The organism is Pyrococcus yayanosii CH1, from assembly GCF_000215995.1.
GTDB classification, from domain to species: domain Archaea; phylum Methanobacteriota_B; class Thermococci; order Thermococcales; family Thermococcaceae; genus Pyrococcus; species Pyrococcus yayanosii.
The window spans coordinates 1,430,963-1,487,369 of record NC_015680.1 but is presented as its reverse complement, the minus strand read 5'-3'; the positions used below and the strand labels follow the sequence as shown (position 1 = coordinate 1,487,369).

55 protein-coding genes, 1 tRNA gene, 2 rRNA genes and 1 other RNA gene (2 of these 59 cut by a window edge) are annotated in these 56,407 nt (G+C 53.4%); 23 read left to right on the top strand and 36 right to left on the bottom strand.

The features are described 5' to 3' along the window. The 5 genes from PYCH_RS08205 to PYCH_RS08180 all read right to left on the bottom strand — a co-directional run. On the bottom strand, positions 1–277 hold the start of the coding sequence (locus PYCH_RS08205) for a DUF2139 domain-containing protein (protein ID WP_148236282.1). It extends 1,202 nt beyond the left edge of the window; 277 of the gene's 1,479 nt are visible here — the first part of the coding sequence; its start codon is at positions 275–277; its stop codon lies beyond the left edge, outside the window. A 111-nt stretch (positions 278–388) separates the two neighbouring features. After that, positions 389–3,428 (bottom strand): 23S ribosomal RNA (locus PYCH_RS08200). Between the two features lie 119 nt (positions 3,429–3,547). Beyond that, a tRNA-Ala gene (locus tag PYCH_RS08195) sits at positions 3,548–3,624 on the bottom strand. Positions 3,625–3,678: 54 nt separating this feature from the next. Then, positions 3,679–5,175, bottom strand: a 16S ribosomal RNA gene (locus PYCH_RS08190). The 16S and 23S rRNA genes sit together here with 1 tRNA gene alongside, the layout of an rRNA operon. A 351-nt stretch (positions 5,176–5,526) precedes the next feature. Then, entirely contained in the window at positions 5,527–6,417 is an 891-nt protein-coding gene (locus tag PYCH_RS08180; protein WP_048058289.1) for an LEA type 2 family protein, read from the bottom strand. Between the two features lie 61 nt (positions 6,418–6,478). Here PYCH_RS08180 and PYCH_RS08175 point away from each other — a divergent pair, with 61 nt between their 5' ends. Next, positions 6,479–7,096, top strand: coding sequence for a MarC family protein (locus tag PYCH_RS08175; protein WP_048058288.1), 618 nt, complete (start codon positions 6,479–6,481; stop codon positions 7,094–7,096). On the opposite strand, the gene PYCH_RS08170 is transcribed toward PYCH_RS08175, so the two are convergent. After that, a complete protein-coding gene (locus tag PYCH_RS08170; RefSeq protein WP_048058287.1) occupies positions 7,083–7,607 on the bottom strand; it encodes a metal-dependent hydrolase in 525 nt (174 codons plus the stop codon). The two genes, PYCH_RS08175 and PYCH_RS08170, sit on opposite strands and share 14 nt — an antisense overlap. Next, the gene (locus PYCH_RS08165; protein WP_048058286.1) at positions 7,604–8,788 is read right to left on the bottom strand and encodes an AAA family ATPase; all 1,185 of its coding nucleotides are present in this window, start codon (positions 8,786–8,788) and stop codon (positions 7,604–7,606) included. The genes PYCH_RS08170 and PYCH_RS08165 overlap by 4 nt, the downstream gene beginning before the upstream one ends. Before the next feature lie 96 nt (positions 8,789–8,884). Here PYCH_RS08165 and PYCH_RS08160 point away from each other — a divergent pair, with 96 nt between their 5' ends. Together PYCH_RS08160 and speE are read left to right on the top strand one after the other, a co-directional pair. Continuing rightward, positions 8,885–9,253, top strand: coding sequence for an immunoglobulin-like domain-containing protein (locus PYCH_RS08160; protein WP_148236228.1), 369 nt, complete (start codon positions 8,885–8,887; stop codon positions 9,251–9,253). Between the two features lie 32 nt (positions 9,254–9,285). Further along, positions 9,286–10,122 (top strand): polyamine aminopropyltransferase, encoded by an 837-nt coding sequence (speE, locus tag PYCH_RS08155; protein ID WP_013906390.1) that lies wholly within the window; start codon positions 9,286–9,288, stop codon positions 10,120–10,122. Here speE and PYCH_RS08150 read toward each other — a convergent pair. Next, complete coding sequence (locus PYCH_RS08150; RefSeq protein WP_013906389.1) at positions 10,119–11,453, bottom strand: DEAD/DEAH box helicase; 1,335 nt, start codon at positions 11,451–11,453, stop codon at positions 10,119–10,121. The two genes, speE and PYCH_RS08150, sit on opposite strands and share 4 nt — an antisense overlap. A 108-nt stretch (positions 11,454–11,561) precedes the next feature. Between PYCH_RS08150 and PYCH_RS08145 the strand changes: the two genes are divergently transcribed. After that, positions 11,562–11,771, top strand: coding sequence for a PRC-barrel domain-containing protein (locus tag PYCH_RS08145; protein ID WP_013906388.1), 210 nt, complete (start codon positions 11,562–11,564; stop codon positions 11,769–11,771). Here PYCH_RS08145 and trmBL1 read toward each other — a convergent pair whose 3' ends face one another. Next, positions 11,772–12,803: an HTH-type sugar sensing transcriptional regulator TrmBL1 gene (gene trmBL1 / locus PYCH_RS08140; protein ID WP_013906387.1), complete on the bottom strand. Its 1,032-nt coding sequence runs from the start codon at positions 12,801–12,803 to the stop codon at positions 11,772–11,774. A 118-nt stretch (positions 12,804–12,921) separates the two neighbouring features. Here trmBL1 and PYCH_RS08135 point away from each other — a divergent pair, with 118 nt between their 5' ends. From PYCH_RS08135 to PYCH_RS08095, 8 genes are all read left to right on the top strand, one after another. Further along, the gene (locus tag PYCH_RS08135) at positions 12,922–13,323 is read left to right on the top strand and encodes a UPF0146 family protein (RefSeq protein ID WP_013906386.1); all 402 of its coding nucleotides are present in this window, start codon (positions 12,922–12,924) and stop codon (positions 13,321–13,323) included. A 41-nt stretch (positions 13,324–13,364) separates the two neighbouring features. Next, the gene (locus tag PYCH_RS08130; RefSeq protein ID WP_013906385.1) at positions 13,365–14,333 is read left to right on the top strand and encodes a ribose 1,5-bisphosphate isomerase; all 969 of its coding nucleotides are present in this window, start codon (positions 13,365–13,367) and stop codon (positions 14,331–14,333) included. Positions 14,334–14,682: 349 nt separating this feature from the next. Then, complete coding sequence (locus PYCH_RS08120; RefSeq protein WP_013906384.1) at positions 14,683–15,924, top strand: aminotransferase-like domain-containing protein; 1,242 nt, start codon at positions 14,683–14,685, stop codon at positions 15,922–15,924. Positions 15,925–16,085: 161 nt separating this feature from the next. After that, the gene (locus tag PYCH_RS08115) at positions 16,086–17,708 is read left to right on the top strand and encodes an extracellular solute-binding protein (protein WP_013906383.1); all 1,623 of its coding nucleotides are present in this window, start codon (positions 16,086–16,088) and stop codon (positions 17,706–17,708) included. Positions 17,709–17,720: 12 nt separating this feature from the next. After that, positions 17,721–18,659 (top strand): carbohydrate ABC transporter permease, encoded by a 939-nt coding sequence (locus tag PYCH_RS08110; RefSeq protein WP_013906382.1) that lies wholly within the window; start codon positions 17,721–17,723, stop codon positions 18,657–18,659. Further along, positions 18,659–19,528, top strand: coding sequence for a carbohydrate ABC transporter permease (locus tag PYCH_RS08105; protein WP_013906381.1), 870 nt, complete (start codon positions 18,659–18,661; stop codon positions 19,526–19,528). Before PYCH_RS08110 ends, PYCH_RS08105 begins: the two co-directional genes overlap by 1 nt. 6 nt (positions 19,529–19,534) lie before the next feature. Next, positions 19,535–20,620, top strand: coding sequence for an ABC transporter ATP-binding protein (locus PYCH_RS08100; RefSeq protein ID WP_013906380.1), 1,086 nt, complete (start codon positions 19,535–19,537; stop codon positions 20,618–20,620). Positions 20,621–20,730: 110 nt separating this feature from the next. Further along, on the top strand, positions 20,731–21,921 hold the full coding sequence (locus PYCH_RS08095; RefSeq protein WP_013906379.1) for a proteasome-activating nucleotidase: 1,191 nt from the start codon (positions 20,731–20,733) through the stop codon (positions 21,919–21,921). Here the strand turns inward: PYCH_RS08095 and PYCH_RS08090 are convergent. Further along, positions 21,908–23,020: an MFS transporter gene (locus PYCH_RS08090; protein ID WP_048058283.1), complete on the bottom strand. Its 1,113-nt coding sequence runs from the start codon at positions 23,018–23,020 to the stop codon at positions 21,908–21,910. The genes PYCH_RS08095 and PYCH_RS08090 overlap by 14 nt on opposite strands. Before the next feature lie 97 nt (positions 23,021–23,117). Next, positions 23,118–24,257 carry an MFS transporter gene (locus PYCH_RS08085; RefSeq protein ID WP_013906377.1) on the bottom strand — a complete coding sequence of 380 codons (1,140 nt, stop codon included), beginning with the start codon at positions 24,255–24,257 and terminating at the stop codon, positions 23,118–23,120. 95 nt (positions 24,258–24,352) lie between these two features. Between PYCH_RS08085 and engB the strand changes: the two genes are divergently transcribed. After that, positions 24,353–24,925, top strand: a complete 573-nt coding sequence (gene engB / locus PYCH_RS08080; protein WP_048058408.1) for a GTP-binding protein EngB — start codon at positions 24,353–24,355, stop codon at positions 24,923–24,925. Here the strand turns inward: engB and PYCH_RS08075 are convergent. Both PYCH_RS08075 and PYCH_RS08070 read right to left on the bottom strand, forming a co-directional pair. Then, positions 24,897–25,364, bottom strand: a complete 468-nt coding sequence (locus PYCH_RS08075) for an Lrp/AsnC family transcriptional regulator (protein ID WP_013906375.1) — start codon at positions 25,362–25,364, stop codon at positions 24,897–24,899. The genes engB and PYCH_RS08075 overlap by 29 nt on opposite strands. A 75-nt stretch (positions 25,365–25,439) precedes the next feature. Continuing rightward, positions 25,440–26,516: a Clp1/GlmU family protein gene (locus PYCH_RS08070; RefSeq protein ID WP_048058282.1), complete on the bottom strand. Its 1,077-nt coding sequence runs from the start codon at positions 26,514–26,516 to the stop codon at positions 25,440–25,442. Positions 26,517–26,589: 73 nt separating this feature from the next. Here PYCH_RS08070 and priL point away from each other — a divergent pair, with 73 nt between their 5' ends. Beyond that, positions 26,590–27,738, top strand: coding sequence for a DNA primase large subunit PriL (gene priL, locus PYCH_RS08065; RefSeq protein WP_013906373.1), 1,149 nt, complete (start codon positions 26,590–26,592; stop codon positions 27,736–27,738). Continuing rightward, on the top strand, positions 27,701–28,738 hold the full coding sequence (gene priS / locus PYCH_RS08060; RefSeq protein WP_013906372.1) for a DNA primase catalytic subunit PriS: 1,038 nt from the start codon (positions 27,701–27,703) through the stop codon (positions 28,736–28,738). The genes priL and priS overlap by 38 nt, the downstream gene beginning before the upstream one ends. Before the next feature lie 509 nt (positions 28,739–29,247). Here priS and PYCH_RS08055 read toward each other — a convergent pair. The 12 genes from PYCH_RS08055 to PYCH_RS08005 all read right to left on the bottom strand — a co-directional run bounded on the left by PYCH_RS08055 (position 29,248) and on the right by PYCH_RS08005 (position 38,539). Continuing rightward, on the bottom strand, positions 29,248–29,937 hold the full coding sequence (locus tag PYCH_RS08055) for a hypothetical protein (RefSeq protein WP_013906370.1): 690 nt from the start codon (positions 29,935–29,937) through the stop codon (positions 29,248–29,250). Beyond that, the gene (locus PYCH_RS08050; protein WP_237698661.1) at positions 29,927–30,613 is read right to left on the bottom strand and encodes a hypothetical protein; all 687 of its coding nucleotides are present in this window, start codon (positions 30,611–30,613) and stop codon (positions 29,927–29,929) included. Before PYCH_RS08050 ends, PYCH_RS08055 begins: the two co-directional genes overlap by 11 nt. A 79-nt stretch (positions 30,614–30,692) precedes the next feature. After that, on the bottom strand, positions 30,693–31,169 hold the full coding sequence (locus PYCH_RS08045; protein ID WP_148236227.1) for a hypothetical protein: 477 nt from the start codon (positions 31,167–31,169) through the stop codon (positions 30,693–30,695). Between the two features lie 448 nt (positions 31,170–31,617). Further along, positions 31,618–31,940: RNase P RNA component (gene rnpB / locus PYCH_RS09525), an RNA gene on the bottom strand. A 27-nt stretch (positions 31,941–31,967) separates the two neighbouring features. Continuing rightward, positions 31,968–32,531, bottom strand: coding sequence for an aldolase (locus PYCH_RS08040; protein ID WP_013906366.1), 564 nt, complete (start codon positions 32,529–32,531; stop codon positions 31,968–31,970). After that, positions 32,503–33,102: a membrane protein gene (locus PYCH_RS08035; RefSeq protein ID WP_013906365.1), complete on the bottom strand. Its 600-nt coding sequence runs from the start codon at positions 33,100–33,102 to the stop codon at positions 32,503–32,505. The genes PYCH_RS08040 and PYCH_RS08035 overlap by 29 nt, the downstream gene beginning before the upstream one ends. Before the next feature lie 40 nt (positions 33,103–33,142). Then, positions 33,143–34,246, bottom strand: coding sequence for a tripartite tricarboxylate transporter permease (locus PYCH_RS08030; RefSeq protein ID WP_013906364.1), 1,104 nt, complete (start codon positions 34,244–34,246; stop codon positions 33,143–33,145). Further along, positions 34,228–35,394 (bottom strand): hypothetical protein, encoded by a 1,167-nt coding sequence (locus PYCH_RS08025; RefSeq protein WP_013906363.1) that lies wholly within the window; start codon positions 35,392–35,394, stop codon positions 34,228–34,230. Before PYCH_RS08025 ends, PYCH_RS08030 begins: the two co-directional genes overlap by 19 nt. Positions 35,395–35,436: 42 nt before the next feature. Next, complete coding sequence (locus tag PYCH_RS08020; RefSeq protein WP_048058281.1) at positions 35,437–36,195, bottom strand: RAD55 family ATPase; 759 nt, start codon at positions 36,193–36,195, stop codon at positions 35,437–35,439. Between the two features lie 20 nt (positions 36,196–36,215). Beyond that, the gene (locus PYCH_RS08015; protein WP_013906361.1) at positions 36,216–36,965 is read right to left on the bottom strand and encodes an ATPase domain-containing protein; all 750 of its coding nucleotides are present in this window, start codon (positions 36,963–36,965) and stop codon (positions 36,216–36,218) included. A gap of 129 nt (positions 36,966–37,094) precedes the next feature. Beyond that, positions 37,095–38,018, bottom strand: a complete 924-nt coding sequence (locus tag PYCH_RS08010) for an SPASM domain-containing protein (RefSeq protein WP_237698660.1) — start codon at positions 38,016–38,018, stop codon at positions 37,095–37,097. Between the two features lie 86 nt (positions 38,019–38,104). After that, positions 38,105–38,539 carry a molybdenum cofactor biosynthesis protein MoaE gene (locus PYCH_RS08005; RefSeq protein WP_013906359.1) on the bottom strand — a complete coding sequence of 145 codons (435 nt, stop codon included), beginning with the start codon at positions 38,537–38,539 and terminating at the stop codon, positions 38,105–38,107. Positions 38,540–38,606: 67 nt separating this feature from the next. Between PYCH_RS08005 and PYCH_RS08000 the strand changes: the two genes are divergently transcribed. The 3 genes from PYCH_RS08000 to PYCH_RS07990 are packed head-to-tail and all read left to right on the top strand — an operon-like array spanning position 38,607 to position 41,098. Next, positions 38,607–39,347 carry a hypothetical protein gene (locus PYCH_RS08000; RefSeq protein ID WP_013906358.1) on the top strand — a complete coding sequence of 247 codons (741 nt, stop codon included), beginning with the start codon at positions 38,607–38,609 and terminating at the stop codon, positions 39,345–39,347. Between the two features lie 15 nt (positions 39,348–39,362). Then, positions 39,363–40,316 (top strand): tetratricopeptide repeat protein, encoded by a 954-nt coding sequence (locus PYCH_RS07995; protein ID WP_013906357.1) that lies wholly within the window; start codon positions 39,363–39,365, stop codon positions 40,314–40,316. Next, positions 40,313–41,098: an NAD+ synthase gene (locus PYCH_RS07990; protein ID WP_013906356.1), complete on the top strand. Its 786-nt coding sequence runs from the start codon at positions 40,313–40,315 to the stop codon at positions 41,096–41,098. Before PYCH_RS07995 ends, PYCH_RS07990 begins: the two co-directional genes overlap by 4 nt. On the opposite strand, the gene PYCH_RS07985 is transcribed toward PYCH_RS07990, so the two are convergent. From PYCH_RS07985 to surR, 3 genes are read right to left on the bottom strand one after another with little or no spacing between them, the layout of a single operon-like run. Then, positions 41,082–42,263, bottom strand: a complete 1,182-nt coding sequence (locus PYCH_RS07985) for a geranylgeranyl reductase family protein (RefSeq protein WP_013906355.1) — start codon at positions 42,261–42,263, stop codon at positions 41,082–41,084. The genes PYCH_RS07990 and PYCH_RS07985 overlap by 17 nt on opposite strands. Next, complete coding sequence (locus tag PYCH_RS07980; RefSeq protein WP_013906354.1) at positions 42,260–42,454, bottom strand: DUF362 domain-containing protein; 195 nt, start codon at positions 42,452–42,454, stop codon at positions 42,260–42,262. Before PYCH_RS07980 ends, PYCH_RS07985 begins: the two co-directional genes overlap by 4 nt. Next, complete coding sequence (surR, locus tag PYCH_RS07975; RefSeq protein WP_013906353.1) at positions 42,454–43,137, bottom strand: sulfur metabolism transcriptional regulator SurR; 684 nt, start codon at positions 43,135–43,137, stop codon at positions 42,454–42,456. Before surR ends, PYCH_RS07980 begins: the two co-directional genes overlap by 1 nt. Before the next feature lie 132 nt (positions 43,138–43,269). Between surR and pdo the strand changes: the two genes are divergently transcribed. Genes pdo through PYCH_RS07960 form a run of 3 tightly spaced genes read left to right on the top strand, consistent with a single transcriptional unit; the run spans position 43,270 to position 46,443 of the window. Then, positions 43,270–43,950 (top strand): protein disulfide oxidoreductase, encoded by a 681-nt coding sequence (pdo, locus tag PYCH_RS07970; protein ID WP_013906352.1) that lies wholly within the window; start codon positions 43,270–43,272, stop codon positions 43,948–43,950. Positions 43,951–44,008: 58 nt separating this feature from the next. After that, entirely contained in the window at positions 44,009–44,989 is a 981-nt protein-coding gene (locus PYCH_RS07965; protein WP_013906351.1) for a replication factor C small subunit, read from the top strand. Continuing rightward, positions 44,989–46,443 carry a replication factor C large subunit gene (locus PYCH_RS07960; protein ID WP_048058280.1) on the top strand — a complete coding sequence of 485 codons (1,455 nt, stop codon included), beginning with the start codon at positions 44,989–44,991 and terminating at the stop codon, positions 46,441–46,443. Before PYCH_RS07965 ends, PYCH_RS07960 begins: the two co-directional genes overlap by 1 nt. A gap of 32 nt (positions 46,444–46,475) precedes the next feature. On the opposite strand, the gene PYCH_RS09985 is transcribed toward PYCH_RS07960, so the two are convergent. From PYCH_RS09985 to taw22, 5 genes are all read right to left on the bottom strand, one after another. Further along, positions 46,476–46,649 carry a hypothetical protein gene (locus PYCH_RS09985; protein ID WP_158306793.1) on the bottom strand — a complete coding sequence of 58 codons (174 nt, stop codon included), beginning with the start codon at positions 46,647–46,649 and terminating at the stop codon, positions 46,476–46,478. Positions 46,650–46,739: 90 nt separating this feature from the next. Then, a complete protein-coding gene (locus PYCH_RS09875; RefSeq protein ID WP_013906348.1) occupies positions 46,740–46,928 on the bottom strand; it encodes a hypothetical protein in 189 nt (62 codons plus the stop codon). Positions 46,929–47,149: 221 nt separating this feature from the next. Then, the gene (locus PYCH_RS09870; protein WP_148236225.1) at positions 47,150–47,389 is read right to left on the bottom strand and encodes a hypothetical protein; all 240 of its coding nucleotides are present in this window, start codon (positions 47,387–47,389) and stop codon (positions 47,150–47,152) included. A 262-nt stretch (positions 47,390–47,651) separates the two neighbouring features. Next, entirely contained in the window at positions 47,652–48,572 is a 921-nt protein-coding gene (gene moaA, locus PYCH_RS07955; RefSeq protein ID WP_013906347.1) for a GTP 3',8-cyclase MoaA, read from the bottom strand. Positions 48,573–48,621: 49 nt separating this feature from the next. After that, entirely contained in the window at positions 48,622–49,641 is a 1,020-nt protein-coding gene (gene taw22, locus PYCH_RS07950; protein WP_013906346.1) for a tRNA (guanine(37)-N1)/4-demethylwyosine(37)-methyltransferase Taw22, read from the bottom strand. 123 nt (positions 49,642–49,764) lie between these two features. Between taw22 and PYCH_RS07945 the strand changes: the two genes are divergently transcribed. Both PYCH_RS07945 and PYCH_RS07940 read left to right on the top strand, forming a co-directional pair. Further along, complete coding sequence (locus tag PYCH_RS07945; protein ID WP_373419037.1) at positions 49,765–50,502, top strand: hypothetical protein; 738 nt, start codon at positions 49,765–49,767, stop codon at positions 50,500–50,502. Then, on the top strand, positions 50,468–51,877 hold the full coding sequence (locus PYCH_RS07940; protein ID WP_048058279.1) for a DUF402 domain-containing protein: 1,410 nt from the start codon (positions 50,468–50,470) through the stop codon (positions 51,875–51,877). Before PYCH_RS07945 ends, PYCH_RS07940 begins: the two co-directional genes overlap by 35 nt. Positions 51,878–51,896: 19 nt before the next feature. Here the strand turns inward: PYCH_RS07940 and radB are convergent, their stop codons facing one another. The 3 genes in view from radB to PYCH_RS07925 are tightly spaced (at most 50 nt apart) and all read right to left on the bottom strand, a layout consistent with a single transcriptional unit that may run on beyond the window. Then, positions 51,897–52,562, bottom strand: a complete 666-nt coding sequence (gene radB, locus PYCH_RS07935) for a DNA repair and recombination protein RadB (protein WP_013906343.1) — start codon at positions 52,560–52,562, stop codon at positions 51,897–51,899. Between the two features lie 10 nt (positions 52,563–52,572). Then, positions 52,573–53,208: an MBL fold metallo-hydrolase gene (locus tag PYCH_RS07930; RefSeq protein ID WP_048058407.1), complete on the bottom strand. Its 636-nt coding sequence runs from the start codon at positions 53,206–53,208 to the stop codon at positions 52,573–52,575. A 50-nt stretch (positions 53,209–53,258) separates the two neighbouring features. After that, positions 53,259–56,407: the 3' portion of a DNA polymerase II large subunit gene (locus PYCH_RS07925; RefSeq protein WP_013906341.1), read on the bottom strand. Its footprint extends 628 nt past the window's final position; 3,149 of the gene's 3,777 nt are visible here — the last part of the coding sequence; its start codon lies off the right edge, out of view — the gene reads right to left on this strand; it ends in the stop codon at positions 53,259–53,261.

Genomic DNA, 56,407 nt, shown 5'->3' with positions numbered 1-56,407 from the left:
CGTAGATGGCAGGGGCATGAATCCACCCACCGAAGTATATGAACTCGTCAACGACCTCTACGGCGTTGTAAGTGTCGCCACCTGAGGTTGGTTTGTCACCAACGAGATCAAATTCGTAGATCCTGTAAGAATCCTCCCTTATGAAGTGTGCCTCGGCTTCGAAGGCAAGTGTAAAGTACAGAACGCCATTGTGGTATCTCAGGCCAAAAATTCCACCGCTTCCCCACTCTGGACCGTAGCGTGGAGGAAAACGGTTCAATCTGTTCCAAATCACGATTATCACAACAAAAGCCACAACTGCGAGGCAATTAAATTTTATGTTTCAGAAGAGCCATTTCAAGGGCCGTGCACAGGCGGATGGCCTATCAAATGCCCAGCCCCCTTTTCGGGGGCAAGAACCTCGGGCGATTGGGAGCGGCAGACTAAGCGGGTCGGTTGACCCTTCCCGCTTACATCCCCGCCCCATCGACCGGGTCTTCTGCCCGAGCCCTCGTCCCTGGCAACGGGCCGGTCACCCAGGCCCAAACGCCAGGGAACGGCCGCCTATTTTCGGGGGCCGCTTCGGCCTTAGATGCCTTCAGGCCTTATCGGCTGCGGCGTAGCTGCCCGGCGATGCCCGGGAGGACAACCGGTAGACCAGAGGCCGCGGCACCCTGTTCCTCTCGTACTAGGGGCACCTTCCCCTCAGGCGGCCAACACCCCCGGTAGATAGCATCCGACCTGTCTCACGACGGTCTAAACCCAGCTCACGTTCCCCTTTAATGGGTGAACACCCCCACCCTTGGCCCCTGCTGCAGGGCCAGGATGGGAAGAGCCGACAGCGAGGTAGCAAGCCTCGGGGTCGATATGGGCTCTCGCCCGAGACGACTCTGTTATCCCCAGGGTAGCTTTTCTGTCATCCCAGGCCCCCACCGGGGAGGCACTGGGGTTCGCTAGGCCACCCTTTCGGGGCTGGACCCGCCTCTGTTACGGGTCCAGTCAGGCCGGCTTTTGCCCTTGCACTCTACGGCGGATTCCTGACCCGCCTGAGCCGACCTTAGGGCGCCTCCGATACCTTTTCGGAGGCGTGCCGCCCCAGCCAAACTGCCCACCTACCGCTGTCCCCCCTTTCGGGGGTTAGCCATACGGCGGGAGGTGGGCGGTGTCTCATGGACGGCTCCACCCGGCCCGGAGACCGGGCTTCGACGCCTCCCGCCTACGCTGCGCACCCCCCGCCGTATGGCAACGGCAGGCTGCAGTAAAGCTCCATGGGGTCTTCGCTTCCCACCGGGGGTCCCTGGCATATGCGCCAGGCAGAGGTTTCGCCGGGCCCCGGCCGGGGACAGCGGGGACCTCGTTACGCCATTCATGCAGGTCGGCATTTAACCGACAAGGAATTTCGCTACCTTAAGAGGGTTATAGTTACCCCCGCCGTTTACCGGTGCTTCACCCGGTTGTACCCGGGCTTCACATACCGGCACTGGGCAGGCGTCGGCCCCAGTACAAACCCTTTCGGGCTAGCTGGGACCTGTGTTTTTATTAAACAGTCGGGCCCCCCTAGTCACTGCGACCTGCGGGTTACGCACCCGCAGGCACCCCTTCTCCCGAAGTTACGGGGCCAGTTTGCCGAGTTCCCTCGGCCGGGTTTCCCCCGACACGCCTTAGGCTTCTCACCCAGGGGCACCTGTGTCGGTTCTCGGTACGGTCGCGGGGGATCGGAATTCCCGGAGGGCTTTTCACGGGCCCCAGGGATCGGCGGAACCCCCCTAACGGGGGGCCATTCGCGCTTTCACCCGGTTCTCGCCATTACGGCACTCCCCGGGCTTATACGCTTAGCCGGCCTCGTCGGCCGGTCCGCCTACCCCGAGGCGTCACCCTCCGGGCTTGCGTTGCCGCACCTACCCCCGCGGTACGGGAATATAAACCCGTTTCCCTTTCCCCGGCGCCGAGTTACGGGCCGGGTTAGGACCGACTAACCCACGGCTGACGACCATTGCCGTGGAACCCTGGCCCCTCCGGCGGTCGGGATTCTCACCCGACTACGCTGCTACTCCCGGCAGGATCCGCGATACCGGCGGCTCCACCGGACCTTACGGCCCGGCTTCTACGCCACCGGCACGCCCGCCTACCCGATCACGGACCACTCGGTCCGTGCGCCGGGGTCTCGGCGGCCGGCTTAAGCCCCGTCCATTTTCGGGGCCCCGGACCTCGACGGGTGAGCTGTTACGCACTCTTTAAAGGATGGCTGCTTCTAAGCCTACCTCCCCGCTGTCTAAGGCCCGGGACACCCTTTGGAGTAACACTTAGCCGGCACTTTGGGGCCTTAACCCCGGTCTGGGTTGTTCCCCTCTCGGTGGACGGCTTACACCGCCACCCTACTCCCCCCATCTACGGCGGCGGTGGGTTCGGAGTTTGACAGGAGGCCGGGGGCTTTCGCCCCCTGCACCTCCAATCAGTGCTCTACCCCACCGCCTACCTCCGGGGAGGCCATCCTGCGGGATGATTCGGCGGGAACCAGCTATCTCCGGCCTCGATTGGCCTTTCACCCCTAGCCCGGGGTCACGGGAGCGAATTGCACATCAGCACCCCTAGCGGGCCTCCATCCCTCGGTTGAGGGACTTCACCCTGCCCCGGGCTAGATCGACCGGTTTCGGGTCTCGCGGCCGTGACTCCGGGCGCTTTCACACCCCGCCCCTCGCCCCATAAAGGGGCTGCGGGCATGTCGGTTTCCCTGCGGCTACGGGGCTTAACCCCCTTAACCTCGCCACGGCCGCGAACTCCCTGCCCCGTGTTTCAAGACGGACGGTGCAACCCCGGTCCCCTCCCCTCGTACTCCCGCGTCGCCGCGGTTTCCTTCGGGGAGGCTCACTCCTTTCGGGCCGCACCCTCCTATCGCCGCCCGGTTTCAGGCTCTTTTCACCCCCCTCCCGGGGTGCTTTTCAGCTTTCCCTCACGGTACTAGTTCGCTATCGGTCTCGGGACGTATTTAGGGTTGGGAGCCGATGCCTCCCAGCTTCCCGCCGGATATCCAACCGACGGTACTCAGGGACACCCCGAGACCCTGCGGGCTTACGCCTACGGGGCTATCACCCTCTCCGGCGCCGCGTTCCAGCGGACTTCGGCTTCGCCCGCGAGGGTCTCATACGGGGGCCCTGCAACCCCACATCCCCCGGACCTTTCGGCCCGGGGTTCAGTTTGCCCTCTGCCGTTTTCGGTCGCCCCTACTCACGGCATCGCTTTTGCTTTCTTTTCCTGCGGGTACTAAGATGTTTCAATTCCCCGCGTTCCCCCTCCCTGCCGGGAGTGCGGCAAAAGCCGCGGGAGGTCCCATTCGGGAATCCCCGGTTCGACGGCTGCCTGCGCCTCGCCGGGGCTTATCGCAGCTTGCCACGCCCTTCGTCGGCGCCCCGAGCCGAGCCATCCACCGGGCGGCTTAGCGTTCTTGCCCCCTACTCAGGGGGCTGGGCATTTTTTGGGCCATCCGCCTGTGCACGGCCCTCATCGTCGCCCCTGTTCGGGGCCTTGGGCCCTTCCGCCCCGAGCCGTGCTCGGGACGTGCATCTCTTCGTGGTGGACCGGCCGGGATTTGAACCCGGGGCCTCCGGCTTGCAAAGCCGGCGCTCTCCCAGGCTGAGCTACCGGCCCACAGAAGGCAGGCCCGGCACCCCTTAAACCCCCCCGGACGGGGTTTCCGGCGATAGGAGGTGATCGAGCCGTAGGTTCCCCTACGGCTACCTTGTTACGACTTCTCCCCCCTCACGGAGCCCGGGCTCGACCCAGCCTCCCGAAGGAGACTGGGCCTCACCCGGACCCCGCTCGGGTGGAGTGACGGGCGGTGTGTGCAAGGAGCAGGGACGTATTCGCCGCGCGATGATGACGCGCGGGTACTAGGGATTCCAGCTTCACGCGGGCGAGTTGCAGCCCGCGATCCGAACTGAGGGCGGGTTTAGGGGATTCCCTTCCCCTTTCGGGGTCGGGTCCCATTGTCCCGCCCATTGTAGCGCGCGTGTAGCCCGGGGGTTTCGGGGCATACTGACCTACCGTCGCCCGCCCCTTCCTCCGGCTTATCGCCGGCAGTCCCCCCAGAGTGCCTCCCTCCCGAGCGGGAGGGACTGGCAACTGGGGGCGCGGGTCTCGCTCGTTACCACACTTAAGTGGACGCCTCACGGTACGAGCTGACGGCGGCCATGCACCTCCTCTCGGCGCGTCCGGCAAGACCTTCAGCCTGGCCTTCATCCTGCCGTCGCCCCCGGTGAGGTTCCCGGCGTTGAATCCAATTAAACCGCACGCTCCACCCCTTGTAGTGCTCCCCCGCCAATTCCTTTAAGTTTCAGCCTTGCGGCCGTACTCCCCAGGCGGCGGGCTTAACGGCTTCCCTACGGCACCGGGCGAGCTCGAAGCTCGCCCGACACCTAGCCCGCATCCTTTACAGCCAGGACTACCCGGGTATCTAATCCGGTTCGCTCCCCTGGCCTTCGGCCCTCACCGTCGGACCCGTTCCAGCCGGGCGCCTTCGCCACTGGCGGTCCCCCCGGGATTATAGGATTTCACCCCTACCCCGGGGGTACCCCCGGCCTCTCCCGGTCCCAAGGCCCGCAGTATCCCCAGCGAGCCCCACGGTTGAGCCGTGGGATTTCGCCAGGGACTTACGGGCCCGGCTACGGCCGCTTTAGGCCCAATAATAGTGGCCACCACTCGGGCCGCCGGTATTACCGCGGCGGCTGCCACCGGCCTTGCCCAGCCCTTATTCCCGGAGCTTTTTACACTCCGGAAAAGCCGTGCCAGAGGCACGGCACTGGGGGTCCCCCCGTCGCGGTTTCCCGCATTGCGGAGGTTTCGCGCCTGCTGCGCCCCGTAGGGCCTGGACCCGTGTCTCAGTGTCCATCTCCGGGCTCCCGCTCTCACGGCCCGTACCGATCTTCGGCTTGGTGGGCCGTTACCCCACCAACTACCTAATCGGCCGCCGGCCCATCCTCGGGCGGAGCCTTACGGCTCCCTTTCGGCCTGGGGACCTTCCAGTACCCCAGGCCTATGGGGGATTAGCCCCAGTTTCCCGGGGTTATCCCCCTCCCGAGGGTAGGTTACCGACGTGTTACTGAGCCGTCCGCCGGTGGCGTCCCAGAAGGGACGCCCCCTTGACTCGCATGGCTTAGTCGGACCCCCATAGCAGTGGCCTCCGGCAGGATCAACCGGAATTAAGGGAGTACGGCCGGTGGAACTCCCCTCGCGGGGGAGTACCAAATTCCCCGTCCGGGGGTTTGGTCGGGGTGCCGGGCCTGCCTTGCCCCCGAGGGGTCCCCCATTCGGGGTTTTCCTCGGGAGCGCATCCAGATGTGCCCACGGGTGGAGGGCGGGGTTCATTCCGGGGGCTTTGCCCCCAATCCCCCCGACGCCGCCGTCTTGACCCTGGGCTTTGACCCCCTTATTCGGGGGCTCCACCCAATAGCGGCAAACCCCCACTGTGAAAAATTTTTGCAAAGCAGTCCCATTAATCACAAGGATGTCAACTTAATGTCCAGAACAGTGTGAAATATAAAAATATCAATGTCAAATAGAAGAGAGGCTGGAGAGTATATCCGTCTCAATTGTCTTCTCAACACTTGTGAGGCAAACCTTAAAGGGCCTATTAGCAACCTCAAGGGTCATGTATATGTCAGCCCTAATGACGCTTCTCTCTCCCTTCTTCACGTGCTCGGCCCACACCCTGGGGAGAACTCCCGGGTCTATGATAATCTCCACACCCACTGTATCTCTTCCCCCTGCCTTTATGACCGTCTTCTCCAGTAGATGTGCCTCACCAACCCTAACATCGTTGATGTAGATCGTCGAGGACAAACCCATAAGAGGGAGGGGGACCGCGTTTGGATTGTAAATTTTCACGTTCGCAATAATCTTGATATGCTCCCTAGTAACGCCTCCCCACCTGGCCTCGATACCCTCGATTCCAGGTGTCTTTATGGGGATGAAACCTATAACGCGGGTCTCTGGCTCAACCTTTATGTTCTCAACGTAAGAGAGAATGTCAGTCGTAACTTCCTTGTCGATAGTGTAGTGAAGGGGCAGCACGTTGAAGAGCTTGACGTTGAGAGAGATACTGACATCGCTTACTTCTCCATTCTCTATGTGTTTCACCAAGGCTTCTACGAGTTTTTTGTTGTCAATGACCATCGTGAAGGCGGCCTTGGAAGATAGAAACCCCACCTCTGCCCTCTCAACCCTCGCAAAGGAAACTCCCCCCAAGGATACCGTTGCGTTTTCAATCGTTATTGGAAACGGAGCCGGCTTTCCAAGACTCATCACGATGTTAATTTCCGTGGTTGCCTCATCGACGTACCCCCACTCCCCTGTGAACCGTGGATGCATGGAGAGTATGAAGTACGCGGAATATGCCAACCACGCCACGATTAGGAGAATAATTATGCCAAGAGCCCTTCCCATATTCATCCCCTGAGAAATTCTAGACCAAGAGTTTATAAAGCCATCAGGCACACAAACGGATATGCTCAAAGAAGTTCTCAGCTCGGCCCTGTTGATGCTGATAATGATAGACCCGAGCGATAAGATACTCCTCGTCAGCCTGCTCAGGGAGGATTTCCACATAGAGGACATAAAAAGCCTTATAGTAAGGGCGAACGTCATAGGCCTGCTTCTACTCTTTATATTCGCCGTATCCGGTAAGATAATCCTCCAGGATATATTCCACATAGAGCTCGACGCCCTGAGAGTTGCCGGCGGCTTCGTTCTCTTCAAAATAGGTCTCGAGGCCCTGGAGGGAGGTGGCATAGTCACCTTGAAGAAGGAGAAGAACATACTTGCCCTCGCGGCTGTTCCCGTTGCCACCCCCCTAATCGCAGGACCCGCGGCCATCACAGCCTCGATAACGCTCACCGCCGAGTATGGAATACTTATATCAACGCTCGCCATAGTCATTGCGATTACCATAACGGCAATCCTAATGCTAATTGCTCTCTACGCTCTCAAGAGCGTCAGCAAAACGACCTTAAGCGTCATCATCAGGATAATAGGCCTGTTTATAATGGCCATTGGAGCCCAGATGATGGTGGCTGGGGCAGGCGGGATAATTTTGAATATAATGAACGCCACTACAGGAGCTTGATGCTCCCATCGAGGAGCAGGTGAAGAGCGTAGCCAAGGAAGGAAACAAAGGCTATGAAGAGTCCCTCTTCCATGCTCATTCCAAACCCATGGCTGACCATAAGGAATGCCACGCCAGCGTAAAAGGTTGCAAAGAAGAGAGAATGAACAACCCCCCTGTGCCTAGGCATGAAGGCCGTAAAGGCATACCAAGAGGCGAGGGCGACGAGGGCAGAGATGCCCCAAGAAACCACTATGTCAAGCCAAGGTTCTTCCAGATCGAAGAGCCCGCTCACCCTCAAGAATACGAGACTTCCGGCAGCTACAGATATTAGGGGCTTCGAACCCCGATGGATAAGGGAATCAGGATGGTCTATGTCTGGAAGGTCGCTCCCCAAGACGTAAAAGGCGTAGCCAAAGATGAGGGCCCTAACGGATAGTTCTAAGGGAATATAGGAAGATAGAAAGGTCGCAAGAAAAACGGCGATTGGATAGGTTATTATCCCCGCCAAAACGTGTTCCTCGTAGTTCATTTACCCTCCTCCAGGAATTTCCTAACGTAGTCTGGAACCTTGTAGTTCCCCCTAGGATCGCCCACGAGGAAGCCAAGCCTTATCAGTTCCTCGAGCTTCTCGTAGGCCTGCATACCAGACATCTTGACATCCTTAGCTATCTGGATGTAGCTCACTGGACCGCCGTTGAACTTCTCAATTATGACCTCAACGAGGGGTCTGAAGTCCTTGGGAATCCTAGTCAGATACTCCTCAAGGCTCTTGGGCTCCTCAAGTATTGTTGTGACTACATAATCGTCTATGGGGTCAAACTTGTGCTTGGCAGCTTCGCTGAGGACGTAGTGAAGGAGCCTAAGTATTTGCCTCGGATTACCCCCACCGAGTTCATGTATGAGCCTTATGGCCTTCTCCGTGAATGGATATATGGGGTCGTCGGTGTCCTTTACCCTTACCCTGTTGAGCCTCTTCTTAACGAGCTCCAGCACCTCATCGAAGCTCATAGGTCTAAGCTTGAATTCATAATGCAAGCGCATGAAAAAGGCCGGAAACTGACGGGCGTATTCCTCGTAGGCCTCCGGCACGGAAGCAAAGGCGAAGATGCTACCAGAGGGCATGTTGCTTATGAAGTGTCTCAGCATCTCGAAGAAGAGTATCTTCTCCTTCTCCTCAGCTCCCGCCATGTTCTCGAGCTCGTCAAGGAGTAGGGCAGAGTACTTGTGCTTGCCGAGCTCTGCGGAGAGCATCTCGGCTATATCCCTGCTCTTGTACTCGCCAACGGATGACAGCATCTTCTCCAGCCTATCTATGAACCCCAGCTTCTTGGTGAGGTTCTCGAGAAATATATTTGTCCTGCTCTTCGGAGGCTTGAATGCATTGAATATATCCCTGGTCACCTTGAGGATATCCGACGTGTCCACCTTGACGTATATGGCCTTGCCGCCACGCTCCTCTATTGCCTTGGCAACACTCTTAAGCCTCTGGGTCTTGCCCATACCGAGCGGTCCAACAATCGAGAAGGCGACGGAGCTCCTGCTCCCCACGACCTCTGAAACCACCATAGATAACTTCATATCGACCTCTTGGTAAACGTGAATGCTCTCTATGTCCTCTATACCCTCGCTGGCCAGTTCCTTGAAGGGGTTCCCGGAAAGCCCATAGACGTCGTAGGATGGGGATGAATACAACCTGAGGGTCCCTTCCATCCCTTCCCCTCCATAATCCTTTCCGGGCAGTTATATAAAAGTCTGTCCCCGAATATCCGCAAAGCTTATGTTTGTTAAGCGCAAATCTTCTCCGAGATGGTCATGAAAATTATAAAGACTCCCCGGGATGAGGAAGTCGGCATCTTGGATGCTAATTCGAGGATAGAGGCAAACGTCAGGCTGACCGTTCGCCAAGAAGGAGGACTCAAGATAGAGATTGAGAACTTGGAATCCTTCCCCATAGAGGTTTCCTACGAAGTCGAACTCTACGAGTTCCTCGGCTTCTGGAGGAGGGTAAACACGGAGGTCGTGTTCATACAAGAAAGGGAAACCCTTCTGCCGGGGGAAAAGTTCACCCAAATCCTAAATCTAGACCTGCCTCCTGGCCGGTACAGGGTCGAGAAGCCCATTTACGTGAGAGGGATTAAGATAAAGGTCTGGCAGGAGTTCACGGTAGGTTTATAATCCCGCCGGTAAGTGTTAGGGGCGGTGAGAGCATGGAGTTCATCGAATGGTATCCCAGGGGATATGGCGTCGCGTTCAAGGTCAAAGAAAAGATCTTCGAGGGAAAGAGCGGATACCAAGAGATAAAGGTCTACGAAACCGAGGGATTCGGCAGGCTCCTCGTCCTCGATGGGACCGTCCAGCTGGTAACTAAGGGAGAAGAAAGTTACCACGAGCCCCTCGTCCATCCGGCTATGTTTGCTCATCCAAACCCAAAGAGGGTCCTCGTGATAGGTGGGGGAGATGGAGGGACTATAAGGGAGGTTCTTCGACACGAGAGTGTTGAAAAGGCCGTTATGGTGGAGATAGATAAGATAGTCGTAGAGGTTTCCATGGAATATATACAGATAGATGGCGGGCTCCTAAGAAGGATGCTCGAGGGAAAGGAGGACAGGGCCGAGTTAATCATAGGAGACGGTGTCAGGTACCTGAGGGAGAACGGAAACTTCGACGTTATAATAGTTGACTCGACGGATCCCGTAGGTCCAGCGGAGATGCTCTTCAGCGAGTCCTTTTACAAGGACGCCTACAGAGCTCTCAACGATCCAGGCATTTATGTGACACAGGCAGGAAGCGTTTATCTATTTACGGATGAGCTGGTATCAGCTTACAAGGCAATGAAGAATGTCTTCGACAGAGTTTACTATTACAGCTTTCCGGTAATAGGCTACGCATCGCCCTGGGCTTTCCTAGTGGGGATTAAGGGGGACTTAGACTTCAGGAGGATTGACCTCGAGAGGGCGAAGAAGCTCTCCCTGAAGTATTACGACCCTGAGAGGCACGAAACACTCTTTCAGATGCCCAAATACGTCAGGGAGATGCTCGTCTAATCCGGGTAATACCTGCCGTAGTACTGCTTCAGAGCCTTCTGCCTCTCAAGGAAGTGCGTGAAGAGCAGGGGGTCAGTGTCCTTAACGTCCACTATAACTGCCTCCCCACCCGCCTTTGGCCTCAGAGCCCTTCCTATCGTTTGGATTGTCATTATGTCGCTCTTCCCGCCACCCGCCAGGATTATGGCGGATATTTCCGGTATGTCAACGCCCTCCTTCAGAAGCGTCGAGACAAGAACCTGAACCTCGCCTTCCTTGAATTTTTCTAGAATCTCCCAGCGGTTCGGGCTCTGGGAGCTGAGGAACTCGGCATTTATTCCTTTCTCCCTGAGCATCTTAGCTAGGAGTTCTCCATGGTCTATCCTTCTAACATCCACGAGAACCCTGTGGCCTGCCCTCGCAAGCTCGACGGCCTTCTCCACTATAGCCCTGTTCCTATCCTCGTTCTCCATTATGGCCTCCTCATAGAGCTCCTTATATCTGTCGGCGAGAGCGGGCATCTTAGACTCGTATTCTATGATCTCGAACCTCGGCCTCGCAAGAAAGCCCTCATCTATGAGGTCCTCAGCCCTGACCTCATATATTACAGGCCCCACGACACCCTCTATCTTCATCTCCTCGCCGCGGAGGCGCCTCCACGGGGTCGCCGAGAGACCAAAGCGGTAAACCTGCGAGAGGCTCATTCCAACCTGGTAAAACTTTTCGGCCGCCGAAGTGCGGTGGCACTCATCGAAGAGGACTACCGCATAGGGGTTCTCCAGCTTGTCCGTTCCCCTCGAGAGCAGAGTCTGTATCATGGCGACCGTCACGGGGCCTTCCTTCCACTTGTTATCCCCTACGATGCCCGCCTTTATCCCAAGAACATCCTCAACCTTCTCGGCCCACTGGTACAGGAGCTCCTTCGTGTGGACGATTATGAGGGCAGAGAGATCAAGCTCGTGTATTATTCTCAGCCCCACTATCGTCTTCCCACTACCAACAGGCAGGGCCAAGACACCCATCTTCTCCCTTAGCGCCTTCTTGACGGCCTTCTTTTGATATTTCCTAAGCTCATATTTTGGATTCCACTCGGAGTTTAGCTTGACGCCCTCCACAACCCTCTCATCCTTAACCCTAACCCTATAGCCCTTGGAGTTCAGGAACTTCTTGACCCTCGGGAGTAGCCCAACGGGAAAGGTGTTCGTGTAAGGGTCGTAGAGGCTCTCCGCCTTGTCCCACCTACCAAAATCCCTCCTAAAGGAAAGGAGGTTGTATATTTGGAAGTAAACCTTGGGGTCTGCCCTTTCCACTTTAACCCTTGCGCTCCCTTCGGGTATCCTAAACACGACCATGGGCATCATCTACAAGGAGAGGATTTGGGAATGGGGATTTAAAGGTTTTATCTCTCAGCAAAAAACGTTATAAGATTGTTAAATCAACCTTGAACGGAGGTGTTCCCCATGGTCATGAGGCTGTCAACGCTCTACGGAAAGCAGATATACAACACAAAGGGGAACTACGTCGGTTACGTTGACGAAGTCCTGATAGAAATCGACGAGGGAAGGGGAAAGATCGTAGCCCTGGGGCTTCCCGGGGAAAAGGTCGGAATTCCATTCGAGAGGGTGATGGCAATAGGAGACATAGTCCTCGTGAAGGCAAGGGAGGAGTAGTCAGTCAAGGAGTATAAAGGTCTCTCCCTCTATGTCCTCAAGATAGCTCCCCAGCCCCCCCACCTTCCATCTCTTACCCTTCTCGTCTTCCACAGTTATGTTGGCCGTGAGCGGCGTATATTCGAAGTCAATTATCTTTCCCCTCAGCGTCACGGGCTTCTTGCCGTCCACTAGCCTCCCTACTATCTCCACGGGTTTCGGTAGTTCAACGAACCTCAGCACGGTTATTAGCGTCCTTATATGGGTAAAGATCAGGGGCTTCTTGAGTTCCTCGTAGTTTATGGACTTCACAAGGGTGCTGTTGTCGAAGTACATCGTGTAGAACCAGTGAACGTAGTTCTGTATAAGCCTGGGAGACTTCGCCCAGAAGGAGTAGAACCTCTCCCTGCCCCTGTCCTTTGGGAGAGTTCCAAAGAAGAGCGCGTAGTCAACATCTCCTATTATCCACGTGGCCATGAGCCAAGGTGCCTGGCCGCTCCTTGCCACGATGATGTTGTCCTTTCTCAGCCATTCGGGGATGTTCTCGTCAAAGTTGCTTATTACTACCATTATAACATCACTGTTCTTCTTCTCTATCTCGTTTCTTAAGAGAGTCAAGAACTCAAGGGGAGCGTTTATGAGAACCTCATGTTTGGCCGAGCGAATTATGTATTCACTTCTCTCAACGGTGTTTTCAAAGCCATGAATCGTCCAAATCTCTGGGATGTCCTCCCCGTGCGTGCTCCTGTAAAGCTCCTTGAAGGCCTTTTTCAGTGCCTCTATGTCCTTTGTTAAATCTTCCTTAATCTTCTCCAGAACTATCTCGGGATTTACCGGGCTGTACAACCTTGGATTTCCATGCATAACATCAACGAATCCCTTCCTATGAAGGGAGCTCAAAACATCATATATCCTTGTGTGAGGTATCCCACTTTCTCTCGTCACGTCAGTGGCCTTACTGGGACCAAGCTTTACAAGCGTCAGATAGGCGAGGCTCTCATACTTCGTGAGCCCGAGCCTTTGAAGTTTCTGAATTATCTCATTTTCAAACATCTTCCGCACCGTCCTCACTTGTTTCATTTTCGGTGATAATAACTTACTGAGTATAGAAGACACACTGCCGTATAAACATTTCGGGAACCCTTTTATATTCATCCACAAACTCCACCTCATGCTGGAGACCTTTGCAGACTTCGTGACTGAAAGGGTACGAGGAAAGAGAATCGTTGAGGTCGGTGTGGGATTTTACCTTAAGGTTGCCCTGAGGTTAAAGGAAATGGGATACGAGGTCGTCGTGGTTGACTGGAACGAGGAGGCCGTAAAAAATGCAAAGAAGCATGGACTAGTGGCCGTTAAAGATGACATCTTTAATCCCAACCCGCAGATTTACGAAAATGCTGAGGCCATTTATTCTATCAGGCCAACTCCCGAGATGATGCCAGACCTCCTGGGGCTCGCGAGAAGCCTTAGAAAGCCCCTCTTTATAGTGCCCCTCACCGGTGACCCCATTCCTCCTGGCATGAGGCTTGTAGAGTTCAGGAGGATTCCCATATACGTTTATGAGCCTCGATAGATTAATTTGGGTGTTCTTCAAAGGTTATTTTGGTGGTCATCATGCCCCTAGTTCCCGAAGTACTCGAGATTGCGAAAAAAATTAAGAACATGGAGATTAGAGGAGCCGGGAAGATAGCGCGCTCTGCCGCCCGCGCCCTTCAGATCCAGGCGGAGAAGAGCACCGCCAAGGACGCGGAGGAGCTGTGGGCCGAACTCAAGGAGGCCGCGAGGATCCTCTTCCACACGAGGCCCACGGCCGTCTCCCTGCCGAACGCCCTCCGTTACGTGATGCATAGGGCCAAGCTCGCATATCATGGAGGGGCCGATCTCGAGACGCTCCGTTTCACCGTCGTGAACGCCGCCAAGGAGTTCATCCACAACTCCGAGAAGGCCATCGAGAAGATAGGGGAGATAGGAGCTAGGCGCATTGAGGATGGCGACGTCATAATGACCCACTGCCATAGCAAGGCCGCGATAAGCGTCATGAAGACAGCCTGGGAGCAGGGTAAGAGCTTAAAGGTCATAGTCACGGAGACAAGGCCAAGGTGGCAGGGAAAGATAACGGCCAAGGAGTTGGCCTCTTACGGCATCCCAGTCATATACGTGGTGGACGGGGCTGCGAGGCACTACATGAAGATGACCGACAAGGTTGTCATGGGAGCCGACAGCATAACGGCCAACGGTGCGGTGATAAACAAGATAGGAACCTCCCTAATAGCCCTCACGGCCAAGGAGCATCGGGTTTGGGTTATGATAGCCGCGGAAACCTACAAGTTTCACCCCGAGACGATGCTCGGCCAGCTCGTGGAAATAGAGATGCGCGACCCCACGGAGGTCGTCCCCGAGGAGGAGCTCAGGACGTGGCCTAATAATATAAGGGTGGAAAATCCGGCCTTCGACGTCACACCGCCAGAGTACGTGGACGTCATAATAACCGAACGTGGCATAATACCTCCTTACGCGGCGATAGACATCCTAAGAGAGGAGTTCGGGTGGGCCCTTAAGTACAGGGAGCCGTGGGAGGAATAGCGAAAAGGAGATAAGGGAAAAATTAATCTCTCAATGGGCGCCCGGGGAGCACCGCCGAAGGCGGAGTCGATGAACTCGGGCGGGTTATTACCCCCGCCATTGAGGCCAAAAATTCTACTGACGCAAATCACTTTAATCATTGCAGTGCCTTTTTGGCACCTGGTGCCTTTTATATTACGCCAAAGTCTCAAGATGGCATTTGATGTTCATAAAATTTCTCCAAACTCCGCCTTTACAATCGTAAAAACCAAAGCACGCTTAACTCCGAAAGGTTTATATTTCATCGCCCCAAAACTCGTATGTATAAAGGTGTTCAAACGACCATAAACGTTCATTGAGGTGGTTCGAGATGGAAGAAAACCTTAGGAAGAAGCTCGAAAGCGGCCCCCTAAATTTTGAGAGTTACTTTTCACAGAAGGCCTTGGGAATGAAGGCCTCAGAGATTAGAGAGCTACTCAAGCTCGTCGAGACTAGCAACGTTATAAGCCTCGCGGGCGGCCTTCCCAATCCGAAGACGTTCCCAATTGACATACTTAAGGAGATACTGGAGGAAGTCATAACCGAGCACGCTGACAAGGCCCTCCAGTATGGAACCACGAAGGGGTTCACTCCCCTCAGGCTCGCCATAGCTAAGTGGCTCAGGAAGCGCTACGATATCCCGACATCGAAGGTTGATATAATGATCACTAGCGGCTCTCAGCAAGCCCTGGACCTCATAGGCAGGGTCTTCATAGATCCGGGTGACATCGTCGTCGTAGAGGCTCCAACTTATCTGGCGGCCCTCCAGGCCTTCAGCTTCTACGAACCCACTTACATCCAGATACCCCTCGATGACGAGGGAATGAAGACGGACGTCCTTGAGGAAAGGCTCAGGAAGCTCAAGGCCGAGGGTAAAAAGGTCAAGCTCGTTTACACCGTCCCGACCTTCCAGAATCCAGCAGGCGTCACCATGGCAGAGGAGAGGAGGAAGCACCTCATCGAGCTCGCGAGCGAGTTCGACTTCATAATCGTCGAGGACGACCCCTACGGGGAGCTTAGGTATTCGGGCAAGCCCGTGCCCAAGGTAAAGGCCCTCGACGATGAGGGCAGGGTCCTATACCTCGGAACGTTCTCGAAGATACTCTCTCCCGGCTTCAGGCTTGGATGGATTGCCGGAGAGCCCCACTTCATAAGGAAGCTGGAGATAGCGAAGCAGAGCGTTGACCTCTGCACCAACGCCTTCGGCCAAGTCGTTGCCTGGCGCTACCTCGACGGGGGCCACCTCGAGAGGCACATACCCAAGATAATCGAGTTCTACAAGCCGAGGAGGGACGCGATGCTGGACGCCCTAGAGAGGTACATGCCTGAGGGCGTCAGGTGGACGAGGCCTGAAGGTGGCATGTTCGTCTGGGTAACGCTCCCAGAAAATATAAACGCCACGGCCATGCTGGAAAGGGCCGTCGCCAAAGGCGTCGCCTACGTGCCCGGAGAGGCCTTCTACGCCCACAGGGACGTTAAGAACACCATGCGCCTCAACTTCACCTACGTCGACGAGGCCCAGATTGAGGAGGGCATCAAGAGGCTTGCCGAAACCATAAAAGAACTCCTCTGAATTTTTCATTTTTCGGATTTCCAACCGAAATCCTTTTTAAATTTGCCGACAAGTTAAGGTCAGAAAGCCTTAGTCTTATTCATGCCAAGGCTTGCAACCAAAGTTCCTCCATTTACTGAACTGATTTTATTCCCTAAAACCAGAGAAAGGAGGTGGCAACCGTGAAGGCTGAGGTCATATGGTTGGTAGCTCTTTTGTTTCTCGGTGTGGCGGCCAGCGGCTGCATAGGGGGCACCGGGACGGAGACCCAGGCCCCCTCGACCGAGGTTCAGCTGACGGGGGACTTTACGAAGGACGTCATAGAAATAGGAAAGGTCCTTGAGGCCAACGGAATAAACGAGGTCAAATTCTCGGCCTGGGGTTCCGGCGACCCCAACAGCGTCATGAGAGTTTATGGCATAGTGGAGGCGGCCAGAAGGATAAACAGGATTTGGGAAGAGAACGGGATAAACGTCAGAATTGTCATAACTGAAACCCATTACGTTGCATCCTTCCAGGATGCCTACAAGGATTACCTCAGCAAGCAGCCCCTTGGACAGGCCGGCGACTTCTTCGTGAACAGCTACGCCTTCCTACCGACTCTGGCCGAGGAGGGCTACATCCTTGACATAACCGACTACGCCTACGCCTACAAGGGTCTCATAGACGACTTCTACCCCTCCCTCATAGAGGCCTCCAAGTACAAGGGAAGGCTTTATGGCCTACCTCAAGACACCGAGGCAAGGCCCCTCTACGTCAGGAAGGACGTGGCTGAGAAGATAGGCCTCGACGTGAACAGTCTGCCCGAAAAAGTGAAGAACGGAGAGTTCACCTGGAGTGACGTCTACTACTGGGCTAAAAAGGCAAAAGAAAGTGGAGCCGCTGAGTGGGGACTGATTCACAGGAAGGGCTCGGCCCACCCAGACCTCATACAGTTCATCTTCGCCTTCGGCGGAAAGCTTTACGATGAGGAGACCGGGAAGCTCGTCGTTGATGTCCCAGCCGTTTACAAGTGGCTCTACGTCGAGTGGAAGTTCGCCCAGGACGGCCTGCTTCCAAAGGATATTATGAGCTGGGATTGGGCCAAGCAGATACACCCCACCATAGTCGAGGGCAGAACGCTGTTCGACATAGGTGGAACTTGGTACTGGACGGAGTGGCAGACCAAGCAGTACTACCATGGCAGGGGCCTCAAGCCCGAGGAAGTGAAGGATTGGTTCGCGTACACGCTCTTCCCCGCCGGTGAGAAGGGCCTTAAGCCCGTTACGCTCAGCCAGCCCTTCGTCTGGATGATAAACTCCAAGGCAGGCCAGCAGAACCCCAAGTACGACGAGCTCAAGGACGTCTATCACAAGCTGGCGTTCCTCATTCTCGTAAAGGCCAGCGACCCCGATATAAACGCCATACACAGCGTCATCTCAGCCCACCTGCCCGTCAGGAAAGAAGCGGCAAAGCTAATCAAGGACGAGAAGTGGCTCAACAACCTCAAGAACCTTAACCTCGACTTAGACCAAGAGGTCAAGGAGAACATCAAGGACATCGTGAAGGCCACGGTAAACCCGATAAACGCCCAGTTCCTCGCCGACGTCAGCTACATGCTTGAGTACACACACTTCGCCCCGGCCCATCCCAAGTACCCGGCGCTGGCTGACATCTTCAAGGAGGCCGTTGACAAGGTCCTCAGGGGTGAGATGACGCCCAAGGAGGCCGTAGATTACATAATCCAGAAGGTTCAGGCTGACCCAGAGCTCGCCCAGAACGTCGAGATAGTTGGAGAGATTCCCGAGAACTGGACGTTCCCGTGATGGGGTGATTCCATGAAGAAGGAGCGACTTCTAACCCTTTCCTTTTTTCTCTCACCCATGATGGTGATGGTGATCCTATTTTACCTGCTTCCTTTACTCCTGACAGTTTACATAAGCTTCACGCGAATGAGGAATTGGAACGTCGAGAAATACCTGACCGATTTGGTCGGCCTTTACAACTATCAAAGGCTGTTCTATATGTTCCAGCATGACCCGACTTTTAAGGCCGTCATCCTGACGACCATCGTCTTCGTCGGCATCACGCTCATAATAAACGTCTTTGGTGGCCTCGGCCTTGCCCTGGCCACGTTCTTCGTAAGTGAGAGACCCGCGTCGGGGTTCCGCCTCCTCTGGCTTCTGCCGAGGATGTCCCCCATCGCCGTGTACAGCCTCGTGTGGTACTACTTCTTCCACGGAAGCGACATCGGGACGCTGAATTCGATTTTGATGAAACTCGGCTTGATTTCTGAACCAATTCCCTGGGGCCAGGTCGTGCCCTGGGGGGCCTGGAGCATAATAATTTTTGTCAACGGGCTCGTGGGCGTGAGCTTCGGAATGATAGTCTTCACGTCCGCCTTAAATCAGATCCCGAAAGAGCTTGTAATAGCGGCTAGAGTCGATGGGGCGTCGGCCTGGGAGATATCGAGGAGGATACTTCTCCCCCTCATGAAGTGGCACTTCCTGTACGTGTTAACGTGGCAGTTCCTGAGCCTACTGACAACGTATCCGCACATATTCCTCCTCGTGGAGTGGGATCTTGTTAACAAGGACTACGGAACGACCCTAGCCCTCTACGTGTTCAACACGGCCTTCGGAAGGGGAGAGCAGGATCAGGGGCTCGCAGCGGCGGCCGCCGTTATACTCTCCATCCTCGGAATGCTTGGAGGCCTCGTGACCCTGAAGGTACTTCACTTTGAAAAGATGATAAAGAAGCCTAGGGGGGACTTCTAATGAGGGATGTGGAGACGAGACCGAGAAAGTATGAATGGGCGATAATCCTAGCGGTGTTCTTCGCGAGCCTTCCCCTCATCCTGGGCTTCTCACTCCTCATCTTGTCAAGCTTTAGCACAGACATGGTCACCAACCTCGACCTTAAGTCGCTCCACTTCACCATAGAGAACTGGATCAACGTCTTCCAGGGTAGGCTCGCAATAACGGGTGGCATAAGAACGAACATTCTCCGAATAACCCTCAACACTTTCATCGTGGCACTGGGCGTCGCCGGTATCGTGACGCTCGTGAGCACAATGGCGGGCTATTCCCTCTCGAGGATAGACTTCAGGGGAAGGAAGCATCTTATGGTGCTCCTCCTTCTCCTCCACGCCTTCCCGGGCGTGGCTCTCATAGTCGGTGTTTACCTTCTCTACCGCCTGACGTTTCCCCAGAGCCCCGAGATGGTGAGGTTTTACTCGTTCTTTTATGTAGTCCTCGCGAGGGGTGCCTTAGAAATCCCCATGTCAGTGTGGCTCATGAAAGGGTTTTTCGACACCGTTCCCTGGGAGTTCGAGTGGTCGGGGATAATAGACGGTGCCTCAAGGATAAAGGTTTGGTGGAAGATCATGCTCCCCCTAGTCAAGCCGGGCATCTTGGCAGTTGCTCTCTTCGCCTTCCTCGCCGGGTGGCAGGATATAATATACGTGAGGACGTTCCTCATAGACCAGACGCTCGCCACGTTCATTGAGGCCAACATAGAGGCCGAGTACTCACACATGCCCCTGATAGCGGCAGCAGGAACCCTCTACCTGGTACCAACTATAATATTCTTCATCACCGCCCAGCAGCTACTCCTCCAAGGATACTCGGGCGGTATTAAGGGGTGATTTGGAATGGTTAGGATAACGCTCGAGAACATAACGAAAAAATTTGGAGATTTCACGGCCCTCGACAACATAAACCTGAAGATAGAGGACAGGGAGTTCATGGCTCTCCTCGGACCCTCGGGTAGTGGGAAATCAACTATCCTCTACACGATAGCCGGGATATATAAGCCCACCAGTGGGCGGATATACTTCGACGACAGGGACGTCACGGAGGTTCCACCTAAGGACAGGAACGTTGGCCTTGTCTTTCAGAACTGGGCTCTCTATCCTCACATGACTGTCTACAAGAATATAGCCTTCCCTCTCGAGCTCAGGAAGGTTCCAAGGGAGGAGATAGAGAAGAAGGTCAAGGCCGCGGCCAAGATGCTCCATATAGAGGGACTGCTCGACCGCTACCCCTGGCAACTGAGTGGCGGACAACAGCAGCGCGTAGCGATAGCAAGGGCTCTTGTCAAGGAGCCCGATGTCCTCCTTCTCGACGAGCCCCTCAGCAATCTCGACGCCCTCCTAAGGATAAAGGTCAGGGCCGAGCTCAAGAGGCTCCAGAAGGAGCTAGGAATAACGACCATTTACGTGACCCACGACCAAGCCGAGGCTCTGGCAATGGCCGACAGGGTGGCCGTCATAAGGGAGGGGAAGATACTCCAAGTCGGGACGCCCGATGAGGTCTATTACAAACCGAAGTATAAGTTCGTCGGTGGGTTCCTCGGCAATCCTCCAATGAACTTCGTTGAGGCCGAAGTCGAAGATGGCTACCTAAGGGTTTACGGCAACAGGATACCCATCCCCGCTCACTACAAGGAGTTAATCGAAAAGCTTGGTGTAAGGGAGGTCCTTCTTGGCTTCAGGCCTCACGATGCTGAGATAGTGAAGGGGGAGACAGAGGGACTCGTCGGAGAGGTTTATTCGTTCGAACCGCTTGGAAGGGAGCAGATAATCACGATATTTATCGATGGAGCGGTTGTCAAGGTCTTCGCGCCTGAGGGAGAGCACTTCAACTTCGGAGAAAGGGTTACCGTGAAGATCCAAGAGGACAGGATAGTGCTGTTCGACAAGAAGACGGAGAAAGCGCTGGAGTTCCTTGAGGACTAAAGGCACCAAACCTTTATAAACCTCGGCAAACAAGGACGCTGGGCGAGATTAATGGTTAGGCGTAAGGTTATAAGGATTCTTGCAGAACTACCATCTGGAGAGGTGAGAGTATGAGCGGTGATGAAGTTACGTTTGAAGGGGGGTACGATGATTACATAACTTATCTCAAGAGGCGCATAAGGCAGTTAGAGCTCCAAGTGAGGATGCTTGAAGCGGATAAGGAGAGACTAGAGAGAGAACTCTCCCGCCTGAGAACGGAGATGTCGAGACTGAGACAGCCACCTGCATTTGCGGGAACCGTCATAGAGCTCCTTGACGATGACAGGGCCATAGTCCAGAACTACAACGGGCCGCGCTTCGTCGTGAGGATAGCCCCATGGGTCGAGAAAGAGAAGCTCAGGCCAGGGTCAAGGGTTGCACTCGACCAGAGGACGATGGCCATAATAGAGATTCTCCCATCGCCCAAAGACCCGGCGGTCCTTGGCTTCGAGGTCATAGAGAGACCCAACGTCACCTACAAGGACATAGGAGGTCTCAAAAAGCAGCTGCAGGAGCTGAGAGAAGCTATAGAGCTTCCACTAAAACACCCAGAGCTCTTCGAGGAAGTGGGCATAGAACCTCCAAAGGGCGTCCTACTCTACGGACCGCCCGGCTGTGGGAAGACGCTCATGGCGAAGGCCCTCGCCCACGAGGTCAACGCAACGTTCATCCACGTCGTCGGGAGCGAGCTCGTGCGGAAGTACATCGGCGAAGGTGCTCGTTTAGTCCATGAACTCTTCGAGCTTGCGAAGGAGAAAGCACCGACCATAATCTTCATCGACGAGATAGACGCTATCGGTGCGAAGAGGATGGACGAGACGACGGGGGGAGAGAGGGAAGTCAACAGAACCCTCATGCAACTCCTCGCCGAGATGGACGGCTTCGACCCGAGAGGTAATGTAAAGGTTATAGCAGCTACCAACAGGCCCGACATCCTCGACCCTGCCCTTCTCAGGCCTGGCAGATTCGACAGGCTGATAGAAGTTCCGCTCCCTGACTTCGAAGGTAGGCTGGAAATACTCAAGGTCCACACGAGGAGGATGAAGCTTAGGAACGTTGACCTCAGGCTCATAGCGGAGATGACAGAGGGTGCTAGCGGTGCGGACCTCAAGGCAATAGCGACGGAGGCAGGTATGTTCGCCATAAGGGACAGGAGAACCTACGTCACGCAGGAGGACTTTCTCAAGGCGATAGACAAGGTCCTCGGAAACGAGAAGAAGTTGCTCCAGAGCATACTGTCGCACGAGGTTATATACGGCTGATTTCCTTTTCTTCCATTCTGATTATCACCCATGCAATGAGATACATAACAGGAACCGATAGGAAAGCCTTCTCATGTCCGAAACTGTCTATTAGTAGACCGAGAAAGTATGGTCCAGCAGTTGCTCCAAAGAAGCCGACCATGTTAACGAAGCCCATTACGGAGCCAAGGTTCTCAGGGCTGGCCTTTTCCGAGGTGTAAGCGGTAATTATAGCACCAACCGAATAAAATGTAAGGCCAAGCGGTATGATAACCCAAGGAGACGCGGTAACCGCCAAGAGAAATGTCAGGAGAGCGTTGAATCCAAAGACGAGCGCGATGCTCCTTCTTCCAATTCTGTCGTAAAGCGCTCCGCCGAAAAGAGAACCCACCACACCAATGACAGAGAGCAACGAAAACAGAAGGGATGCTACTTCAACGGAGACACCAGAGCTAACAAGAAAGGAGACGAGAAACGTTAGCATGCCGAAGAAAGCCGCCAAGACTATGAAATTAGCGGCACTTAGAAGGAGAGCGTCTCGGGGAATTGAAAATCTTACTCCCCTTGGCTTCGAAACTTCCCCCTTAACGGTGAAGGCCAGCGCAAGACCGATGGGTAGACTCATGGCGGAGAGAAGTAAAAAAGCATGGCGCCACTCAAGGCTGAGGGCCACGGGAACGACTATGAGCGGAGCTATCCCGCTTCCCACTGGAGGGCCAATCATGAAAACGCCCAGAGCGGAGCCCTTTTTCTCGCGATAAAGCTCACTTATCAAAGCGGTTGCGGGAGCATAGTAGAAACCGGAGAACAGGCCATAGAGGGCCCTCACAGCCAGGAGCTCCCAGTAATGGCGGACAAAAATTATCAGGGTAGATGAGAGTGAGTAGCCGATTATGCTAAGCACGAGGAGCCTCTTTCGTCCAATCCTATCGCCGATGTATCCGGCAGGAACTTGAACGATGGCGTAAGGCAGGAGTAGAGAAGTCATAAGAAGGCCGGCCTCGGCATTATTGATTCCAAATTCGGCCATTATCATTGTGAGCAGGGGTGAAATCGCCATCCTGTGGGCGTAATTAAAAATCCAGCCGAGGCTCACGAGGAGCAACAGCTTCCTTCTCATCACTTCGACAAGGAACCGGACTCTTAAAAATTTGCTGGAGAGAACCTGCCAGGGCTTTCAATTCTCCTCAGAGAGTTCTGAAAAACGTTCAGAGCAACTATTCCTCTTCCTTGAACATGACCCAGAAGCTGAAGACGGAGAGGCCGTAGAGAAGTCCCGTTATAAAGAAGGGCATTGCCAGGGAACGATCAAAGAGTATCCCGCCAAGGTACTGTCCCACACCGAAGGTGACCGTCCAAGAGAAGCTTCTCAGGGCTAGTGCAGTCGAGCGCTCCCCACTTCTAAAAAACTTCATCATGAATGCATCCCATATTGGGTTCACGATGTTCATGAGAATCGTCCTGATAATGTAAACTGCAGCTGCGAGTGGAAAGCTCGGGAGGAAGGGCAGCACCACTATTAAGGCCGTCGCCGAGCCGTTGAAGGTCACTATTGTCTTGACGCTCCCAATCCTGTCGGCTATCATCGGTAGGAGGAATGTTCCAAGACCCATTATGAATTGCTGAACAGCAAAGAGAGTCCCTATCTCTTCCAAGCCGGTTCCAAAGACTGTCCTGAACCAGAGCCCCATGTAGGGTATGGTAACTCCGGCCCCAAGGCCTATAAGCGTCGTGGGAAGCGAGAATTTGAGAACCTTAATGAGGGTTTCCTTTCTGAACTCGACCCCCTGCCCCTTCCTCTCCATCACCGGGGAGACTAGGAAAACCATAAGGCCCTGCACGGGAATGAGGAGGGTCGCGATGAGCATCGTTCCCCTGTATCCAAAATAATTAGGCATGAGGCCCCCCATAAACGACCCCATCGCGGCACCTATCGTGGCGATGGCTGAGTTGAGGGAGAAAAGATAGTGCCTACTCTCCTCCGGGGCGTTCTCACTTAACAGACTCATGAATGCCGGCCACTCGAGGGCCATGCCAAAACCGAGGAGGACCGAGGAGAGCAGTAAGAGGGGGAAGAGTGGGTAGAAGACCTGAATAAGGCGGGCTGTGAGGAAGAGAATCGCCGCAAGCAATATTACTCTCCTATACCCGAACCTGACGGCGATGGGACCTGTAAGGAGGAGGGCAAAGGCCTGAACAAGGGTAGATAGTGAGAATATTACACCTATCTCCTCGTATCCGAGACCAAGGGACCGGAAATAGAATGGCTGGACGAACCAGACGATATTGCCCCCTAACCATGCCACAAAGGAGTAAGCCACGAGCAGCCACGCGTCCTTTCCGAAGGAGTATCTCATCGGTTTCCCGTCATGGCTTTCGATTTTAAACCTATCGAAGCGTTATGAGAGGAATAGCACAAGGCCTTATAAAGGCCCAAAACGACAAGGGGCTGATGGCGACGATAATCTTCGTGGGCCGCTCCAACGTGGGCAAAAGTACCCTGATATACAAGCTGACCGGGAAGAGGGTTAGGAGGGGAAAGAGGCCGGGAGTAACGAGGAAGATAATTGAACTCGAGTGGAGGGGCCACAGGGTAATAGACATGCCCGGCTTCGGCTTTATGGCTGGCCTGCCCAAGGAGGTTCAGGAGAGAATCAAGGACGAGATAGTGCACTTCATAGAGGACAACGCCGACAAGATAGACTTGGCAATACTCGTCGTCGACGGAAAGGCGGCCCCCGAAATTATCGAGCGGTGGGAAAAGAGGGGAGAGATACCTATAGATGTCGAATTTTACCAGTTCCTCACCGAGCTAAATATACCGACGATAGTTGCCGTGAACAAGCTCGACAAGATTAAAAACGTCCAAAGAACAATTCATTTCCTAGCCGAGAAGTTCGGCGTTCCATATGAAAAAATTGAAGAAGTTTTTATCCCACTATCAGCAAAGTTCGGCGACAATATTGATGTCCTTAGAAAAAGGATTGACGATATCCTCAGAGCGTCCCAAGAACGACGTGGGTGACGGTCTCCTTCACGCCATCGAGAGCCGCTATCTCCTCGAGTATCTCGTCAAGCCTGCTCTTGTCGGCCTCTATTATGAGGTCTATGTCACCCGTGACGCGGTATATCCTCTTAACCCTCAGCTTCTTTATGGCGTCGTAAACGTGCTTCCTCTTCGTGGGCTCTATTTTGACAAATATAAAGACATCGCCCCTCTTCTCACCCAGCAGCTCTAGAGCCTTCTCCGTCAGGTCTATGAAGCCCCTGCCCGTCCTTATATATCCCAACTCCTTGAGAACTTTCAGGTGATTGCTGAGGGCCTGCCTCGTTATGCCTAGCTCTTCAGCCAGCTCATCCTGGGTCTTCTCGACGGTGTGAACCTCTATGGTCTTCCCCTCTTTGTAAAGCTTCTTCAGGAGCTCTATCTGCCTGTTGGTAAGCTCGCCCCTGTCTCTTGTCATACTCCGGCCCTCCACTTGAACTTTACAAACTGACATCCTTTACAGGCTTCATAAATCTTTTGGCGAAGTTGGGCATTAGAGGGCATCCCTATCCAAGAGACCCAGCTCCTCCCCGTCCTCCCTCACCCTCATCCTCCCGAACCTTATCTCCTTAACGCGGGCCAACTCCCCATCGTCGAGTGGCGTCAGGATTTCGGCCTTCATATCCCCAAAGTTTAGGAGCTTGAGAATGCCAAGGCCTAAGCAGAAGCCATCTTCATCTATCAGGCCAAGGAGGATGTTGCTGAGCCTGTCGAAGTCGATGTAGCGGAGGACATTTCTGTCAACGCTCCTTGGACCCTCACCGACGTCGGCCTTCACGATGAAGTACCTACCCCCGACCTTTCTCCCGTGTAGAATCAGCCATTTGAATATCCCTTCCAAGAGACCCTTTTCCTCCTCGCTCAGAGGCCGACCCTGAAAGAGGGAGGTGCCCGTAATGACGAACTTCGATAGGTCGAGGGTAATGGGACGGACACCCCTAAAGTAGGCCCTCCACTTCTCCCTCCTCATATCCCTTCTCTCGCCCCTCGAGTAGCTCCTCGCCTTATCGCTCACCTGAAGCTTCACAACATCTAGCTTGCCCTCGAAAGGCTTGAGTATTGGGGCAAGCTCCCCCTCCCTATCGAGGGCAAGAACAATATCAGGTCCAACTGCCTCTATCTTCATCCTCTTAAGCTCAACGCCCGGCCCATGAACGAGACCCGTCGTATCTATCAGAACGACGTCCGCAACCTCTTGGGCGAGCCGGGCGAGCCTCGTGACCCCTACGACCATCTCGGCGAAGTGCTGGTTGGGAGTAACCGTGCCCACGAAGTAGTGCTTAAGAGGACTAAGCTCCCCAAGGGAAGAGAAGGGAGCCTCCGCGAGGGCGAGACTTATCGTGGCTGGGGGCAGAATGCCCTTCTGACCAACGTCGCTGTCTATGATTGCCACCTTGAGACCCTGCTCGACGAGGGCGTTGGCGAGGTAGACGGTCAGAGTGGTCTTCCCCGTGTCAACTCCCCCTAAGATCATTACCTTCACGGGCTTTGGCCTCTCTATTATCTTCTCCATGGCCTCAACCCTATCTGGGGGCACGTCCTGAGTCAGGGAGGCTTTGTTCATGGCCATCCCGGGGGAGGTATGAAGGGACCCTATAAATCGTTTCCGCAAGGGTTTTATCGTGCGCCCCCTAATTCCCACCATGCTCGACCCTTTCGGAAGGAAGGCAAGGGAACTGTTGGAAGAATTTAGGAGCCTCAATGAGTTCCTCCTAGCAATCCCAAACTTTGTGGACAAATCCGAGGTTCTGGAGAGGGTTAGCTGGCTTAAATCAAGTAAGGTCCCGGAGAAAATCCTCAAAATGGACGACCTTAAGGACCTCGCCACCTTCTACGCCCTGTTAGGTGCCCTAGCTCACTCACCCTACGGCCTCGAGCTGGAGCTCGTGAGGAAGGCAAATCTAGCCATATACAGGGAGAGGATTAGAGCCTCTAAGGAAGTTTCCGTCGGGGAGCTTGCCCTCCCCCTCGAGCCCGTCGACAACGTTCCGGAGAGAGACGTTAAGATACTTGGCCCACTCCACTACCGGATGCACGTGAGAAACTACCTTGACCTGACGGACGAGGGGCTTTCCTTCGTTTACGTGAGGGGTGGCTACGTTTACCTTACGAGGGAGGAACTTCTGAGAGTGTGGGAAAAAGCCTTTGAAAGGAACCTTGAGAGAGCCGTGAACCTGATATACGAGATAAGGGAAGAGCTGCCCCCCTTCTACCAGGAGGTGTTCGATGCCCTATCGTCCCTTGCCCAAGAGAGATTTGGGAAGAGGTTCAAGGCCGGACCGGGGAAGCTTCGGCCGGAGCTATTTCCACCCTGCGTGAAGAACGCCCTGAGGGGAGTCCCGCAGGGCCTGAGGAACTACGCAATAACGGTCCTGCTGACGTCTTTCCTTAGCTACGCGAGGCTCTGTCCGAATCCGCCTCGGCGCAACGTCCGTGTCAGAGACTGCGTCAAGGATATGAGGATAATTGAGGAGGAGATACTGCCCATAATCATCGAGGCCGGCAACCGCTGTAGCCCACCGCTCTTCGAGGACCAGCCAAACGAGATAAAGAACATATGGTACCACCTCGGCTTCGGATACACGGCGAGGCCCACGCTAGAGGATAGTGGGAATTCGACGTGGTACTTTCCCCCCAACTGCGACAAGGTAAAAGCCAACGCTCCCCAGCTCTGCACTCCCGACAAGCACTGCCGCTACGTCAGGAACCCCCTGACATACTACCTGAGGAGGCTCTACCTGGAGGGAAGGAGCAATGCTCCTGAGGGAAGTCAGCAAAGAGGAGAGGGCTGAGTTTTACAGGAAGGAGTGGGATTCCAAGAAGATACCTGCCTTCATACTCGAGACCCTCGAAAGGCGAGAGTTCGGCTTCGACCACACAGGTGAAGGGCCAAGCGACAGGAAGAACTCATACTCCGACATAAGAGACCTAGAGGACTACATAAAGGCAACCGCCCCCTACGCCGTTTACTCAAGCGTGGCCCTATATGAGAGGCCGAGCGAGATGGAGGGCTGGTTAGGGACAGAGTTAGTTTTCGACATAGACGCCAAGGACCTCCCCCTAAAGAGATGCAACCACGAGCCGGGTACTGTATGCCCTATTTGCCTCAATGACGCCAGGGAGCTCGCGAGAGACACGCTGACGGTGCTCAGGGAGGATCTTGGCTTTGAAGACATCCACGTGGTTTATTCAGGAAGGGGCTACCACATAAGGATTCTCGATGAATGGGCACTTAAGCTTGATGCCAAAGCTAGGGAGAGGCTCTTGGCCTTCGTATCGACGAGCGAGATTGAGGAGGCGAGGGAGTTCCGGAAATTGCTTATGGAGAGAAGGGGATGGTTCGTCCTGAGCTCCGGCTATCCCCGGGTTTTTAGGCTCCGCTTCGGCTATTTCATCCTCCGCGTCCGGCCGGGCCACCTGAAGAGCGCGGGGATAAGGAGGAACATCGCTGAGAAGATACTCGCCGAGAAGGAGAGTATATATGAGGGCTTCGTGAGGAAGGCCATACTGGCCGCCTTCCCCGAGGGCGTAGGGGTGGAAAGCTTAGCGAGACTCTTCGCCCTCTCCACGAGGTTTTCGAAGGCCTACTTCGACGGCCGCGTCACCGTGGACGTAAAAAGAATCCTCAGGCTTCCCTCCACCCTTCACTCCAAGGTCGGCCTCGTGGCCACCTACATCGGGAGGACGGAAAGAGAGCTCATGAAGTTCAATCCCTTCAGACATGCCGTTCCGAGCTTCAGGAGAAAGGAAGTAAAGGAGGCCTACAGACGATGGCTGGAGCAGTTAGAATAAGCGGGCGGCTAAAGTTTCCATTTTCCTTTTGTCCCTTATCACGACCTTATACCACACTTCTACTCTTTTTGTTGATAAGTTTAGTTGTTATCCCTTAACCTTTCGAGTTCCTTTTCTGCATCTTCGATTGTTTGGGGAGGTTGTTTCGGGAATATAAACACTTCACTTATGATAGGTCTGTTAGTGAGGAAAACTGGGACTTCAGCAGTTGTCAAAACTAGAAATCCCCCTCCATGCTTGTAAAATAGAAAGACCAAGCATTGCCAAGACCTTCCCCTTCCATCTAAGGTACTCATCCCTCAGGTTATCGGGGATCTCGGTGTTAAGTCTTTTCAGCGCGTTGAGTGCTGCACTTTTTATGCATAGCCCAAGCTCTCTCGCCGAAAGCTCTACTTTTCTGGTGAAGTACGTGGGGAGCAGGAGGTTGAAATTATCAGGATAGCAGAGGAAGTCCTCTGGTAGTCCGAGGGCGAGCAGGAAAAAGCCGTTAAAAGCTCTGCAAGAGCTTATCAGTGCAGTGTAATCAGGCCCATCCTCTCAAAGTCGTCGGAGAGTAGATATTCAGCACCCCTGAGAAGGCTGTCTATGGCGAGTATCAACTTCAAGGAATGCACAGTCGAGAACACCTCCACAGGGCCGAGCCTTATCCTGTAGTGTCCCGGAGGGACGGTAAGGGCTTTCCAGAGGGACCCATCTTCAGGGGTGAGCTCGTCCCACGTTAGAAAGCATTGCATTGTTTTAACCCTCGAGCACGTCCTTGTACTGTCCCTGGTTCCCTTCAGGCACTCCTCAAGGAATTCCAGGGCGGCTTTCACGTACTCCCTGACTTCAACCCTCTCCCTACCAATAAATCGTCCATCCTCGAAGGCTTCAATGAGCAGGTAATCGCCCTCCTTCCTGAACACCACGGGAGAGACAGGCTCGTAAGTGCCGAAACCCACCTCGAGCTTCCCGCCCCTGCAGTTCCTCCTAATCACCCACCCCCCTTCCTCCTCGAACTTTTCAAGCACGTAGGGGATTTCATCACATGACGAGACTGCAAAGGTTACTGTAGCGAGGATTGCCGACAGCGCCTGCACAATATAGCAGGCGACCCACACAATCCGCTTTCCATTCACCTCTATAATAACCCAAGCCCCAAACCCCTCGGATTCCTCCAACTCTTCGAGAGTGAGATCAACCAAGAACTTAACCGGCATTAAGACTACCTTCCGGCTTTTTCTTTAAAAAATTAAGGAGCCTCTTATAATCATTAATAATTTTTCGGTACTCTCCAATCCCGTTTCCATCAAATATGTGGGTACAGGACCCTAATTCCGAGATGGCATCTTCTATGACGTTCATTGCGCTCTTCACGAACTCGCTGATGGGCACCTTGCGGACCTTTCTGTAGTCCACACTCACGAAATAGAGATGACTACCCTTCCTGAATCCATAGACAATCAATCTCGGGTCGTAGCTCCCGAGGAAGGACCTTAAAAATGAACTAGAGGTTAACTCGTCAAACTCATCCCCCAGTAATCCCCTTAGAACCCGAACTTCCTTATCTAGCCAGTTCGGGAGTTCATCTATACTGTTAAAGCTCCATCCGTACGACTTCACGTCTTCTGGGATCTCCCCGGTTGCAGCATAAAATACAAATCTGAAAAGCTCATAAAGAAATTCGTTGAAGTGAACAGTTGCATTAAAGAGCTCCTCTCCTTGGCAGTAGATAGAAACATCGTACTCACTGAGGGCAATCTCTATTATCGATTCCTCTGGGTATCCATAATTTTTCCCTTCTGTTATTGCCTCTTTTATCATCCTTTCCAATGGTCCAAAAGGCTCCTCAAGTTTAAACGTGATTTTGAAGTCCACCATTTGTACCACATCCATATTACATGGCATAGAAAAAATTAAAAATGGTTTCTTGTCACTTCAGTCCCAATCCACCGGGTGTGCCGTCACTATCCTGTTATAAGCCATTGGATATTTTCCTTATGACAACTCTCAGCCGGTTCTTGGCTCCAAGCCCGTAGTAATACTTTTCAAGAACTGCTTCGTTTGGCGCATTGCTTCTGTCACAGTTTATTTCGCCAGTTTCAATTGTCTCTTTGAGCATTTGAATGAGCATATCCGCGGTTAAGTACTTGAATTTCGACTTGTATTTCCATTTTTCTTCTAAGATGTGTCTTTCAATTATGTGCTTTGCTCCCTTCTTGTCAATGATAACGTCTCCCTCTGGGAAATAGCCACCGCAGGCGTATCTCCCCCTGAACTTTACCCGAAAGTTCTTGTACTGCTTATCAAAATCCTCTGCAAGCTTTTTAGCATCGTTAGCGTCCCATCCGTTGAGGTATGCTTGTGCTAATAGTTTCCCAAGTTCTTTCGGGCTGAATAAGTCTTCGACAGCCTTTACCTCGTCTCTGGTTATTGTTATGACTGGCTTCACTATGACGGCTTCCTTCTTGAGTCCCCACAATTCCTTCTTTACGTAACCATAGCCAATCTCTACTTGTACGAAATGAAAGTTTTGAATAAACGTACTTCGCGATTGCCGCGATGATACTTCCTACTGCTACAATCCACCCTATACCCGGGACAAAAACCTCAAGGAAAGGCTGTACTACAACAGTAGCACCCCCAAACTGCGGTTTAACATCACCCCCAGGTTTCCTCTCAGGACTGAACTCCGGCGGAACCGTTACGGTACCGTTTACCACTGAATTGACGAAGCTGGCAGTAGCACTGGCACTACTAACCGTCAGCCCAAGAATCAAAAAACCCATGAGCAGGGCCACGAACGGACGCCACTTCACCAAGGTCACCCTCCAAAAGTTTCAGGCAGGTTCAACAACCAAAACTCTCACGAGAAAATGTGGTCACAGAATGTGATATGGGCGAGGGGGCTGTAGCCCGCCTTCTGTACTGCGGGGGCATTCGACTAAGCGGCCTACCACGGGCCTCACACCGGGAACTCATTGGCCCTTTCTCGGCCTTGCACCCCGCGGGACGGCCGTTTCACCGCTCCCCCCGGGGTCGTCAGCGGGTTAGCTCGGCTCCCGTCGCCGGGAGCCTTCGCCGCTTTCATGCCCATCTCCCGGGGGACGTGTCGTTTCTGTGCCGTTGCCCCGCCTCTCGGCGGGTGCCTTACGGCACCGCGGCCCCGGTGCGGTGGGCGGAACTTCCTCGGGAGTGCCCCGAGAGCCCCCAGCCCCCTCGCCCTTATACGTTCAAGGATAACCTTGCTTTAAAACCTTCTGTTCCGAGTTTCGAACCAGAGGCGAGCGCTCTCCTCCACGAGCTCTGCCCTATAGAACGCCTCCCTAAGGCTCTTCCCAACCGTCACTATTCCGTGCCTCTCCATCAGGACAGCGTCTGCTCTCCTCAGCCCCCCGGCGACAATCTCAGCGAGCTCCCCACTCCCGGCCGGCCTGAAGGGGAGGACGGGAACCCTTCCAAGGTAGAGCTCGGCCTCGGGAGTCAGGAGTGGAAGCTCCCCTTTCACGAGTATGGAAACCGCTATGGAGTAGGGGGGATGAAGGTGAACCACCGCCCTCACATCAGGCCTTACCTTGTAAACGCTCAAGTGGAGTCTCCATTCCGAAGAGGGCCTCACGGCCGAAACCTGCCTCCCGTCGAGCTTCAGGATTGCCACTTGGCCCTCCGTCAGCTCCCCCATCACAGCCCCCGTTCCCTTTATGAAGACCATGTCACGGACGCGGACGCTTATGTTACCACCGAAGGAACCTGTTAGTCCTTTGGTGTGGGCCAGCCTCGAGTACTTAACGAGAGCCCTCTTCACGTTCCTCAACTACCCTCACCTCGAGCCCACAGTCAACGCATATCGCCCTCCTACCTCTCCACCTAAGCTCGCCTCCGCAGACGGGGCAGACGTTTAGCTTCTCGCTATCCCTCCACATGGCGTAGGTCTTCTCGTCAACGGCCAAGTAAACTGATCCCCTGTCCTCCCTGAACTCGCCGAGGACCGGATAGCTCTTGAGCTCGAAGGTCTTCCCATCGATTATAACCGGCTCCACGCCGACATTGCCCTCAAATTCAAGCTCGTTGGCGGGAATAATCTCGACAACGTAGCTCTCAATCTTCCTGTCAAAGTACGCCACGAGCTCGAGGGCATCGCTCAGCTCTCCGCTCGCTGAGAGGAAGTCCACGACTATCATACCGCTCTTTGGGATCAGCAGGGTTATGACGAACCTGTTCCTAAAGACGGCCAGTCCCTCCCGGGCACAGACTTCTTCGAGCCCCAGTTCCACGATCTTGTTCCTCACAGCTTCAACATCTGGAAGCCCCTTCCTAGCGGTTATCTCCTCTCCCAGCCACTTTGCTAAGGCCATCGCGGCCATGACTGGCTCGTATATCACCATCCCAACCACCCCTACATCTTCAACGCCCCCCGTTATTAAGCTATCCGAGCAGTATCGGAACCATGAGAACCCCCATACACGTGATCCTCCTCACGCGGAGCCTTGGCGGAAGGAGGCCAAGGGAGGATGAGGCCGCGAGAAGGAAGAGGCCCAGAAGGCCATCGTAGAGGAGAGATAACGACACCAAGAACATCAAGACAAGCAAAACGGCGATCCTGTATCTCTTAAAGGCCAGCCTTCCCACTAAAAAGGCTATCCGGGGGCCAGTTAAAAGGACGAGAGTCCCAGCCGAGAGTCCCAACAGGTAAAGGAAGGGGAGGGCGTTTATGGGGACGGCTCCTATTGCGACCATGACTCCGTTCCTTGCCCTCCCCGTGAGGGCGAGGTTCGCTAGTGAGAAGGCGAAGGCGGCGGTATTCGTCGAGTAGACGACGGTTAAGAACTTCCTGTCATCCCTAGTAACGGCAGAGCCGAGGAGAGAAGCTTGTCCAGGGGTCAGGGCGGGAAGGAGGGACGCAAGGGCCCCGAGCAGTGTTCCGAAAAAGGAGAACTTAAGAAGCTTAGGAAAGGGGAGAAGTAACTGGGCTTCCTCAACCTTAACTTCTCTGGGCGGGTTCAGCAGGGATTCCAGAAGTGGAGGAAGAGCGAAGATTCCCGTGAAGACGTGGTAGTAGGGATCTCGGAGCGGAAGGGAGAAGGCGACAATACCTAAAAGACCTGAGAAGAAAAATATGAGGGCCGCACCTAGGCGGTTCGCCTGGCGAAGGATGAGGAGGAGCGCCAGCACGAGAACCGCAATCTTACCCAAGGTCGGGAAGTAAAGGGGCGCTAGGAGGGAATATATGGGAAGGAGAATGATTGAGAGGAGGAAAGCAAAGAAGCTGGCCCAGAGGGAGAGCTGGACGACTTCTCCGAACCTGCCTCTTAGGACGAGCCTGTGGGCGGGGAGAACTGAGGGAACTGTGGACTCCTCGGGAACCCCAAAGAGGGCGGATGGAACAGAATCGAGGAACGTGTGTACGGTTCCCATCGTGAAGAGAGTGGCAGGAGCCAAGTTAAAGCGACGGAGGGCGTTGACGTGAAGACCGGGCGTTAGACCAGTGAGAATCCCGAGGATGAATCCCTTCAGGAACTCCCCCAGCAAATGTCCTCCCTCCCCTGAACTTCAAAGGCAGAAAACCCCCTATACTCCGTAAAGAAGCCATAGGCATCAACCCGCTCTCCTGGGGAAAGCGTGATGTTTAGGCTTTTCCTCAGCTTTAGAAGGACCCAACATCCCCTCTCTGTCACGTTAGCCAGCCCAAACCCGTTCGAGTATACTTTGACCCAAGACACGGTGCCTGAAATCCTTCTGACCCCACTTCCAGGAAAGCATATGGAGTTCTCGAGAGACTCCCTTTCCTCAATGACGGAGCACTCAAGGCATAGGTAGCTTCCTGGCCTTTTGAGAGCCCTGAACACTATTAAATCACCAGTACGGGCCTCGAAACCTGCAAGGGGCTTGTCAAGGCACTCTAGCTTGAGGCCCCTTCCACTCCTGCCCACAACCCTGCAAGAGCTTCGAACGACATCACCAACCTCCGCCTCTCCCAGAGGGACCTCAAGGGCTGAGCCAAGCTTTCTTACGTCGGCTGGATCGTTCACGTAGAGGACTAGGGTCGAGCGAACTCTAATGACGCCAAGAACCTCCACAAGGGTGCCAGGTTCGAGCTCTATACCCTTTGGTAGGTAAATCCGGACGGCTTCTCCCCACCACCAGAGGGTAGCCGGATTTCCTCCATAAATCACGGTGCCCCTGAGCTTAAAGGGCATGCCATCCCTTGGTTGTTCAGACCTCCCCAGGACTGTATAGCTGACGGGAACGAGTTTTCGACCATGGAATAAGCCCTTAACTTCGATAATAGTTCCCTTGCTAATGTTCAGCTCCGTAAGGAGCCAAATCCTTTCGGGCATTAGAAGCTGGGGACCATTGTCAAACCAGTAGGCACCTACGAATGTCTGGAGAGATATCAGGCCGTCGCCAACCTCCCTTGGCTTTATTCCTCTGCCGTCAAAGACCCCAACGACCTTGTAAACCTTTCCAATCTCAAGGGATGCGTATACGGGAACACTTCGGGAGCCATTGCTCAGAACGCTGAAGTCCCCTGAAGAGTAAACGCACACACCGGAAAACTCAACCAGAGAGCCCTTTTGGGCGTTTTCAAGCGAGACAGGCTCCTTGGGAGTTAGTAGAAGCGACATTAAGAGGAATGTGAAAAAGGCCACTATGAGCAGAGCGTCCCATTTCCGCATGAGAGATTGTAACGCTAAAATATTTAAAAGCTTTACTATAAATCATAGGAGGAGCTTGATACCAGAAGAAGTTATCTCGTACTGTATCCACTCGAGCTTATGGGCCGTCCTCCTCATGCCGTATATTCTCAGATACCTTCTCAGGCTTTTTCCTTCCTCCATCAGCCTGAGCTCGATGATACCATCAACTATCGCCTTAACCATCATCTCAACGTGCGGCTCCTCTATTCCCGAATTCATTTCGAGAACCCATACCTGCCTGTTCCTGTGTGCGAACTCCCTCAACTCCTCGAGGAACTTGTATATCTCCCTCTTCGATGTCTCAAAGAATATGGGAGTCATCGACGATATGAACCCCACTATATTTTCGGTCCTTGTGTTAGAAAGGAGTTTTAGAGTGGAGTCCTTTATGGCGTCGAGAAGTTGAGTGGTGTCACTGACGTCGGTAACAACCGTCTCGTCGAATGAGAACTTGGGAGCCTTCCTAAGCCTCTGGGTGTAAGCGTCAAGTAGCACGAGCCTCTCGTCAAGGTAGGGCATAAACTCCCACCCGAAGTCCAAAGCGTTGCTCACGAACTCGTACTTGGAAAGATCTACAAGGACACCTATCACGGGGATACCAATCTGGAGCTGGTTATACGTGAATTGGGCGAGAAAAGTACTCTTTCCGGCCTTAGGATCCCCTATCAACAGGACTACACTACCCCGAGGGATTCCCCCACTTATCAAATCATCTATTATGCCCGTTGGAATTCTTTCTACCGTTCGCTCTATTTTATCAGGTTCAGAGTTCTCCAACATCACCGCAACATCCCACCCGATTAGTAGATCTCGCCGCTCGGGTACACTACCACCCCGGTAGGACCTATCTCGAATGGATACTTCTTCATCGAGTGCCTCGTCTCACGCATCTTCCTTATCAAAAGGTACCTCTTCAGCTCGATGTTCCTCTCCTGAAGGTCGAGTATTACGACACCCCTCGCGATGAACTCCTCTATCCCATAACGGCTTATCTTACCATGGGCAGGGTCGGGAGCCTCTGTGGTGAGGATCGTGGTAACACCCATCTCGAGAAGTATCGTGTTGAGCTTAAGCAGGACCTCCCTAATCTTCCTTTCTTCCTCAAGACGGAAGGCTATCGATGGGATGGAATCTATCACGAGCCTCTTCGCGTTTATCGCCTTAACAACGCGGTAGATATACCTAAGGAAATTGTCCATGTTAAACCGGTCTTCAAGAACGAAGCGCTCCTCGCTCGGCAGACCTACGGTAGAGCTCACACCATCTACTATCGCAACCTTACCTTCTTTTTCCAGTCTCTCAAAGTCCCATCCGAACGCTCTCATCTCTCTCCTAAGATCTTTAGCTCTCTCCTCAAGCGTGACGAATACACCAGGCTCCCCGTACTCATCAGCTCCTTTGTAGATGAACTGGGCAGCAAATGTCGTCTTTCCCGTCCCGGTGCCACCGGTGAGAAGGACCGTTGTGCCCTCGGGGAAGCCACCCTCTATGAGTTCATCAAACCCAGGGATCCCGCTTTTTACCCTCCTAACGAAATAAGAGCTCATCATACATCACCCCAAGTAAGCCTGACTACTTGGTAGTTTCTGGTGAGGAATTATAAAGCTTTTGCCATGAATTTGAGAGGATTTCTGAACACCTGAGAACCTCGTGGGAAATATTATGCAAAATATACAAAACTAAAGAACGCAGAACTCAATACCCAAGAGGTCCCCCGTGGCCTGATACTCCAAGGCGCGGCAGTCATGGCATGTGTAGCGGAGCGGGCACCTTTTGCAATTAGGTATATTGTCCTTGGTGAGCTTCCAGAAAGACCTCAGTCTCTGCTTCCTGGCTATCCTTCTCAGGGGTTCCTCCCTAACGCTGCCAACGGGGAACTTCCTGAGGAGAGGACATGGCAGGGCAAAGCCCTCCGGAGTTATGGCAAGGGTTCCGGCCAGACAAGGATTGTAAGCTATCGCCGTCGGATTAACCGTTCTCCGAACCTCTATAGGGCTAAAGTCGAGAAATCTCAAGGAGCCAGGATACAGGATGTCTATCCAAACCTCTCCGGCGAAGGGAAGGCCTCTCTCCCTGACCTCCCTATATTCAGGATACCTAGCCATAAGGAGGAGCACGTCGGCTACATCAAGGGTGTCTGAAGCCCTCCGGAGTTCCTCATATGCTACCTCGACAACCAGCTTGAAACTCCTCTCCCTAGGAACCTCGTGGACGTCCTCGAGGAGAACCACGGCATAGACGTTATTTATTCCAATGGAAACCGCATATTTGGCCAGTTCCACAAGATCTGAGACGTCATCGTAGTTCGTCAAGTAGAGATCACCACCAAGCGCCTTGAACTCTGAGATCACCCTCTTGAAGTCATCAATCGTAAGGGGTTCATCGTAGAGGATAAGCCTATTGTTCCCTATGCACCCAATGCTCCTTGGAATGCCCTTGGCCTCCAAGAACTTTCCTTTCCCTATGCCAAGTTGAAGTATAAGCCTCTCAAGCTTGCCCTTGTGCTGGACTTCAGCCCATGGCGGCTTCCCCACGGTCGTGATTCTTCCCGCTCTAATAGTCACATCCATCCCTACGGCACTTACCCTCTCCACGAAAATCACCGATTAGAGTGCCGCATTCTCGCTATATTAACTTTTTCTATACGGATTTTGCACACCACTGCTAGTAGTCACTCAAAAAGCGAAAATCAGCGCGCAGGTCTTGCCGTGTTTCCCTCTATCCAGAACTCGCCCTCCTCCGTAACCTCTTTCTTCCATATGGGAACTCGCCTCTTTACCTCATCAACGACCCACGAGCAAGCTTCGAATGCCTCTTTTCTGTGCTTTCCGGCGGCGACGATGAGTATGGTGTTCTCTCCAATCTCTAGTTCTCCCACCCTATGCCATATTAGGATGTCTTTTAGGGGGAACTTCCTCAGGGCCTCCTCCCTTATCCTCTCCATTTCCGCGAGTGCCATCTCCTCGTAGGCCTCGTATATAAGCTTCAAAACCCTTCTACCGAAGTTTTCCTCCCTAACCTTTCCCAGGAATATAACCACCCCACCGACCTCGGGAGACGAGACAAGGGAAACGGCCTTCTCTATGTCAAAGTCCTCGGGCTTCCTGAAGAGGGCCACCTTCATCTCCACACCCCGAGGACTGTGGGTCAACCTTTATTTAAACTGTTTCCCAATTCTGCTGGGGATCACAATGAGGAGCATAGTTATAGCTCTAATCCTGGTTATCCTCACGGCGGGATGCCTTGGTGAGGGCACGACAACGACTTCTCAACCGAGGGAGGTGATAACGCCCCCATCTCCAACGCCCACTGTGACCGAAACGCTTACGAGCACCGAAGAGGCACGGTCATTTCCTACGGCATACACCTACTGGGAGCACGTAGAAGTAAACATAACGATAACAATCGAAGATGAAAACGAGACGTTCACGGAGACCGTGAGGATGGCCATTGAGAGGAACGCCACTGTCGAGGGAACAAAAGCCTACGTGAACTCGACGATAACGACCCTTCCCGATAACATCAGGGTTCCCATAAGGCTAAGGATTGAGGGGAATAAGGTCTACACGCTGACACCAAATGGCTGGATAGAGGAGACAAACGAGACCCTGATAATTCCGCCGGAGGAGTTCGCCAAATTTTTCCTCGATTACAACCCCGTGGCACTTTCCCTCAAATATGGAGAATCATACGTTCCATTCCTCAGCGAGGACGAGGTTAAAGCTATCTTAGTCCAGAACTTGGGCATTCCCAACGCTACGATGGACGTTAAGAACTCCTGGATGAGGATCGAGTTCGAGGGAAGCCTTCCAGTCAGTGGCACACTCTACGTCTCGGTCTCCCTAGTCATCGTGGATTCCCTGACGGGTGCGAAACTTGAGGAAACCGTCATCCTCATCGACAGGTTTAAGGTGATTTGGCACGAACGATGAACTGGAGGTGCGAGAATGGAGGAGCTTATGAAAGCCATTGAGAGGGGGAACACGAAAGAAGTCGCCCGGTTGCTTTACCTGAAGGCAGACGAGCTGAGCGACGAGGAGCTCAGAGAGGTTCTCGAAAAGGCTGAGGAGCTCGCTAAGAAGAGTGAGGACTATGAGCTCTACAAGCTCGTTCTGTACTACTATGCCGAAGTCTTCGGAATAGACAAGCTTGAAGACTTCGAGAAGCTGGCAGAGAAGGACGGATTCGAGGTCAAGTTTCACCTCGCCGATCTGCACTTCCTACTCGGCAATCCCGAGAAGGCCCTCGAAATTTACAGGGGACTCATCGAGGAGGAGGCGAGCAGGGGGAACAGGGAGAACCTAGCAAAGGTGTATTACAACATGGCCCTCATCCACGAGGAACTCCACGAGTACGAAAAGGCCCTAGAGCTACTGAAGAAGGCAGAAGAAATCTTGGAGGAGCTTGGAGCTGAGGAAGACCTCCTCCACGTGAAAATATACGAAGGCTACGTGACGTTCGAACTCGGAAAGGTTGATGAAGCCAAGGCAATGCTTGCAGCCCTCCTTCCGAGGGTTAAAACACCCGCCCTAAGAGCTCAGCTGCACCTCGCCTTCGAAGAGATATTCGAGGAGGAGGACAACTACGAGGCTGCCCTTCAAGAATGCCTCTACGCCCTCGTAGAGTCTAAGGAAACAGAGCAGTTCGAAGTCGCCTTCGACGCCCTCATAGACGTCGTCTGGCAACTCATCCTCGAAGACGATTTCGAGCTCGTGTACAGGAACATGCCCATGTTTGCGGCCGCCCTTCCGGAGATTAAGGACTTCTTCGAGGGCATCAAGGCCATAGCCCTTTACAAAGCTGGGAAGGTTGGAAGAGAGGAGGTTACGGGTGTTCTTATGAGGGTAAAGGATAGGAGACTTCTAGACATACTGGAGTTTCTGGGGGAGGCTGAGCTATGAGGAGGCTTGATTACGAGGCTGCCATCGAAAGGATTGTGGACTTCATCAGGAGGAAGGTCAGAGAGGCGGGAGTGAGTGGGGTCGTTATAGGGATAAGCGGAGGAGTTGATAGCGCAACCACGGCATTTTTGGCTGTTAGGGCCCTTGAGCGGGAGAAAGTTCTTGGTTTGATAATGCCCTACTACGACAATGGGGATTTGGAGGATGCAAGATTAGTTTGTGAAACTCTTGGCATTGAGTGTAGGGTCATAAGCATTAAGCCTATTGTTGATTCTCTGGTTTCCCAGCTTGGTTTTGAGCCCGACAGGAAGACTCTTGGCAACATTATGGCTCGAGCTAGGATGATTTTACTCTATGCCTATGCCAACAGCATGAATCGGTTAGTTCTCGGGACAAGTAACAGGAGTGAATTTTTGACTGGATACTTCACCAAGTGGGGTGATGGGGCAAGTGATTACGCCCCACTCATAAACCTCTACAAAACTGAGGTCTGGGCCATCGCAGATAGGCTTGGCGTTCCCAAGAGGATAATTGAAAAGGAACCCACCGCCGGCCTCTGGAAAGGCCAGACAGACGAAGACGAACTAGGAATAAACTACAAACTCCTCGACGAAATACTATGGAGGCTCATTGACTTGAAAAAATCCCCAGAGGAAATAGCCAAAGAACTTGAAATCCCCATTGAAAAAGTCGAACACGTCGAAAAACTAGTAAAAACAAGCGAACACAAGAGAAGGCTACCGGTGGGCCCCACCTTCGACGACCTCATAGCAGGGCCCTGAGGATTTCGAGCCTCCTCTTACTCATTATTACCTTCGGATTCTTAAGGAGGACTTTAATGACCTCAGCGTAGTTCCCGCTCGCGAGCTTTTCCAAGTCCATTCCACTGAGTAGCTGGATGAAGAGGTCAAGATCCTCGTCCGTTAGCTTTTCAGTGGCCCTCCTGAGCTTGAGAAGCCTTTCCATCCTTGGACCTTCCTTCTCCCACCATTCCTTCGTGTAGTTCTGGAGGAGCCCGATATCCTCCTCCTCAAGGGCTCTGACTATCCATTTGGCAGCCATTGTTCCGGCCTTCATCGCCTCTGCCATGCCGCCGCCGTGCATGGGGTTGACTTGTCTTGCAGCGTCTCCAACTACAACCACGTTCTCCTTAGCGAGCTCCTTGACAAAGCCGCCAACCGGAACTAGCCCGACGTTTATCTCGAGTAGCTTCTTGGCGTTTATGTTGTTCTCCTTGAGCCACCTGTCGAGGTAGTATTTAGCGGTTCTCGGATTGTCAGCGTTTATCCCTATACCCACGTTAGCCCTATCCTCGTCCTTCGGGAAGACCCAGACGTAACCCCTCGGCGCTACCTCATTGCCGAACCAGAGGTGGATAAGGTCTGGATCGTAGCCCTCAATGAGCATCTCGTATTCATAGGAGGAGTCGAACTCGTGGGGAGGAGCGTAGGTATCTATGCCAGCCTTCCTCGCGATGGTGCTCTCGACGCCGTCGGCGGTGACTATAATGTCAGCGTATATTTCAATGAGCTCGCCCTCGTGCTTTGCCTTTATTCCAACGATTTTACCGTCCTTTCTGATAACGTCAAGAGCTTCAGTCCTCGCAAGGACGTCCGCCCCGGCCTTGGCAGCATAGTATGCGAGCATTTTGTCGAAGACCTTTCTCTCAAGAATAACGCCGCTAACCTTTTTGTACCTGAGCTCGGCGGTGTATCCACTCGGCGAATACAGCCTCGCCCCGTATATCTCCCTGTTTATGAACCGCCTGTCGTAGGGGATGTCGAACTGCTCAAAGACATTCACGCTTATGCCCTCGGCGCACTGCTTCGGGGTTCCTATGGCGGCCTTCTTATCGATGAGCAGAACCGAGAAGCCAGCCCTCGCAACGTTCCTTGCAACTATCGGGCCAGCGACACCTGCCCCCACTACAACGACGTCGTACCTCATCCGGACACCTCCTCGGCCGTGAGGGCACCAACTGGACAGGCCTTAACACATATCATGCAGGAGATGCATTTATCCCCGGAAAACTCCCACTTGGAGCCGACTCTTATCGCGAGGGCCGGACAGACGCCGGCGCATCCACCACAGAGGTAGCACTTGTCCTCGTTGACAAGAATCCTGACTTTTCTCGGCATCATTCTCCCCCCGCAAGTATTTTCTCCTCGTCCAGCTTTATGACACCGTCTTTTATCGTTATCGGAACGAACTTAGTCAGCTCCCTTACTTTCTCCCTGACCTCCCTCTCCTTGAGGTTAAGCCTGTCGCTGAGCTCCTCGATTGTCGCTTCCCCATGTAGGAGAAGGTAATGAAGCACGGCCAGCGTTGTCATATCCCCTATCTCTTTCAGGTACGTATCCTTTATCTTCCTAATAAGTCTGCTCCTGTAGGATTCAACCTGCCTGAAGGCCTCCAGAATCTTCTCAAGCTCCCGGTTGGCCTTGAGAAATTCAGCTAGAAGTTCCCTTAAACCTTCGGGATCCTTCCTAAGGGCCGAGAGGTTTATCATGAAGTCCCCAAGTTCCTCCGCATCAAGATCCAGACCCCGGTACCAGAACATGTGGGGTGTTAAGGTCACGACGTAGGAGCGGGACACCGATATCTGGTAGTACTTCTTTGTGGGACCTATGAAGCGCTCCTCCTTCTCGTAGGACTTCAGAACACCCTCTCTTTCCATAATCTTTAGGTGCTTAGCAACGGCCGTCGAGGACACGCTTACCCGACTACTGAGGAGGCTGAAGTAACACTCCATGCAGGTGAGGTGGGATAGTATATCCCGCCTGACCCTGTTCCCGAGGATGTAAAAGATGTCGGGCTTCATAACCATCACCTACACATATGTGTGGCGCAAAGCTTATATAGTGTTCATTCAACCTTCGGTTGGCAACCTTGATTTGAATCAACTTGAGGTTTGCCCACGGAGGTTATAAACGTTTAGATGGAGGTGAGGAATATGGGACTTATCAGTGAGGAGGACAAGAAGGTGATTCGGGAGGAGTTCTTCTCCAAGATGACAAATCCCGTCAAGCTCATAGTTTTCGTCGGAAAAGAGCACTGCCAGTACTGTGACCAACTCAAGCAACTTGTGCAGGAGCTTTCAGAGCTCACAGATAAGCTTACCTACGAGGTTTATGACTTCGACACGGAGGAGGGCAGGAAGATCGCTGAGCAGTACAAGGTGGACCGGGCTCCAGCTGTCACCATAACCCAGGACGGCAGGGATATGGGCGTCCGCTACTTTGGACTCCCAGCCGGCCATGAGTTCGCCGCATTCCTCGAGGACATAGTCGACGTCAGCAACGCTCAGACGGACCTCATGCCCGACACCAAGGAGACCATCCGGGGGATAGACAGGGATGTCAGGATACTCGTCTTCGTAACCCCTACCTGCCCCTACTGCCCGATGGCAGTCAGGATGGCCCACAAGTTCGCCATCGAGAACACCAACGCAGGCAAGGGCAAAATAAAGGGAGATATGGTCGAGGCCATGGAGTACCCGGAGTGGGCCGACCAGTACAACGTTATGGCCGTTCCCAAGATAGTAATCCAAGTGGACGGAGAGGACAAGGTTCAGTTTGAGGGTGCCTACCCCGAGAAGATGTTCGTCGAGAAGCTCCTTGCCGCTCTCGGCTAACTTCTTTTTTGGAAAGCCTTTAATACTTCTACGCCCGCTACTCTTTTCAGGTGGGAGTATGGCAGAGGAGGTTAGAGAAGTCAAAGTTCTCGAGAAGCCGTGGGTTGAGAAGTATAGGCCTCAAAGGCTCGATGATATAGTAGGTCAGGAGCACATAATTAAGAGGCTCAAGCACTACGTTAAGACCGGCTCGATGCCGCATCTGCTCTTCGCTGGGCCGCCCGGTACTGGGAAGACTACCAGCGCTCTGGCCCTTGCGAGGGAGCTTTTCGGAGAAAACTGGAGGCACAACTTTTTAGAATTAAACGCGAGCGATGAGCGCGGGATAAACGTTATTAGGGAAAAAGTAAAGGAATTCGCAAGAACAAAGCCTATCGGTGGTGCAAGCTTCAAGATAATCTTCCTCGACGAAGCAGATGCTTTAACCCAAGATGCCCAACAGGCCTTAAGGAGAACGATGGAGATGTTCTCGAACAACGTGAGGTTTATCCTCTCAGCGAATTATTCGTCGAGAATCATTGAGCCCATCCAGAGCAGATGTGCAATCTTCCGCTTCAGGCCCCTGAGCGATGAGGACGTCGCGAAGCGCCTGAAGTACATAGCTGAGCAAGAAGGCCTCGAGCTGACGGAGGAGGGCCTTCAGGCAATCCTCTACGTTGCTGAGGGCGACCTGAGGAGGGCCATCAACGTTTTGCAAGCTGCAGCAGCCCTCGACAAGAAGATAACCGACGAGAACGTGTTCACAGTAGCCAGCAGGGCAAGACCGGAGGATATAAGAGAGATGATGCTACTGGCTTTAGAGGGCAACTTCCTCAAGGCGAGGGAGAAACTCAGGGAGATCCTCCTCAAGCAGGGTCTCAGCGGCGAGGACGTACTAATCCAGATGCACAGGGAAGTCTTTAACCTACCCATAAGCGAGCCCAAGAAGGTTCAGCTGGCGGACAAAATCGGAGAGTACAACTTCCGCCTCGTAGAGGGGGCCAATGAGATGATTCAGCTTGAGGCCCTGCTCGCCCAGTTCACGCTGATAGGCAAGTGATGCCTATGCTCCCTTGGGTTGAGAAGTACAGGCCGAGAAGACTTAGCGAGATAATTAACCAGGAGCAGGCCCTTGAAAGGGTCAGGGCCTGGATAGAGGCGTGGCTTCACGGAAGGCCTAAGAAGAAGGCTCTCCTCCTTGCCGGCCCCCCGGGGAGCGGGAAGACGACGACGGTGTACGCCCTCGCCCACGAGTACCGCTTCGAGGTCATAGAGCTCAACGCAAGCGATGAGAGGACTTATGAAAAGATAGAGCGCTATGTGCAAGCAGCATACACCATGGATATCCTCGGGAAAAGGAGAAAGCTCATATTCCTTGACGAGGCCGACAACATAGAGCCGAGCGGGGCCAAGGAAATAGCCAAACTCATCGACAAGGCAAAGAACCCCATAATCATGGCAGCCAATAAGTACTGGGAGGTTCCGAGGGAGATAAGGGAGAAGGCAGAGCTCGTGGAGTACAAGCGGCTGACCCAGAGAGACATAGTGAAGGCCCTCCTAAGGATATTAAAGGCAGAAAGACTTGAGATTCCGAAGGATCTCCTCTACGAAATAGCGAAGAGGGCAAGCGGCGATTTGAGAGCTGCGATAAACGACCTTCAGACCGTCGCCATTGGAGACTACGAGGATGCTAAGGCCATTCTGGCTTACAGAGATGTAGAAAAGACGGTGTTCCAGGCCTTGGGTTTGGTGTTCGGGAGCGACAACGCGAAGAAAGCTAAAATGGCAATGTGGAACCTTGATATGATGCCCGATGAGTTCCTACTCTGGGTGGACGAGAACATCCCCTACATCTACCTCAGGTCAGAGGAAGTCGCAAGGGCCTACGATGCGATAAGCAGGGCCGATATATACCTCGGAAGAGCCACGAGGACGGGCAACTACTCCCTCTGGAAGTACGCCATAGACATGATGACGGCAGGCGTCGCCGTCGCGGGGACCAAGAAGAGGGGCTTCGCAAAGTTCTATCCCCCAAAGAGCCTCAAGATGCTGGCCGAGAGCAAAGAGGAGCGTTCCCTCAGGGACTCGATTTTAAAGAAGATAATGTCGGGGATGCACATGGGCAAGCTCGAGGCCATAGAGACTATGAAGATCCTCAGGACGATATTCGAGAACAACCTAGAGCTGGCTGCCCACTTCACGGTCTTCCTCGGACTGGGCGAGAAGGAGGTAGCATTCTTAACGACTGACTCCGAGAAGGCGGGGACCATTTGGGGTAAGGCCCTTGCCCTTAGAAGGAAACTTAAGGAGATGAGACCCAAGGAGGAAGAAAGGGAAATTCCTGAAGGGGAAATAGAAGAGATAGAAGAGGAAGAAGTCGAAGTGGAAGAAGAGGCCGAAGAAGGGGAGGAAAAGGAGAAGAAGCCTGAGGAGAAGAGGAGGGAAGAGAAAGAGAAGCCCAAGGAGAAGAAAGGAAGGCAGGTTACCCTCTTCGACTTCATTGGGAAGAAATAGGCTCAATTAATATTCTCACCTTTGGTTCTTTATCATTGCCTGGAATGTTTTCTAAGCTCATTGGAACACCTTTTTCGTTGGTTTTCACTATCCACTTCTGGCCAGAGGGCATAACTATTATCATATTCATAGCTTTCTGCTTTGAGTCCGAGCTTCATAAGGAACCTGTCAATTAAAGGTGTCTTTAGTTTAATGTACCTTGCCATCTTCACAACCTTAAGAGGCTCGAGCTTCACAAGCTTAGATGCCACAAAATCAAGGGTGTGACCCGTTAACTTAATGGAATTTTCCTTAGTTTACTCAATTCTATTACCATGTTGCTCAAGATGGCCCATGACTACCTTTCCGTTAACAATTTTGATGTATCCCCTGCTTACCAGCGAACCATTGATGTAAAACTCCTGAGATTGCTCCAATATTCCTTCCCTTGAGTTGACGTAGCCCCTTTCGATTAGCTTTCCGTGATACAAAAATATCTCCTTCACGTTTTCCCTTCGTCCGAGGTAACTAGATAGTTGTCAAACTCCACAATCTGAATATATTTATATTCTTCAAGGGTTTTAATTGCTTTTAAAAGTTCATATTCTCCAGGAGCTCCTGAGGCATAAGCAAAAACAAAGCTCGAAATGGATAGTATTAAGACACGAATAATTTTCTCTTCATCTTACCCACCTCCCTCAATAAATTCTTTCATAGTGCCACCCTATTAACATCCCTTACCTATTACCGTAACTCTTCCATTTGTAAAATCTCCCGGCACAGGATAAGATATGCTCCCGCTAAGGCCAAAGGTACAAAGGCCAACGGATGTACTTGCCGAGAAATACGGCCCTGGGCCGTCAGTCAATATCACGTCGTAACTCTGAGCCAGAACCTTAAGTATTACACGAGCAAGGATAATATAGTTAACCAAAATTATGACCACGATTTTTTCATGCGCAGTCACTTCAAATCATTATTATTTGTTTTATTAATATAAATTTTTTTGTGTTCAAAAAAGACGGATCAGAGGAGGAAGGAATAGGGAGAGAAATCCAAGGAGAAGAAAAGGGCAAGCAAGTAATCTCCTCTAACTTTCTGAAGAAGTAATATTTACATTTCCTTCCCAGCTTGACTGTTCTGCTAGGACTGCACTAAGAGGAACCCTGCGGCACAACAGTTATGGTAAAATGTAGCAGAAGAAGCTCCCATAATTCATAAGGCTGCTTTCACTTCCAATACGGCCGCCTCATGAGTATTGCCTCTTTGAATATCTCCACGAGCTTCGCATCGCTCGCACCCTCTCTCATTGGACCGAGAATATCTATGAGGTCGTTCTTCCTAAGGAGGCATGTCTTCAGGTAGCCGTCGGCCGTGAGCCTCAAGCGCGTGCAGTTCATGCAGAAGACCGTGTTGTGCATCGACCTTACGACCTCAACCTCCGCGACCTTTCCATCGATTGGAATGAAGTACTTTCTCCGCCTATGCATCCGCCTTTCCCTCACTTCGAGGGCCAGCCTCTCGAACTCCTCCTCGAGGGGCTTCAAGGGGTAGAAAAACTCCCTGAAGAAAGGACTATCTTCCATCTCCCTCGGAACTTCTATCTCTATGAGCTGGAGCACGGCCCCGATCTCGGCCGCAAATCGAATCATGTCCCATATCTCATCATCATTTATTCCCCTCATGACAACCATGTTAAGCTTCACGGGATGAAAGAGTTTCACGGCCTTCTCAATCCCCCTGAGAATCCAGGGAAGGACGTCAAAGCCGGTAATCTTCTTGTACTTCTTCCTGTCGAGGGTGTCAAGGCTGACGTTCACCCTGTCGAGGCCAGCCTCTCTGAGCTCCTCCGCAAGCCTGTAGAGAGTGGTCCCGTTGGTAGTCATCGAGAGATCGACCACGTAGGGCCTTATTCTCCTCACTATCTCGACGATGTCCTCCCTTACCGTTGGCTCCCCACCTGTGAGCTTGACCTTCCTTATTCCAAGCCTTGAGGCTATTCTTACAACCCGCTCGATTTCCTCGGGTGTCATGACCCTTTCTCCGTCGTCCTGCCCCTCCCTGTGGCAGTAGAAGCAGGCTAAGTTGCACTCCTTCGTCAGGGATATCCGGAGGTTTGTCACAGGCCTTCCGAATCTGTCTATCAGCATCGGCTTCCCCGGTATTGGTCTGCACAAAATTTTAGAAAAGCCTTTTGAGTTAATGCTTCCGTTTAACCTCTATGTCCGCGCAGACCTTGAAGACGTGTGGCTTGAAGTCACTGACCTTCTTTACCCTAAGGGCGCACTCCTTGCCCTGCCTCTTGCATTCGCGGAGTATCCTTTCCCTGAAGGCCCCTATTTCGTCCTCGTGGACGAACTCATAGTAGTGAAGCCATCTCTCGGCCTTATCCAGCGTCAGCGCGAGCGCATCAACGCTCCTCGGAGTGGGGCTTATCACGCGGTCGTAATTCGGAAGGGTCGGCAGGACTTCGAAGGCATCCCCCTCTATGACTTCTATCTCACCTCTAAGCCTCTTCTTATTCAGCTCGATGTTCTCAATACCAAGGCGTATAGCGTCAGGATTGAGCTCGACAGCAGTTATATGAACCCGTCTGTACCGGGCTATGACGAGTGCATAGGGCAGGACGCCAGCGAAGGGAATTAGAATACGCTCCCCATCGCGGACGAGCTGAGCCAGACGGTAGCGCTCGCCCTTCATCCTCGGGTTGAAGAATACCTTCGAAAGGTCAACCTTTATAGCGACGCCGTTCTCCCTGTGGATAGTCTCCAATCGGGGCTCACCCCATATAACCTCAAGCTCCCTAACCCTGAACTCACCAGTGTGGAACCCCCTCCTCGCTATGACGCGGACGAATGGATGAAGCTTCCTTATGGCCCAGACTATGTCATCAACACAATGCTCCAGCTCCCTCGGTATTTGGACGACCGCTATGTCCCCGATTATGTCGTAACGCCTCAGGTATTTCAGCTCCTCCTCCGTCAGCCTCTCCCTGAGGACCGTCTCCAGGTTCTTGTATATCTGCCTCTCGGGCCTGAGGGGAAGCTCAACGTCGAGGACTTCGAGGCCAAGCTTCCCAGCCTTCTCAGCGTCGGTCACGGGGAGAAGAACATAGAGACCTTCCCTCAAGGGGCGCCTCTTGCCGTCGTATATGCCGAGGACCTTAAGCTTCCTCTTCACTTCCTCGGCCCTCTCCTTCCTTACTTTCACGGCCGGCATCCCTGAACACCTCCGACTCTATGGTTCCAAGGCGGTGGTTGGCCCCCATAGTAAATAAATTTGGCCAAAAAGTAAAAGTATCAGTTCGCCCTTCTAAGGTTCTGGGGGAACCAGTTGAGCAAGATGAAAATGCTTGTTAAAAGGTTTGAGGACCTTCACAGAAGGTTTGAGAAGCTTTTCACGAAGTTAATAAGTGCTGAAGCCCTCGATGAAATTAAAGTCATTCTCTCAGATCTCCATTCGATCTCTAAGGAGAAGGCGTCTGTAGTGGCCCAGCTCCTCGCCGAGGCCTCTAAGGTGGGAGGGGAATTTGAGACGGCGGTGAGGGAGCTACAGAAGGCCGAACATCAGATGAAGTTCCGGATAGAGGAAGCCCTTGAAATAGTCAGTTCTATCAAGGGGTTCTCGGACAGAGAAAGGCTGAAGGGAGTTCTGAGAAGAATGTGGCAGTTCCACAGGGTCTACGATTACTCCGTGTCCCAGGCGCTTGCAAAGGTGGTAGGGGAAGTGGAGCTACTGGAACTGCTCGGGGATGGCGAAAAGGAGAAAAAGCTACCACCCGGAATACTGGAGCGTCTAAATAGGATTGAGGATATTGAAAGGAAGATAAACATCCTTGCAAGCCTTGCCCACTGGCTCTATTCGAATCCCTCCCTCGTCCATAAGGTTGAAGACTCGCTTAAGAGATGGCACGAGCGCGGACTAGGTTGGGTTGAGGCGAGAAACGTTTCGGCCGATACCGGAATAGATAGGGAGACCGTGAGGGAGATACTCGAAGGGCTCACACTCATAGGCGTTGTGGAAAGAAAGGAAAGGGGTGGTGAAGGTGTCTACAAACTCAGGAGTAGCGGTGAGGATTAGGGGGATATACAGCACGGCCCTCAGCAAGCTACTCCTCGACAGGGGCTTCCGCATAGTCCAGCCGAGCGACGTCATAGCTGAGAGGCTTGGCATAGAGAAGAGCTATGACGACTTCGACGTGGACATCTACGACAGAAACAATGGGATAACGATAGTTGGGACGAGGGTTGAGGATGTAAGGAAGGTCCTTGAAGAGGAGTTCATAGACGTCTTCTTCAGGAGGCTCCCCTACAGGCTCTACGGGGTCTACAAGGGGCTCGTCGTGAAGAGGGACGACAGGTACGTTTACGTGGACATAGGGAACGCCATAGGGACGGTCCTCATAGAGGAGCTTCCCGATGCTACCGAGGGTGACGAAGTTGTCGTCCAAGTGAAGAAGCACAACGTTCTCCCCCACCTCAGCGTCCTCATAACGATTCCAGGCGACTACGCCGTGCTTATTCCAAAGCCCATCGGCGTCCAGAGGCATGTTAAGATTTCAAGAAAGATAAAGGATCCTGAAGAGAGGGAGAGGCTCAGGATACTCGGCCTCAGCGTTGACCTTGGAGAGTGGGGCGTCCTCTGGAGGACGGCTGCGGCATACAAGGACTGGAACATCCTCAGGGATGAGCTCGTGAGGCTCTCGAAGATAGCTGACAGACTCAAGGAGGCCGACAAGTACTCAGCTCCTACCGAGATAATCGAGGGGAGGGAAATATACGAGGTGGAGTTCGGCGGCGGGGCCAAGAAGAAGCTTGATGAGATAAGGAACAGGGTAACTCCCACCATCGAAGGTCACCATCAGTTTAAGTCCTATGACCCCGAGTTCGGCTTCGCCGTAGAGGTTGCCGAGGGAATTCTCGCCAAGATGCCGGCCCAGAGGATGAAGATCAGCGAAGGCTTCCTCGAGACGGTCGTCAGGAACAAGGGGCCCAAACAGGGGTGGCTCTTCAGCCTCGACCATGTCAAGCCTGATGGGCAGAGGATAAAGATAGGGCCTGGCGAGGTTATCGAGGTCTCCACGAACCCGCTTAGGGTAAAGATAAGGCGCCACCTCAAGCCGGGCAAGTTCTACGACGGGCTAGAAATCCCGATAGAGCCCGGCGACTACGCAATAACTGAGATAGAGGCAGGAAAGTGGTGGTTCGTCCACCGCTACTACGACAGGAACGGGAACCTGAAGGGGGAGTTCTACAACATCAACACACCCGTCGAGATATACCCTGACAGGGCCCGCTATGTCGACCTCGAGGTTGATATCGTCAAATGGCCAGATGGTAAGAAGGAGATTATTGACAAGGACAAGCTCAAGGAGCACTATGAGGACGGAATAATTAGCGAAAAGCTCTACAGAGCGACGTTGAAGATCGCACAAGAGATCTTTGAGAGGGTCTAATTTTCTAAACTTTTTTGAACTACTCCCCACCTTTGGCGTCCTCAATACCCCTGTCCGTTATCCTGAAGTAAACCACACCACCCTCGGGCCTGAAGCGGTGCCTCTCAAGGACGGCTATCCTTAGACCCCCCCTGAGTCTCTCGAGCCTGAGTATGTCCTTGGTCTTGTAGCCAAGGGTGTGCTCAGCTATGGGCCTCAGGTTGCCGGAGTTGGAGTCGAAGTAGACCTGGTTTACGACTATCACAGCGACGTTGACCTTCCTCGCAAGCCACTGCAGAACTTGAAGCTGCCTTGCAATCTCCCCATAATCCTTGTTTCCCTCCGCCCGATAGTGGGCCGTGATTGAGTCCACAACGACGAGGGAGAACTTCTCATTGACAACACTCTTCAGCTTCCCTATAATCCTCCTCTGCTCCACGAGATCCATCGGCTCGAATATTATGAACTTTTCGAGGGCCCTATCAGGATCAAGGCCCCTCGTCTCAGCCATCTGCCTCAGTCTCTCCGGGGAGAAGCCCGCCTCAGTATCCACGTAGGCAACCTTGCCGGGATTAAGGAGACCCACCTGCATCGCTAGGGTCGTCTTACCTGTTGCGAAGGGCCCGTAAACCTGGGTTAGGACACCCCTACCCACACCGCCGCCCAGAAGCTCATCTAATCCTTTTACACCCGTAGTCAGGGGCATACAGAATCCCTCAGATTTCGAAGCCCTCATACATATTCAAGGCTTTCACGAGAACCCATACACGCTTCTTCTGGAGCTCCTGAATGAAGCCCTCGACGTTGCCCTCCCCATAGACACCATAGTGCATTGGCACAACGATCCTCGGCCTTATTATGTCCGCTATCTCCGCCGCTTCCCTTTCGCTTGCCGTCGAGCGGCCACCTATGGGCACAAGGAGAACGTCAACCCGCCCCCTGAGCCCCTTGAAGCCCGGGCTGTAGTAGGTATCGCCGAGGTGGGCCACCCTCTTATCCCCTATGATTAGGTAACCGAGGGGATACTGGCTCGTGGGATGCTCAGTGTAGAAGGCCTTAACCCTAACGCCGTCGCTGAGTTCAACTTCTTCTCCGGCGTTTATCTCCTTGACTTTAGTTAGGCCATCACTGACGGCCATAAGGTAAACGGTCTTCGGCCCTATGACCGTGGCGTCGCTAAGTTTTGCTATAAGGGGAACCTTTCCGTAGTGGTCCATGTGCTCATGGGTCACGAGAATATAGTCCACCTTTCCTATCCTGTCGTCGTCTACCTCGGGGTAGGGGTCTATCAGGATCCTGATGCCCCCCGTTTCGATGAGAAAGCACGCGTGACCGAACCACGTTATCTTCACGGCCGCAGCCTCCAAAGATTTTTTACATTTATAAACTATAAACGTTGCGGTCATCTCACCCCGAAGAAATCGTCAAGGCTTATTCTCTTCTTCCTAGGCCTCTCCTTTCTCTTTTTCTCCTTTGGCTTTGCCCCCGCATCCTTCATAAGGGTCTCAAGTAGGCCCGAGGCTTTCCTAGCACCCGCCCTCTCAGCCACCATGCGCTGGCAGACATCATGAACGTTGGCGAAGAGAGTTTTCTGGGTCTCGGGGAATAGGAACTCGAAGAGGGCCTTTATGTCCCTCTCAGTTAAACATATCCTCTGCCTCGTGTAGTTCAGGGTCCTGTACTCAGAGACGAGCATCTTGGCGGTTCCCAGGTACTTCTCTATGGCGCCCTTGCTGACCGTCAGAACTATTTTCCCGCCGCAGACAGGACATTTACCCCCAAGCGGCGGCCTCCTGAACTTCGTATTGCACTTGACGCACCGGAACTCTTGTCTCGTAAAGCTCCTCAGGTTGCCCCTGAGGTCAGGAATCAGATGGGAGTTCAGAACGGTTTCAGCAACACGATGCTCGTCAACGGCCCTTATCCTCTCGGCGAGGGCGAGCTGTCTCCTAACCTTCTCCTCCATGTCGCCGAGCTGTTTGTACAGGCTCATCTTGGGTCCGAGGGCTATGTCATCTGTATCATGGGTGAACTTTATGCCGTAGTACATCTCGGGCTTTCCAAGCCTGTCTTCAACCCTCTCCACGACTCCGACGAGCTCCTTCGGTGACCTTAGCTCGTATGTAGCCTCGTAGAACTCGAGCGGATAGTAGCGGGCGATGTCCATGTTGTGGACCTCGCTGTCAACTTCCCTCGGATCGAGCCTCGTGGTTATGACGAGGGGCGCGTCCATCTTCCCGCCGCGCTTCTCAGGCAGGTAGTAGCGGGAGAAATTGAGGAGAGCATCAAGGAGCAACATTACACTGTCCTCGTCTCCATCGCAGTTCCTTCTCTTGGCCGCGTGATAATACGGATGCGCGTACCCGACAAGGGCGTCCACGAAGCCTATTATCCTGCCCACTATGCCGGCCGAGGTGTGGGGAGCCAGCCCTATGACGAGGTGGCCAATGAGGTCTTCAATTTTCTCGGCATTGTAGAATCTCGGCAATCCATAGAACTTCTCGAGGAGATCATCCACGAAGCGTGCGACCTTCAACAGATACTTCCCAGCCTCCTTCGAGAGTATCACGTCCTGAGGCTTGAGCTCGACTATCTGGTCTTCGCTGACGAGGGACTTCCCTTCAAAGTCGTGGGTATAGCCCAGTTCGCGAAGCTTCTCGACGGAAACACCTATCTCCCTCGGCTTGAAGTGGGTTATGGGCGCGTCGGTAGCGTCGAACCTTATGGTTCCATCCTTGAAAACGTAGACGTCGTTTTTAACACGAAGCAGGCCCTTCTCGAGGGGCTCAGCCATCTTCCAGCCAGAGGTCATTCCCATGACGCCCTTGAGCTTATCCACTCCGTAGACCTTGACGTTCTCCATGGCCCTGTTCAGGAGCTCGCTCGGCTTTATCTTCCTCTTCGCGAAGGGCCTCAGCTCGACGTTACACTTGGGGCAGTGGAAGCCGTACCCTTCGGCCTGATCATGGGGGTAGTCAGCGTTGCACTTGGGACAGTGCCAGAGCAGCACCTTCCGCGTTCCGCACTTAGGACACAGGTGCTCTGGACCTGTGTGGCCACACTCGGGACACCTGAAGAAGGCTATCTCCACCTCGGCAACCTTTCCCTCCTCGGCAGCTTTCTTTATGTCACGGGAGTTTCCTCCAGCCAGGCCTATTGGGAATAGCACTTGAACCGGCGGCTTCATCTTCCTCTCCTTGGCCTTCTCAGGCCTACCCATCCTCGCGCCGATCCAGCTTATCCCTCTATCCCTCAGCTTGATGTCATTGTTCTCATTGATGATGTCGATGACCGTGAAGAGGGGTTTGGCCCTAAAGGTCCATTCCAAGTTGCCAAGTGGTGTGAGGAGGGCGGCGCTCCATGGATAATCTACGATGACTTTTTCTGCCTCGACCTTGTGCGGTAAGCCGAGAAGCTCCAGATGTCTCTTTGCCTTCCCAAGCCTTTCGAGGGAGATGACAATCTTCTTGGCGAACTTTATCCCCCTGAACTCGCCCCACTCAACCTCCGCCTCCTTCAATATCTGGGCGAGCTTCTCGACTTCTTCTGACTTGAGTGTGTTCCAGTAGAGGGTGTAGTATGGGTGGAAGGGAATGTCGAGGATTTTGGATATATGTATCGCGAGCTCGACGCTTGGCCTCATGCGGAGCGGGTCATGGAGCATCCTCGCGAGGAAATCAGGGTCAATGTCGAGATACTCCGCTGCTTCCTCCACGGCCTCCCTTGGGTTCTCCTCGAAGGGCCTGAGCTCGACTTCATAAACGTCCCTCACGGCCTTAACGAACTCCTGAATCCACCACTCCTCCACGTAGTTGGCCGGAAGGAGGGTTTGGTTATTCTCAACGAAGTCACCGAAGGCCACTATGGCATCCCCGAGGTAGAGTATCTCTTCCACCTGCTCCTTTACCCGCAGGGCCGTCTCGTAATCGTCCACCCTAACAACTGACCCGTCCTTCAGCTTCACTATGGGCCCTTCAGCCGTCGTGGCCGGCGTAACTACGGCACCTTTTCCGGGCCGCTCGGTCTTCATTTGGGTTCCCACAGCGAGGAACTCGTCGAGGAGTATCATCGTGGCCGGGTTGATGCTCCACGTTGCAAATCCGCTGACACGGCTTCTTCCATAGCGGAGGCGGAAGCCACCGTTCGTCGAAGGTCCAGCGAAGAGCGGTCTCCCACCGATGATCTCCTTAGTATACTTGTCGTTTGGAGCTATTTCCTTCTTGAACCGCTCGTAAAGAGCGTAGTAGAAGCCCTTCTTGACTTCCACCCTCGTCTCGGCCACGGAGCTCTCGGCCGGCGAGGAGCTCTTTGCACCCTCTTCTTCCCCCTTCTCCTTACTCTCCACGAATTCTTTCAGCCATTCCCAGCCCTCGATGCCCATCTTATCTATGTACTTGACGAGCTTCTTGGCCTTCTGAAGGACACCCTCAGCAAGAACAAGTATCGCTCCTCCACGGAGCTGGTTAGTCTCAACACCAGGAACGTCCCTGTGGGAAACCTCGACGTCATCCGTGGCCTCGCCGGTTATCTCGATTGGTATGTTTCTCATGG

Excerpts from the sequence above, each read along its gene's own strand:
- PYCH_RS07965 (WP_013906351.1), top strand. The coding sequence starts at position 44,009 with ATGGCAGAGGAGGTTAGAGAAGTCAAAGTTCTCGAGAAGCCGTGGGTT.
- PYCH_RS08105 (WP_013906381.1), top strand. The coding sequence starts at position 18,659 with ATGAGGGATGTGGAGACGAGACCGAGAAAGTATGAATGGGCGATAATC.
- PYCH_RS08175 (WP_048058288.1), top strand. The coding sequence starts at position 6,479 with ATGCTCAAAGAAGTTCTCAGCTCGGCCCTGTTGATGCTGATAATGATA.
- PYCH_RS08025 (WP_013906363.1), bottom strand. The coding sequence starts at position 35,394 with ATGCGGAAATGGGACGCTCTGCTCATAGTGGCCTTTTTCACATTCCTC.
- PYCH_RS08100 (WP_013906380.1), top strand. The coding sequence starts at position 19,535 with ATGGTTAGGATAACGCTCGAGAACATAACGAAAAAATTTGGAGATTTC.
- moaA (WP_013906347.1), bottom strand. The coding sequence starts at position 48,572 with ATGCTGATAGACAGATTCGGAAGGCCTGTGACAAACCTCCGGATATCC.
- PYCH_RS08110 (WP_013906382.1), top strand. The coding sequence starts at position 17,721 with ATGAAGAAGGAGCGACTTCTAACCCTTTCCTTTTTTCTCTCACCCATG.
- PYCH_RS08150 (WP_013906389.1), bottom strand. The coding sequence starts at position 11,453 with ATGGTCGTGTTTAGGATACCCGAAGGGAGCGCAAGGGTTAAAGTGGAA.
- PYCH_RS07945 (WP_373419037.1), top strand. The coding sequence starts at position 49,765 with ATGAAAATGCTTGTTAAAAGGTTTGAGGACCTTCACAGAAGGTTTGAG.
- PYCH_RS08130 (WP_013906385.1), top strand. The coding sequence starts at position 13,365 with ATGCCCCTAGTTCCCGAAGTACTCGAGATTGCGAAAAAAATTAAGAAC.
- PYCH_RS07990 (WP_013906356.1), top strand. The coding sequence starts at position 40,313 with ATGAGGAGGCTTGATTACGAGGCTGCCATCGAAAGGATTGTGGACTTC.
- surR (WP_013906353.1), bottom strand. The coding sequence starts at position 43,137 with ATGAAGCCCGACATCTTTTACATCCTCGGGAACAGGGTCAGGCGGGAT.
- PYCH_RS08075 (WP_013906375.1), bottom strand. The coding sequence starts at position 25,364 with ATGACAAGAGACAGGGGCGAGCTTACCAACAGGCAGATAGAGCTCCTG.
- PYCH_RS08070 (WP_048058282.1), bottom strand. The coding sequence starts at position 26,516 with ATGGCCATGAACAAAGCCTCCCTGACTCAGGACGTGCCCCCAGATAGG.
- PYCH_RS08085 (WP_013906377.1), bottom strand. The coding sequence starts at position 24,257 with ATGAGATACTCCTTCGGAAAGGACGCGTGGCTGCTCGTGGCTTACTCC.
- speE (WP_013906390.1), top strand. The coding sequence starts at position 9,286 with ATGGAGTTCATCGAATGGTATCCCAGGGGATATGGCGTCGCGTTCAAG.
- priS (WP_013906372.1), top strand. The coding sequence starts at position 27,701 with ATGCTCCTGAGGGAAGTCAGCAAAGAGGAGAGGGCTGAGTTTTACAGG.
- PYCH_RS08015 (WP_013906361.1), bottom strand. The coding sequence starts at position 36,965 with ATGATGAGCTCTTATTTCGTTAGGAGGGTAAAAAGCGGGATCCCTGGG.
- taw22 (WP_013906346.1), bottom strand. The coding sequence starts at position 49,641 with ATGCCGGCCGTGAAAGTAAGGAAGGAGAGGGCCGAGGAAGTGAAGAGG.
- PYCH_RS08165 (WP_048058286.1), bottom strand. The coding sequence starts at position 8,788 with ATGGAAGGGACCCTCAGGTTGTATTCATCCCCATCCTACGACGTCTAT.
- PYCH_RS08005 (WP_013906359.1), bottom strand. The coding sequence starts at position 38,539 with ATGAAGGTGGCCCTCTTCAGGAAGCCCGAGGACTTTGACATAGAGAAG.
- PYCH_RS07985 (WP_013906355.1), bottom strand. The coding sequence starts at position 42,263 with ATGAGGTACGACGTCGTTGTAGTGGGGGCAGGTGTCGCTGGCCCGATA.
- PYCH_RS08000 (WP_013906358.1), top strand. The coding sequence starts at position 38,607 with ATGAGGAGCATAGTTATAGCTCTAATCCTGGTTATCCTCACGGCGGGA.
- PYCH_RS08160 (WP_148236228.1), top strand. The coding sequence starts at position 8,885 with ATGGTCATGAAAATTATAAAGACTCCCCGGGATGAGGAAGTCGGCATC.
- PYCH_RS09985 (WP_158306793.1), bottom strand. The coding sequence starts at position 46,649 with ATGGCAAGGTACATTAAACTAAAGACACCTTTAATTGACAGGTTCCTT.
- priL (WP_013906373.1), top strand. The coding sequence starts at position 26,590 with ATGCTCGACCCTTTCGGAAGGAAGGCAAGGGAACTGTTGGAAGAATTT.
- PYCH_RS08145 (WP_013906388.1), top strand. The coding sequence starts at position 11,562 with ATGGTCATGAGGCTGTCAACGCTCTACGGAAAGCAGATATACAACACA.
- PYCH_RS08120 (WP_013906384.1), top strand. The coding sequence starts at position 14,683 with ATGGAAGAAAACCTTAGGAAGAAGCTCGAAAGCGGCCCCCTAAATTTT.
- PYCH_RS08090 (WP_048058283.1), bottom strand. The coding sequence starts at position 23,020 with ATGAGAAGGAAGCTGTTGCTCCTCGTGAGCCTCGGCTGGATTTTTAAT.
- PYCH_RS08055 (WP_013906370.1), bottom strand. The coding sequence starts at position 29,937 with ATGCCGGTTAAGTTCTTGGTTGATCTCACTCTCGAAGAGTTGGAGGAA.
- PYCH_RS07960 (WP_048058280.1), top strand. The coding sequence starts at position 44,989 with ATGCCTATGCTCCCTTGGGTTGAGAAGTACAGGCCGAGAAGACTTAGC.
- PYCH_RS08135 (WP_013906386.1), top strand. The coding sequence starts at position 12,922 with ATGCTGGAGACCTTTGCAGACTTCGTGACTGAAAGGGTACGAGGAAAG.
- PYCH_RS08050 (WP_237698661.1), bottom strand. The coding sequence starts at position 30,613 with ATGGATGTGGTACAAATGGTGGACTTCAAAATCACGTTTAAACTTGAG.
- PYCH_RS07995 (WP_013906357.1), top strand. The coding sequence starts at position 39,363 with ATGGAGGAGCTTATGAAAGCCATTGAGAGGGGGAACACGAAAGAAGTC.
- PYCH_RS08035 (WP_013906365.1), bottom strand. The coding sequence starts at position 33,102 with ATGGTGATATACGAGCCAGTCATGGCCGCGATGGCCTTAGCAAAGTGG.
- pdo (WP_013906352.1), top strand. The coding sequence starts at position 43,270 with ATGGGACTTATCAGTGAGGAGGACAAGAAGGTGATTCGGGAGGAGTTC.
- PYCH_RS08095 (WP_013906379.1), top strand. The coding sequence starts at position 20,731 with ATGAGCGGTGATGAAGTTACGTTTGAAGGGGGGTACGATGATTACATA.
- PYCH_RS08170 (WP_048058287.1), bottom strand. The coding sequence starts at position 7,607 with ATGAACTACGAGGAACACGTTTTGGCGGGGATAATAACCTATCCAATC.
- PYCH_RS08020 (WP_048058281.1), bottom strand. The coding sequence starts at position 36,195 with ATGTTGGAGAACTCTGAACCTGATAAAATAGAGCGAACGGTAGAAAGA.
- radB (WP_013906343.1), bottom strand. The coding sequence starts at position 52,562 with ATGCCCCTGACTACGGGTGTAAAAGGATTAGATGAGCTTCTGGGCGGC.
- engB (WP_048058408.1), top strand. The coding sequence starts at position 24,353 with ATGGCGACGATAATCTTCGTGGGCCGCTCCAACGTGGGCAAAAGTACC.
- PYCH_RS07980 (WP_013906354.1), bottom strand. The coding sequence starts at position 42,454 with ATGCCGAGAAAAGTCAGGATTCTTGTCAACGAGGACAAGTGCTACCTC.
- trmBL1 (WP_013906387.1), bottom strand. The coding sequence starts at position 12,803 with ATGTTTGAAAATGAGATAATTCAGAAACTTCAAAGGCTCGGGCTCACG.
- PYCH_RS08180 (WP_048058289.1), bottom strand. The coding sequence starts at position 6,417 with ATGGGAAGGGCTCTTGGCATAATTATTCTCCTAATCGTGGCGTGGTTG.